This window comes from Spirosoma flavus (assembly GCF_054778555.1).
Window position 1 is genome coordinate 1,614,804 of record NZ_BAAGZL010000001.1, and the last position, 57,671, is coordinate 1,672,474.

The following is a 57,671-nucleotide window of genomic DNA, read 5'->3' on the forward strand; positions in this document are numbered from 1 at the left end:
TAACTCCCAATCGCCGAAGATTTTGTATAAATCGCGGAGGTATTTGCAGGCGGCTTCGGTGGCTTTTACCGGGTCCATCCGTTCATCGACGTAGTCATCCTGATAAAGCCGTAGATCGCGACCAGTGCCAGGCATAATTTGCCATAAACCACCAGCACCAGCTCTCGAAATGGCGCGTGGGTTCAACGCCGATTCAACAATGGAAAGGTATTTTAACTCATCTGGCAGACCGTATTCTTCTAGCATTCGCTCGTAAAGCGGGAAGAAAAGCGGCATACGTTCCAGCATAGTGCGGGTGTAACTCGCCCGACGAAACGTAAAGTAATCGACGTATGCCTGTACGGCTTTGTGGTAGTTTAACGGTATATCTTTCTGTAGTTTCCCCAGCCGTTCACGTAGCAAGCTATCTGGAACGGTCGGAACAACGGCAATCGTATCTTTTTTTAGGACCGTACTGTCTGCTTGAGCTGTAGTATTTGACCGATATGAGCTACCCCCAACTGAACTGCCACCGATTGGATCTCCTTGGCTTGGACTCGCGTGACCTGCTATTGATAATCCCACTCCCACACATAACAGCCCCACGTTCAACAGGCTACAGTTCAAATAGTTCATAGATGTTACGTTTGTGTTAATTGACTATTGCCAGATGTCGATGAGTTGACAACGTAATACCGCCTATTTTCTGTTTTTATCTATTTCAAAATGAAAACAGACAGGATAAACTCAATCAAATGAGGTACTTACATCATTTTTCTTGCCAAAGCTACCAGACTCCCTTCAGCGAAGGGCGGAGCCATAATTTGAAAGCCTATAGGCAATCCGTTCTCGTCGGTTCCGTTCGGAATCGAGATGGCGGGATATCCAATTACATTGGCCTGTACTGTAAAAATATCAGCCAGATACATCTGTAACGGATCATTTGTTTTTTCGCCCAGGCGAAATGCGGGTGTGGGTGTGGTTGGCGAAACCAGAAAATCGTATTGTGTAAAAAGCCGCTCCGTTTCCTGACGTATCAGTTGACGTACCTGCTGAGCTTTCGTGTAGTAAGCGTCATAATAGCTGGCACTGAGGGCAAACGTACCCAGCAGAATCCGCCGACGTACTTCGGGACCGAAGCCTTCTGTCCGACTTTTTTTATACAACGTCAAAAGGTCCATTGTTGATGTACCGTTCCCTCGACTTCTGTACCCATAACGTACTCCATCAAAACGCGACAGGTTTGAAGAGGCTTCGGCCGTGGTCAGAATGTAGTACGTAGGAAGTAAATATGTTAAAAGTGACATGTCTACTGGTTCTACTACGTGACCGGCGGCTTTTAACGTATCGAGTTGGCGCTGAGTAGCTTCCCGGATGGTCTTATCAATACCTTCACTTTCTACGCCATCGCGAAGGTAGGCGATACGTATTGGTCGGTTAGGGAGGGTAGCGGTGGAGTACGTAGCGACGGGTTGTGTCGATACCGTGCTGTCAAATTCGTCAGGGCCAGCCATGATTTCGAGCAACAGAGCGGTATCCTCGGGCGTGTTGGCAATAGGACCGATGCAATCGAAGGAAGATGCGTAAGCAATTAGTCCCCAGCGGCTAACTCGACCATAAGTTGGTTTCAGTCCAACAACGCCACAAAAAGCGGCTGGCTGCCGAACGGAACCACCCGTATCAGAACCAATGCTAGCTAAACAAAGTCCGGCCTGAACGGCCACTGCCGAACCACCGCTCGAACCACCGGGTACACGGTCAGGATCCGCAGCGTTACGTACCGGTCCAAAAGCCGAATTTTCGTTGGAGGAGCCCATCGCAAATTCATCACAGTTCTGTCGACCAATGATAATTATATCTTCGTCGAGCAGCCGCTGAATGGCGGTGGCTGTGTATTGCGCGGTGAAGTTTTCCAGAATCCGGCTACCCGCCTTAACCTCATGTCCGGCGTAGCTCAATACGTCTTTGATGCCAATGACCATACCGGCCAACCGACCAGCTGTGCCAGATGCTAATTTCTGGTCAACAATGTCGGCCTGCTGGCGGGCTTCGTCGGCGTAAACTTCGGTGAAAACGTTAAGATGCTGGTGTTCCTGAATGCGGGTGAGGTATTGCTCTACCAATTGACGGCAGGTAACCGTGCCAGAGTTGATAGCAGCCTGAATAGCAGAAAAGTTACGATAAAGGGTCACAAGCAATAGGGAATATTTGTGGGCCACTACGTAGCGCCAGACCACAAACGGATATAAACAGACAATCAGGCGGTTCCACAATGGAGCCGCCTGATTGTCTGTTTATGAAAAAAGACTTATTTCTCTGATTCTTTCAAACCCTCTTCGATGTTTTCGCGGACGTCTTTGGTGGCGTCTTTGAACTCTCTAATGCCTTTGCCAAGGCCCCGTGCGAGTTCGGGTAATTTTTTTGCTCCGAAAAGAAGAACGACCAAAGCAAAGATTAGGATCATTTCACCTGTACCCAATCCGCCGAGAAAACCCAAAACAATTGCTGAAACCATGATTTCTGGAATTTGAATGTATGCAAAATTAACAAAAACTTACCTTAATTACGAAATATTTCCGAGTTCCGATTTTTAAATTCACCACCTTTTAATTTGGGGGCATGACCAAAAAAAGCGTCACTCGCTACGTATCAGACATCTTAGCTAAGCTTAATTGTCTGAACTGGGCTGGCTGCTGAGTTAGTCACACTACCAGCGTTTTCCCAATCCCGGAACTTCTCAATATCATCTTTTATTCCGCTGAACAGCCAGAGCATCAGCGCAATATCATCGCTAATACCAACGATAGGCAGGAAGTCAGGCAAAATATCGATGGGGGATACAAAGTAGATAAGCACGGCAATCACCCGGATTAAGGTTTTCCAGGGTAAAGCGCGATACTGGCCCGAAGCGTATGCTTTCAGCAGCCGGGTTACAATACTCAATTGCTCCCGAAAAACCGAAATATTGGCTCCCGATAAGCCGCCACTTTTGTCGATTGCTTCCCGAATCAGCTCAAATAACCGTCGGGTATTGCGGGCGTAGCCAACGGCCCCCGCGCTAGCCCGCTTGAAGAAAATGGACGTCAAAATCCGGGATATAAGACTCTTGTTTTTCATCAATATTAAGGTAGATACCAACCTGCCTACGACTACCAAAGCAGATGGTTGCGAATGTCTAACAATTTTTTCTACTAATTAGTCTATAAACGACGAACATCATCATAAGTTTTAATTCATTCGTTATTGGTTTGTCTTGAACTGGGGCCGTACTTTTGCGGTCGCTTGTTAACCCTTTAATTCCGAATACCGTATGAAAGTTACTGTAGTTGGGGCCGGGGCTGTTGGAGCCACCTGTGCCGATAACATTGCCCGCCGTGAACTTGCCCACGAAGTTGTTCTTTTAGATATCAAAGAAGGTATCAGCGAAGGAAAATCGCTCGATATGCTTCAGGCATCGACCCTGCTTGACTGCGATGTTAAATTGGTTGGATCTACTAACGATTATGAGAAAACCGCTGGTTCTGACGTAGTTGTCATTACGTCGGGCTTGCCGCGTAAGCCCGGTATGACCCGCGAAGACCTGATCGGTATCAATGCCGGTATCGTAAAAGGCGTTACAGAAAACATCCTCAAACACTCGCCCGATACCATTTTCGTGATCATCTCGAACCCAATGGATACGATGACGTATCTGGCGTTAAAATCGTCGGGTTTGCCCAAAAATCGGGTGATTGGTTTGGGTGGTGCGCTGGATTCGGCCCGTTTCAAAACGTACCTGTCGCTGGCCATGAACTGCTCGCCAAACGATTTGCAGGCATCGGTAATTGGCGGTCACGGCGATACGACGATGATTCCGCTGACGCGTCTGGCTACCAAAGCGGGCGTACCAGTAGGCAATTTTCTGGATGAAGAAACGCTGAAAAAAGTAGCTGCCGATACGATGGTAGGTGGTGCTACGTTGACGGGCTTGATTGGTACGTCGGCCTGGTATGCTCCTGGTGCGGCCGGTGCCTATATGGTTGAGAGCATTCTGCGCGATCAGAAGCGCGTAATTCCATCCTGCGTATTGCTGGAAGGCGAATACGGCCAATCTGATATCTGCCTGGGTGTTCCGGTAGTACTGGGACGTAATGGCTGGGAAGAAATCATCGATTATAAACTGAATGACGAGGAACAGGCCGCTTTCAACAAATCGGCTGATGCTGTTCGGGGAATGAACAACGTATTAAGTACGCTTAATGTACTTTAAGCTCCTGTTTTTCTAATTATAAAAACGCATTTTTGGGAAGCTGGAAATTCTGCCATGAGCCGTTTTTCCAGCTTTTTTATGTTAAGACTTTCCTTAAGCTTGGTAAATAGCAAAGACTTAAAGGAAGATGAACATTAGTATACAAATCAGTAAAAATGGATGTGTTTTCAGAAGTTATTTCATTGATTACTACGTATAATAAAAAGGATTCAGAAACAGACCGCCACAGCAGGTTTTTCCCTTTATTTGCTCAATTCAAGTAGTTATAATGTCGTTTCAAGGCGAATAGCTTAGCTTGAAAAGCTACTCGCTATCACCTTTACACCATCTTTTATAACCAAAAAAGTTTTATGAAATCCCTGCTTACTACCGTTTTTGTACTAAGTGCACTATCGATGAGTTTGGCGCAGACGCGCGAGATTTACACCAATCCTAATTTTAATTCGTTGGCTAAAGAGCACAAAATGTTAGCCATTCTGCCATTTAAAACTACCCTGCAGCTTCGCCCGAAGGAAGTCGAGAAAAATGGTGGTCCCGCTGGCGTAGCAGCTCTCGAAAAACGAGAAGGTTTAGGTGTGCAGAGTGCTGTTCACTCCTATTTTCTGAAGCGCAAAGAAAGCAACGACATTATTGTCGATTTCCAGGACCCCGCCCGCACGAACGCCCTGCTGGAACGTAACGCCGTTACGTATGAAACGCTGGCCGGTTTTACGCCGGAAGAACTTGCAAAAATCCTGAACGTGGATGGTATAGTTTCTGGTACGTTCGAAAGCTCACAACCCATGTCGAACGGTGCGGCTATTGCCATGACGGCACTGGTTGGCTTCGGCGGTGCTACCAATACGGGCAAAACAACCATCAATATTAACGACGGAAAAACGGGTGATTTGCTCTGGAAATACGATAAATCGCTCTCGCGGGGATTTGGTAGCGATACTAGCAGCATTATTACCACTATTATGCGAAAAGCATCCCGACAGTTTCCATATGACCGGGATTTTAGAAATTAATTGTTTCAGCGCTACTGCACCCAACACATTCATAGTGCAGTAGCGCTCGATTTAAATAAATACCTGATACTGTAAGGTCAACTGACCCCGTCGACCTGCCGGTGCAAATTGATTCCCGGAAGCTTGATAAATAGGTCGATTCTGATAATCAAGTGTGAGTTTGCCGTTGTGGCCTTTGATTAAGTAATTGACACCAATATTGTAAACGCCTAGCGTTTTAGTAATACGTTGATAATTGGCAATCTGCGCCTGAATGTAAGGCATCAACGTACCATTACCAGCACCAAATAAATCCCGGCGTAGCAGATACCCAAATTGCGTGTATACTACGCTCCCCGTTCCGAACATCGGGAAGGCATTTCCCTGAGAGCCAGCCGGATAACCCGATGCAAGACCGCTAGCCGGATTCATAATGCCATTGAAGCGCAAGTAGTTGGTGCCATAATCAGTATGGAAATATCCCAGATAGGCATTGATCGCTGTTCCTTTTGCTTTGTTTAGGGGCATATCCAGGAACGTAGCAACCGACCATAAATTCATGTTTTGATACGTAGTGTCACCTGCCATCGGTACACTCACCATCGCGTTTTTCTGGGTAATGAAACCCGCTTCCAGGTTAAAAATTTTCTTTGTACCCAGATACGTTCCTGTATTATAACCCGGCGTCTGGTTGGCTTCTTTATCAAAAAACTGCCATATAAAGAAGCCCTGAAACTGCTTGTGGTGGCCTTTCAAGGCATAAATAGCGTTAGGGCTATAAACAGGCAATGCCGAGCCACTTGTCTGGATAGGAAACGGATCACTCAAGGCAACTCGATAATCAAGATGGCCGATCTGACCACGCGCATATAAGCTCAGTTTTCGTGAAAATTCGTCGGTCTGGTCGACGGTAGCTTGTGCAAAAACCGGTACATCCAGGCTCATAATCGAGCTGACGCTGGGAGCCGAAAACCGAGATAAACCATTCACAATGGTCAAACCAGCCCCGATTTTCAGATAATCTTTATTTTTCCAGACCAGATACTCACCGAGCGCATCGTGGAAAAAAGCCTGAATCTTGCGATTCGATGATGCCGTGGGATTGAAACCACCGTTGAGGTAATTGAAGTTGTTTAACCCAAACTGCATGTACAAAAAAACGTGGTCGCTGAGTTGGCCGAAGAGCTGCATCCGTGTCCGGCGGAGACCAATGTCGAACGTATTCGTCTTGGGTTCGCTAATTACGGTTGTTCCAGGATTGCTTTCGTTGAAGCGAAGCCAGGTCTGATTTAAAAACGTAACCTTGAAAAAATGCGAGCCAGATTCATTGAGATTGAGTTTCAGTTCGTTTTTCTCGGCGACTGGGTTAGACAGGGATTTAGATTGTGTGTGGGTTGTATCGGTGTGAGAAATGGGTGACTGAGCCAGCATGAGACTGGCATTCAGGTAAATAATGACAAAAAAGAGTCGTTTCATAACCAGTTACCAAGGTGGTACGTAGTAAAAAGCGTGCGACCAATGTTGACCGCACGCTTCCCAAAGTTGTTAAAAAACGATTAAAATACTGCTAGCGCAAACTGAAAAAATTAGCTTATCGCCAGTCGCATTCGGGTGCAAGCCATTCCTGGCCCGTGTCAATTGGCATTCCATCGGGTGGCGTTTGAGGATTCGATGGCCGCACATCAGCTATGTTTCCTTCAGCCCGGCGAATCTGGTCAAGCGCGAACAAATGGTGCGCGGCCAATTTTGGGTTATTAGGGGAAGAAGTCAACTTGTTTTTCAGTTGATTCAATTTCAGCAATGCAATCCCTCTTCCTTGCGACGTTACGTCCTGATTTCCACTTAAATCGATCAGTTTTTGCAAAAATAATTTGTCTGTCAGCCGCTTTACTTCGGCCTGATAACTGTCTGCCGGATCTGCTTTATACCACGTAGCAGCAAGTAGTTGGTCGAGCATACCTTCGAGGCTAAGTTGAGCCGGGTCAAGTGCCGATTGCCCGACAAGGCGGCTGATACGTTCAGGGTTCATCAGCATCTGGAGAGTCATACCAGCAGCCGCTTCAGGAGCCGCCATTGGGTCGAAAGAAAGGCCTGTTCTACGTTTGAAAACTTCCCTCGGATTAGGGTCATAGCGGAAAGGGTGTGGCGGAATAAGTGCTAAAACACCTTTCGGAACCGCCAGAAACGCCGGGTCAATAGTAGTCAGAAGCGCATCCAGTGCCCGTTTCTGCTCCTGAACAGGCACAATCGACGTAACGGGTTGTCCATCACCACGTAGCGCGTTGGTATACGTTTGTCCAGCCACCACTTTTGCAGCCGCTTCGACCTGATACCGGTGAAACATATACATCGGCACAAGCACTTCTTCAAGCGTAGCCATCGGCGTGCCAAGCGGAATTTTCTTCGCCGTGAAATTGGCAAGAGCGATACGTCGAACTTCTGATACGCGCTTCAATTCATCGACGGCGTTATTGCCATTGTCCCACAAATGCGTACCGGGGTGAACCGAACCCTCGGGCCGGGCGTCTTTGTCGGTCAGGAACGTAATGCCCGTTTTATGCATGTCATTAACGATCTTGTCGAGTGCCTGTTTTTCGTCGGTGCCATTTTGAAATTGTTCATAACCGTAGCGAATGCTCCACTTGTCGTAAATGCCGATATTCTTGGCGTAGGCATCTGAGATATCAATACTAGCTCCCTTTATTTTGGCTACCATCGTTGGATAATCCATTACCGAAGCCCGCCCAAACTCACCTCCGCCCTGTGTACTGGCAATGTAATTATGGGGTAAGCCGAGCGTATGTCCAACTTCGTGAGCCGCCAATTGCCGAAGTCGCTCAATCGACATTTGCAACATCGGGTCCGACGCAGGTGCCGTTGCACTGGCAAAATCGCCAATGAGTCCCTGCGCAATCAAATAATCCTGACGAACACGTAGCGAACCGAGCGTTACTTTTCCCTTGATAATCTCGCCGGTACGGGGATCAATGACGCTGGCTCCGTAGCTCCAGCCCCGCGTGGAGCGATGCACCCACTGAACAAGGTTGTAGCGAATGTCCATCGGATCAGCATCGGGCGGAAGCAGTTTTACCTGAAAAGCATCTTTGAAACCAGCCGCTTCAAACGCCTGATTCCACCAGGCCGTACCATCAACCAGCGCCGACCGGATGGGTTCGGGCGTGCCGGGGTCAACGTAGTAAATAATGGGTTTAACGGCCTCACTAACAGCTGCCGATGGGTCTTTCTTTTCCAGCCGATGCCGTGAAATGTACCGCTTCATAATTGGCTGACTAACGGGCGTAGCGTAATCGAAATATTCGATGCCGCCATAACCGATACGTGGGTCAAAAACGCGCGGTTTGTAATTGTTATCGGGTAATTGCACAAACGAATAATGCTGATGGACCGTGATCGCTGTTGCAGTAGGGGCGACTTCCCGCAAATATGCTCCCGGATTTTCGCCAGTTAACGTAATAACCGCTTCAAATTCAGTGTTTTGTGGAAATGCTTTGGTGGATGGCAGATACATCGCACTACGTGACGCGTCGAATTTGAATGACCCCTGTTTAGTGCGGGAGATGGCCTGAGCTGCCCCCACCAAATCCTGCATCAGGAAAGGCGTTAAATCGACCAGCACTTTGCCTCCTTCCTCAGCCACGATATCGAAACCCGCGTGAACCGATTTCGCGAACGATTGCTCAACGGCCCGGCGTTCCAGCGGGTCGTTGCTGATGGCGCGGTATGAATAATTAGGTTCAATCATCAGAACTTTCGGGCCGCTACGTTGGAACTTTACGATATGTTCCTGACCCAACCGACCCCGGTCAAGACCGATATCATTGGAACCCACACCCTGCGCCAGCGACGGATAAAACAAAAACTCTGTATCGAATTTGTCGATCTCGAGCCAGATTTTACCCTTTTTAGCGTCCCAGTAGTATGTAAAAAATCCGGGATTTCGCTCCATGCCGTTTGTGAACGTAGCAAGAGTGGCTGATCCACCCCCTCCACCTGTAGGGGTCTGCGCGGTAAGTTGATAGATTGGAATTAGTAAAAAAGAGAGAAGTGTAAATGCTGTTTTTTTCATAAAAATCAGGTTTGCATTTGCCGTTCAAGTTACGGGAAAACAAGTTAGATATGGGTGTTACGTATTATTTCACACGGTTGGTTGACGTAGTAAGCGCCGGAAAATTGGCTGGAGGTTTACGATGATGTGTGGCCTGTTCGTAGGCATAGGTATACCGTATGAGTGTCGGCTCATCGAAGGGACGACCCAAAAACTGTAAACCAGCGGGTAGATTATCATACGTATACCCCATCGGAATCGTAAAGGCGGGCTGGCCTGTGTGTGGAGCAACAATCTGGCTATTATCGCCTTTGTAGCCTTTGAAATCACCAACTTTGGCGGGCGGATGATTCCAGGTTGGATAGATAATGGCGCCCAGTTTGTACTGATCCATGACTGCCACAATGGCGTTGCGGAATTTGATACGTTTTATATCGGTATAGGCGTCGTTACAGCGGCCGGCTGCTACGTCCGGACTGACGGCGTTTTTGATATGATATTTTAAATTGTTCTCGATGTAGGGCGCAAACTTGCCCGACGCTACAATCTGCTCCAGATTTTTAACGGGCGCTTTTTTGCCTAACGAACTCAAATACTGGTTGATATCATACTGAAACAAAGAACACCATTGATTTCGACTTAACGTATCAAAATCTGGAACAACGACTGGGTCAATGATTTCGGCACCTGCTTTTTTGAGATCATTGATAGCCTGATTAAACAAAGCGCTGATCTGCGGGTCAGGATTGCGTTCGCTAAGGGTACGTAACACGCCAATACGTGCGCCCTTCAGCCCATCTTTCACCAGAAACTGACGATACGTAGCAGGCACTTTTCCTTTGCTATACATCGTCAGCGAATCCGCCGGATCGTATCCCGCAATAACCTCCAGCAAACGGGCGGCATCTTCAACGCTACGTGCCATTGGGCCACCCACATCGTTCCGTAAATAAAGCGGCACAATTCCGTGTCGGCTGGTCAGGCCAAGCGTCGGGCGAAAACCAACCAGCGCATTGTGCGACGATGGCCCTCGGATGGAATTGCCCGTATCGGTGCCCAAACCAATAACGCCAAAATTAGCGGCCACTGCGGCTGCCGTTCCTCCACTCGAACCGGCTGGTACGTGCGCCAGATTATAAGGATTCAACGTTTCGCCCGCAATAGAGCTGATCGTAACCATCGGACTAAACGCCCACTCTGCCATGTTTGATTTGGCCAGCACAATGGCCCCGGCGTCTTTCAGTTTTTTTACCTGATACGCGTCTTCCGAAGGGATAAATCCTTTAAACAAGGCAGAGCCTGCCGTCGTCTGAAGACCCGCTGTCTGGTAGTTATCTTTTATGATGACCGGGATGCAGTGAAAAGGACGTAGTGTTTTGGTTCGCTTAAACTCCGTGTCAAGCTGTTTGGCGCGGGCAATCGCTTCCGGATTTGTGACGACAATGGCGTTCAGTTTTGTAGGCTGATCATACGTCGCGATACGTTCCAGATAGGCCGATACTAGTTGTTCACAGGTGCAGGTTTGGGAACGTAGCGCCTGGTGAATTGTGCCAATAGTTGCTTCCTGTAATGAAAATGTTTGTTGATGAGTGTCAGGTGATTCGCTAATGTCTACTCGGTAAGCTGATAGAAACACTAGCAGAAATAGCCCGATTAAAGAAAGCGTAGAAGTAAAACGCATACGTAGTGAATTGACCAGAAATAACACGAAAACCCCAGGACGTAGCGCTACGTCCTGGGGTCGAAATCTATTTTCCGCTGCTGATTTTGTTCGGTTTTGCGTCGTCCAGTTGCTTAACCAATTCTTTCACGGCTACGTCCAGTTGGGTGTTTTGGTCGGTGTAGCTTTCACCAATCGGTCGCGATACCGGAATGTCGACTGGTCGGGGTGCCAGTTCCATGTTTTTACCGGTGTTATCTGTAATCCGTGAGAAAGGGAGCCGTATTGACGAACCATCGATGAGTTGGGCGGCCGATGTGTAGATAATCCAGCCAGCCGTTGGCTCACCCACTACCTTGCCGAGTTTCAGTGTCCGGTAGCCTTCCGTAAAGTCCTCAGCATCAGAAAGTGAGTGCTGGTTGGTAACCAGAATCGTTGGTTTTTCCAGCGCTCGCTGGCCCAATTGCGTTCGGGCAGGAGCGGAGGGGAGTCCCCGCGACGTCATTGTCATATACCCTTTGCGGGCAAATACATCAATGGCGTACGCATTGACGAACCCGCCGTTGTTATTTCTAACGTCAACCACAACGCCTTCGCGAGCGTGATTGTCAGCGTCCAGATCGATATACAATTGATTCAGCGATTCGGCCGACATATCGAACATGTGAACGTAACCCAAACGGCCGCCACTGGCTTTGTTAACGTAATCGCGCTGCTGCTGAACCCATTGCTTATACAGCAACCCTTTTTCAGTGGACGTATTGACAGGCAGTACGTTCACTTCGCGGGACGTAGCGTTAGGAGCTGAGGACACGGCTAACGTAACGCGGTGGTTGATTTTGTTACTGAGCAATTCTTCCAGATTGGTACTGCTATCAATCGTTTTTCCATCGACTGATAGCAGATAATCGCCCGGTTTAACCGTACCCGAAAGGGCCGTCGGGCTTAGTGCTACAACTTCGGTTATTAGCAGTTTACCCGTTGTTTCATACGTAATACGGTCGAAACGCAGACCCAGCCGGCCTGTCGTAATATCTATGGAACCCTGTGGCCCCGAAACGCCCGAGTGCGATGCGTTCAATTCGCCTACCATCAGGCTCAGCATTCGACGCAATTCATCGGGAGTGCGGGCGCTGGCGGCTATTGGCTCATAGGTTTTGCGAACGTCTTCCCAGTTTACGCCATGAAATTCCGGATCGTAAAAGCCTTTGTTCTGAACGTCCCACGCTTGCCGGAATACCTGTATTTTTTCGGTCGAGAAATCGACATCCATCTCTGCCGTTACGTTAACAGGCTTTGGTTCACGACGTTCCAGCGAAATCGATTGAATACGGCCCTGTTCCAGATAATATACCTCTTTGCCATCGGCCGTAAACTGCACACTACTTTTCTGGCCGGGCGTCGTGGTCAGTTGTCGGGCAATGGTACGTTCGCCATTCGAATCGTCGAGCGAATAGGTGTAAAGATTTTGCCGACCTGCTACGCTGGCTACCAGCAGCAACGTTTTTCCATCTTTACTAATGGATTGCGCGTCGACTTCCATGCCAACGGGTAAAAGACTGAGTCGCTGACGGATACCATCAAAAACAATTTTCGTAGGTTCTTTATCGCTCGGTTTGGCTTTTGTAGAAGCAGTTGCTGTAGTGTCGCGTAAGGGGGCTTTTGCCGACGTAGCAGGAGTAGAGGGTGCAATAGGCGTAGTGGCCGGACGCATGGTTCTGGGCACTTCCTCGTTAAACAAATCCCGAAACTGATCTTCCTTGAATTTAGGCAAACGCGGCACCAGATCGACGCGGGCTACCTGCGCCATTTCGGTGCGTTGATTCGTGCCGAACAGAATGTATTTCCCGTCGGGGCTCCAGTTGACATTACCGCCAAACGTATTGGCCAGAAAACTAACGGGTTGGCTCTCACCACCAGTTGCGGGTACGACCCATACGTTGCGAAACGTTTTGGTGCCATAAGCGGCAAAAGCCAGCCACTTACCATCTGGCGACCAGGCTACCGTTCCCTGACCGGCAAACACACCCCGTCCCAGATACCCTTTATAAAGCACCCGATCTTTCTTGCTGCTTAACTCCATCACCCGTAATTCCTGACCGTTACGTAGAAAAGCCACTTCTTTTCCATCAGGCGAGACAACCGGAGCACCGTCGTCCTGCTGAGAATCGGTCAGGCGGGTTTCGGCCTGGGTTGAAAAATCGTATTGATAAAGATTGGCGACTCCGTTACGTGTGCTGATATACAACAACATCCGGCTATTGGGCGTCCAGACCAATTGTGATTCCAACGCCGGGCTATTGCTTACCCGAACGGCGTCACCGCCTTCTTTGGCCGAGGCCGCAAACACTTCTCCGTGAGCCGTAAACGCCACTTTCTTACCGTCGGGCGAAACCACTAAATCCCGGAATTGCGACGATAGTTTCACATGATCGACCGCAGGACCAGCCGCTGCTCCCCGCAGACGAATGGAAACTGGAGTGGCTTGTTTACTTGCTACGTCGAATTTCCAAATCTGGAAATCCCGCTCGAAAACGATTGTTTTTCCATTATGACTCATGGACGGCCAGATGACCCGGCCATCTTTGAACGTAGTAAGCATAGCGGGCTGCCCTTTCAATGGCTTCGACCATAAGTTCTGGCTTCCGCTCCGGTCCGACATGTAGTAAATTGTCTGTCCATCGGGGCTCCACATGGGCCATAGCTCTTTAGCGCCACCTTCAGTTAGACGTTCATAAGCAGGCTTGTCGCCTTTTTTTGTGCCGATTTTGTATGTCCAGATCTCCGATTGGTCGAGGTGACTGCTGCCTTTGCGCCACCACTGGGCCGCAGCAATGCCTCGTGCCGAAAACGCCAGCGTAGTGCCGTCGGGCGAGGGAGTGCCAAAGAATTCACTGGCGTACCGGTCGGCGGTAACGGGCATGGGTGTTCCGCCAGTGATGAGCACACGATAAATGTCGTTCATTCCCGAAATGTCCCGGCTGGTCGACTGAAAATACACCATTTTGCTATCGTTCGACCAGGCGGTGAGATTATCGCCACCATCATCGTAGGTCAGCCGACGTAGCGCTCCTGTTTCCAGCGTCAGTAAATAAATATCGCCGTTGCCCGAACGCGTTGAGCTGAAAGCCAGGTATTTACCATCGGGTGAATAAAGCGGGCGGGATTCGTTGTCGGTTTGGGCTACCAGTAAATGGGCGTCGCCACCTGCGACAGGTACGGTCCAGATATCTCCTCCCGAAACGAAAGCAATTTCAGTTCCATCGGGTGAGAGGGCGGGTTCGGCAAAAGCAAATTTAGGCGTTGGTGTACTCGATTGTGCCTGAAGGACTTGTGAACTGCCAAAACCAAGCAGAAACACGTGGGCCAAAAATGTTACGTGTTTAAACGTATGCATAAAGAGGAGGGTTTGTTACGTAGTAGGTTGATGCTGATAAATGAGTAAAATCAGTGAGTGATACGTAGTCAATCAAGTTAAGCAAACTGCGTTAGGCACACAACTTACTAAATGAATTACAATGTATCAATCACTGATTCAATAGGATAGACTAATAGCCGCTATTCTGCTTGATAGATGGGTTTGCATCCAGCTCCGACTGCGGAATGGGCGCTATCCGTCTTGCATCAGTTGCTGGAATCGAGCGGGCCGAGGCAGGGTACTGATCATTACGTTTCAGGTCGAAATTCAAGCGGTTGAGGTCGTTGAATCGGTCGCCTTCGAAAGCCAGTTCCTTCCGACGTTCCGTGATGATGTCATTGATCAGCGCATCTCCTGATGAGCTATAACCTTTGTACGATGGGTCACGACGCTGGGCAACCTGATTTAACAAAGCCAATGCTTCAGTAGCCTTTCCAGTACGTGCCGACGCTTCAGCCGCAATAAGAAGGATATCTGCGTACCGGAGTATTTTGATGTCGTCTTTCTCGCTGGTATTCTGAACATTCTGGTACTTATTCACAATTAATGCGTCAACGCCAGCACGTTTTCCTTTAACAATCAGGGTTTTACGGGCGTCAGTGTCGGTGTAGAGATTGTATAAGTCGTTAGTAGCCAATCCATCACCGTAGCCGCTTTGGCTATACATGTTGGCCAGCGCATCGAAACCCGCGTTGTTCACCCCATCGGCCGATACCTCAAAAATGGTTTCTACTTTTGTCGTTACCGGTGTAGGGTTACTCCAGTACGCGTTTAGGTTGGCGGCTGTCGTGAGCATATAACCTCCGTTCGTGATGACGTCCTGAGCCGCTGTTAACGCATTGGCGTAATCTCCTTGATACAGATACACTTTGGCCTGTAATGCTCGCGCTACGTACTTCGTTACGTAGGAGGAATTTTTGGTGATCGTCAGCAAAGGCAAAGCGTCGGTAAGGTCTTTCTGGATTTGTGCATAGACCTCTTTCACCGTATTACGTGCCGGACGCAGATTTACGTCATACGTCATCACCAGCGGGATACCCGGACCATTCTGATCAGCGGCATATGGTTTGGCGAACATCCTGACCATTTCCCAGTTCATCAGTGCCCGGATCGTCAGCGCTTCCCCTTTAAACTGGCTGATGGTTGCTTTCCCGGTTAACGTAGCATTGATGATGTTGTTGGCACGTAGAATAACCGCATACGCCTGCGTCCAGGTACTTAGTAAGTCGCCGTTCTGAGCATTGATCTGATACGTGTTCTGAGTAATGTAACGTCCTGAATTAGAAGAAGAAATATAGACATTGTCGGCCAGTAGATCGCCAACGAACGGAACTGTGCGGCCATATAGAAACGAACTGCGAAGCCCCGAATACATCCCGTTAACCGCCGAGCCCATGTCGTTTTCGTTGGTTAAGGCGCTGTTGACCGGCAGACTATCGTAAGGTTTTAAATCGAGGAAACTGCTCTGACAACTGCCAAGCCAAACGAGGCTGCCCAGAAGCAGAAGATTGATTTTAATATTTTTCATGATGTTAGATGCGATGATGAAGGTGATTAGAAGCCGATGTTGATGCCCGCATTGACAATTTTGCTGATGAACGGATTCAGATCCTGCTGGCTATTGATCGACAATTCGGGGTCAGTTGGTATGTCTTTATCGAAGGTGAACAGGAACAGATTGGTACCCCGAACGTAGAGCTGCACCTGATTCAGCTTGGCTTTGCTGATGATCGATTGTGGAAGCGAATAAGACAACGTAACAGCGCGTAATCGGATAAAATCACCTTTGTACAGGAAACGCGTCGATGCCTGATAAGACCCGTTATTGCCGTTATAGACGTATTTCGGTACGGTGGTAATATCGCCCGGCTTCTGCCAGCGGTCAAGCTGACGTACCTGCTTGTTATACTGCGGGTTAAAGCCGTCGCTGAAGTAATAATTGACCCAGCCATCGCGGATGTAATTGCCGAAATTATAGCTGAACTGAGCGTCAAGCGTGATGCCTTTGAACGATAACGTAGTACCGAATCCGCCAATCAGTTTGGGTGATGCGCTCTTGTAAATGATACGTTGCGCTTCGTTGTAATTAGTCGTTGTGCTACGGTCAAGGCTTCCATCAGCAGCGGTTGTGTTTTTGTACCAGAGCGGATTTCCGTTTTGCGGGTCAACGCCAGCCCATTCGCGCATGTAGTACGACTGAAAATCAAGACCTTCCCGGCGGATAAACTGACCATCCAGAATATCCTGACCGGCATACAACTGCGTGATCTGGTTTTTGTTGATCGCTGCGTTCGCGTTTATATTCCAGGAAAAAGCGCCTTGTACGGGATTCGCACTGACACTAAATTCCCAACCTTTGTTGACCATCGAACCCACGTTATCCAGAATGGTGCTGAAGCCCGACGTACGTGAAAGTGGTACGTTCAGCAGCAACTGGCTGGTGGTCCGATTGTAGTAATCGACCGTTACGTTAACCCGATTGCTCAGCAGGCTGGCGTCGATACCAACGTTGAATGGCTTGTTCAATTCCCAGGTCAAATCGGCGTTTCCTACGTTGTTTGGAATGCTGCCAGGAGCCTGGTTATAATTGTTGCCAAAGCCATAAGTAGCCTGCCACTGGTAGTTAGCGATAGCCGCGTTTCCGTTTACGCCGTACGAGGCCCGAAGTTTAAGCGCCGACAACGTATTGGTTTTCGGAAAGAAAGCTTCTTCGTTGATATTCCAGGATGCACCAACTGAATAAAAATTACCGTACCGGTTATTGATTCCGAATCTTGACGAGCCATCGCGACGGAAACTTCCTGACAGGTTGTACTTCTTCTTGTAATCAAATACTACGTTCGAAATCAGCGATGTAAAGGAATAATCAGTGCCTGTCTGGCTGGCCAATGTCGGCGTTGCTGCAACTACCAACGATGTTAGATCGGGCGAGTTGGGGAACGTAGTACCGGTTGCTGAAATAAAATAGCCGTTCGATTTTTGGGCTTCGTATCCGACTTTCAAATCGGCATAAAAATCCTGTGCGCTGTTCAGATTAAACCGGTATTCGGCCAGGTTCGTCCACGTCCAGTTGAAATAGCGGGTATAGTAAGCGTTGGCCGACCCTTTGGCTGTGTAACCGTCACCAAAATTCGGATCGCGATACCGGTATTCTTCAAGCATTGAAAAATCGATACCGTACTGGCTACTCAGCGTCAGGTTCTTAAGTGGACGATATTCGACCCGCGCCGTACCTATTCCCCGCACGTTCTGGTAATCGCGCCGGTTTAGGTTAGCCTCCGCAATAGCGTTGTAAACCCCACCGTTTGGAAAATCGGTAAGCGACAGATTGATGCTTCCGTCGGCATTGTACGGATTTTGGGTGGGACGTAGCAAAAACGCTGCGTAGATCGGGTTGGCAAAAAAGCTGGAGTTTGAGGGTGTATTCTGATACACCGAACCGATGTTCATGCCCAGCCGGAACGACAGTTTTTCACTGGCATTATGCTGTAGATTAAGATTGGCAGTGTAGCGTTTGAAATTTGACCCAATGGTTGTTGCTAACTGCCGGTAGTACCCGCCTGAGATATTAAACGTGGTTTTGTTGTTGCCGCCCGAAGCCGAAATATTATACTGCTGTTGGCTTCCCCGCCGAGTTACCTCATCGAACCAGTTGGTTTCGGGGTTATTGATTCCGTTGTTTACTAATATCTGGTCAATCTGTGCTTGTGTGTAATTGTTGGAGTTAATCAGGCCCTCGCGGGTCAGGTTAATGTACTGCTCTTTGTTCAATGGTTGGGCTTTATCTGGAATCACTGCGTCGGTATAGCCGGTTTCGGCATTTACCTGAAAACGCGTCGGGCCCGATTTACCCCGTTTTGTGGTAATCAGAATAACGCCGTTAGCCGCTCTTGAACCGTAAATGGATGCTGAAGCGGCATCTTTCAACACCGTTACGTCCTCAATGTCGTTGGGGTTGATACCGGCCAGTGCATTAGACGTAGTAGTGATTCGTGACAAATCGCCGGAGTTGATCGGCACGCCATCCACTACGTAGAGCGGATCAGCGCCTGCCGTGATTGAGCCAATGCCCCGAATCCGGATTTGTGTATTTGCCCCCGGCTGACCAGTCGATACGGCTTGCAGACCCGCTACTTTGCCTTGCAACATATCCGACAAGGTGGGCAACGATGCTTTGGTCAGATCGGCTCCTTTTACCGACGCCTGTGCACCTGTAATAGTCCGGCGGTCCTGCGTACCGTAAGCTACTACCGCAACCTCACTTAACATCCCAACTGCTTCTACCAGCTCTACATCAACTACCGAGCGGGCGCCTAATACAACCTCTTGCGAAGTGAATGCAATCGACGAAAAAACCAGTGTTGTTTTGCCCGAAACCGGTACAGAGATCGAATATTTACCCGTCGCGTCAGTGGTAGCTCCTCGCGTGGTTCCTTTTACCGTGACGGTGGCTCCGGGTAACGCGCTACCGTCTTCTGATGACTTAATTCGGCCTGTTACGGTCCGTTCCTGAGCAAGTAGAGTAGTTATACTCAAAAGTATGAGTACACACCCTGAGAGTAATTTTTTAGTCATGAGGAAAGTGTATAGATAAAGTTGGTGATTAAGAAAGAAATCGAAATAACATTATGTCTTTTTTGCAGAAAAGGCAATCATATTCCGTCTTTTTTGCAGAAATAAGAATAAAAACTAATAATATGACTAAAAATTATATCGAAAATGATAAAAAAGATTTTTACCAAAGAAAATGCCTGTAGTTGGGCTATAGGGTTTAACCTAATACCGAACTACAGGCATTTTGAGTAATATTATTCTGTAACGTATTACATCAACAGGTTCAAATCAGGCTGAGCGTATTTAAGGATTTTAAAATACATATCTGTTTTCGTCTGATACACCCCTTCAATTTGCGGAATACGTTCATTGAGAATTTCGAGCAGGTGATCGTTATCCCGACACATCACGTCGACTTGCAAATCGAAATCGCCGGATGTGATAGCCAGAAAACTGACCTCCCGAAATTCCTGCAATTGCTGCGCTACCGACGCGATAAGCTTTGCCGGACGTACAGCAATTTTAATATGCACATACGCCCTGAACCCAACTTTTTGGGTATTCACACGCCCGACAATCTGAATGGTTTTGTCTTCAATCAGTTTGCTCGCCCGCGTCCGGATTGTACTGACCGAAACGCCCAGTTGCTCGGCTATTTCGGTAAACGAACGTCGACCATCCTGTTGCAATTGGCCCAGAATGGCAAAATCCAGTTCGTCAAGCGTTTCATCAACGGACTGATCGGAGTGTGATAAATGCATGGCCATAAAATTTAAATACCCGAAATTGGGGTGGAGAGGCAATTCATTAACGTAGCCGGTCGGAATCACGAACTAACTTTTCATCGCGCCGAATGAATCGGTTTGCCAGCATGTTTAGCACAAGTGCAGCGATGATCGCGTAAAAACCAGTCAGGAAATTTCCCTGGTCGTCGGGGTTGCCGTATTCCTTGCCGCTATATAAAGTCCGGTAAAGAATAATGCCCATGATAGCTGTAAGCATAAGCGCATTAACAGCGCATAAACCCGTTTGCATTAGTCGGTTACGATACTGGAAAATGGCATATAGCGCAACCAGTCCAACCAGCCCAATTAATAAGGCCAGATACCAGACAGAATCGACATACGTTGTAGGCACAGTTTGGTTGGGGACGCCCGGTTGTAATGGTGCTGCTTTTTGGTAGCTATACTGCAAAGCGGTTAACTGGGCTTTCTCCAGCGAGATTGCACCGGTTTTTTCCCAGATCGGGAATGACAGTGCAACGCCCATTGCAATGGCAATAAAAAACAGAAATAGTGTCTGAACGCGTTGAATCATTGTTTTTGATACGTAATAAATAACAGCTTGTGTGTAATGAGACAGATATTGTTTATCACACAGTAAACTAAGGACAAAAGTAGCCAAAAATTGATACCTTATGACAGCAGATGTTCAGTTGGTCGTCACCGCCGATGGATCACATACAGCCATAAATCAGTCACTCGATAAAACGTATCATTCGATACACGGCGCTCTTCAGGAGTCGCAGCGTGTATTTATTGAATTGGGTCTACTAGCTACTTTCGAAGCATTTCCTGATAGTACACTACGTATTTTCGAAATGGGCTTTGGTACCGGGCTGAATGCCTTATTGACTGCGAAAGAAGCTATTACGTATAAACGACAGGTAGAATACACAGCTATCGAAGCTTACCCGATGGCTATTCAGGATGCACAGCAACTTAATTTCGATACGTTACTCGAAACAAATTATTTAACTCGTTTACACGAATCGCCCTGGGAAACGCCGGTTGCCATTAATCCTTATTTTCAACTAACTAAGATTCATGGCAAACTGGAAGACTTCCTGCCTGAAAATCAGTTTCATCTGATTTATTTTGATGCCTTTGCACCTACTGCTCAGCCAGAACTTTGGGAGGTTGATATTTTTCAAAAAATGGCTCAATTCTTGTTGCCAAATGGCGTATTGACTACCTATTGTTCAAAGAGTTATGTGCAACGTAACATGCGTGCCGCCGGACTGACAGTTGAGAAACATCCTGGCCCGCCCCACAAACGTGACATCATTCGAGCGCTACGTAACGTTACGAATTAGTTAAACTGTTTACTACGTCTATTTAGGGCGTAGGAGTCGGCTGAACCAACGTAGCAGTCAGTACGTTGCCTGGATACTAACTATTTCGTTATTTTTATTCAACTATTTCGCCAATTTTCTAACCGTAACGGGCGTTACTTTTAAAAACAACATGCCGTATGAATCGTCTGCTCCTTTTTTTTGTCGCCTTCGTTTTGCTCACAGCGAGTGCATTTCGCACCTCTCTGCCTGCTGAACAAACCTCTATTAAACCCAGCGGGGAAAGCAAACACATCAAATGGCTGACCATTCAGGAAGCGTATGCCCTGACTCAGAAGAAGCCCAAAAAATTTGTGATCGACGTTTATACCGACTGGTGCGGGTGGTGCAAAGTGATGGATCGTGAAACATTCTCGAAACCGGCTATTGTCGATTACGTCAACGAAAATTACTACGCAGTTCGCTTCAACGCCGAACAAACCGGCGATATTACCCTTGGAAAACAGACGTTTAAATACATTAGCGGAGGAAGCCGGGGAGTTCACGAACTAGCAGCTGCGTTGCTACGTAATCAGATGAGTTACCCGACGACAGTGTTCATGGACGAAAAATTCAACCTGATTCAGCCAATCGCTGGTTATCTGGAGCCTCGAACCTTTCATCAGGTTATTACGTATTTTGCCCAAAACTATCATCAAAAAGAACCTTTCGACCAGTTTAAAGCGGGTACGTATAATAAAGAATTTAAGGCAGATTTAGCTTCCAGTAAATAATTGATCAATACGTAACGCGGACGGTCGGCCGCTGCCGTGGAAGCCCGTAGCCTGTAGAAAAAGAAATGTCTACAGACTGCGGGCTTCTGCCTATGTTACGTATTTTTGTTACCCATTTCTAGATCAACAGCATTAGTATGTATAAACAAACAACTTTTCTTTTACTAATTCTTCTGACGATTGCGTTCATAGCGGCAGTAGTTCCCCAGAAATTCATCGATCCTCAAAATATGGATATGTCGGTGAAGCCTGGCGATAATTTTTACCAGTATGCTAACGGAAATTGGCTACGTCAGAATGCGATTCCAGCTTCTAAAACGTCGTGGGGTAGTTTCAATCAACTGCATGAGCAAAGCCTGGATGCAATGAAGGCGCTACTTGAGGAAGCGTCGAAAACAACGACTAAAGGTCGCTTATATCAGATGGTTGGCGATTATTACACCAGCGGTATGGATAGTTTGACTATTGAAAAGCGAGGTTTTGAACCAATCAAGTCTGATTTATCCCGAATCGAAAAAGTAAATACCAAAGCAATTCTGCTGGAAGAACTGGCGTATCAGCGGACGCAGGGAAACGGGATGCTGTTTGGTTTTGGCGTTGTGCAAGATCGGAAGAACGTAGTGAAATACCTGCCTCAGTTTAACCAGGGTGGGACTACGTTACCTGATCGGGATTATTACCTGAAAAATGACGCCCGCAGTCAAAAAATCCGTGACGCATATCGTGAACATCTGACCAAAATGCTGGCTCTAATTGGCGAGGAACCAACGCAGGCATCGCAGGAAGCTGATATGATTATGCGAGTAGAGACAGCTCTGGCAAAGGCGCAAATGCCGCGTGTAGAGATGCGTGATCCTTATAAAACCTACAATAAATTCCCTGTTACGCAATTCAATCAGCAAACGCCGGGTATTAACTGGAGCGATCAATTAACCAAGTATGGGGTTAAAAATCAAGATACAGTGTTGGTGCAGAACCCAGCTTTTTTCCGATCGCTTGATAGTTTAGTAGCTGCTACGCCCATTGAAGAATGGCGTACGTACATGCGTTGGAACGTATTAAAAAATGCGGCTCCTTATCTGAGTGATGCGTTTGTAAAACAAAACTTTGCCTTCACGAAAGTGTTGACGGGACAAAAGGAGCAAACTCCTCGCTGGCAACGTATTAGTTCCCAAATCGACGGTACGTTAGGCGATCTACTAGGTCAGCTTTACGTTCAGAAATATTTCAAGCCTGAAGCCAAGCAGCGTATGATGACGCTGGTTGATAACCTGGAAGCTTCCTTCAAAGAGCATATCAACAATCTTGACTGGATGAGTGCCGAAACCAAAAAGCGCGCACTGACCAAGTTGGTGGCCTTTAAACGTAAAATCGGCTATCCGGAAAAATGGAAAACGTATGAAGGCGTAACAATTGACCGACACGGTTACTATGACAACGTAAAATCGGTGAGTAAGTGGTCCTACAATTACATGATCAGCCGATTAGGTAAACCTGTCGATAAGACAGAATGGGGCATGACTCCACCGACGGTCAATGCGTATTACAGTCCGGTTAACAACGAAATTGCGTTCCCGGCAGCTATTTTACAGTTTCCCTTTTTTGATGCGGATGCTGATGATGCCATCAATTACGGTGGTATTGGAGCAGTGATTGGTCATGAAATGACGCATGGTTTCGATGATTCAGGACGGCAATACGATTCGGATGGTACGTTACGTGACTGGTGGACGAAAGCCGATGCTGACAACTTCCGTAAGCGAGCTGATCAGGTGAAAGAGCAGTTCTTTGGTTTCAAAGTGCTCGATTCCATCAAGGTAAACGGCCAATTAACGCTCGGCGAAAATTTAGCTGACTTGGGTGGGTTGGCTATTGCTTACGATGCTTTCAAAAAAACGGCTCAAGGCAAATCGACTGGAAAGAAAAGTACCATTGATGGATTCACGCCTGACCAACGTTTCTTCCTGTCATGGGCGCAAGTTTGGCGAATTAATATACGTCCTGAATCACAGGCTCAATTAATTTTAGTCGATCCACATGCGCCGGGAATGTATCGCTGTAATGGTCCAGTTGCCAATATCGATGCATGGTATCAGGCATTCAACGTGCAGCCAAGCAACAAGATGTATAAACGTCCTGAGGATCGGATAAAGGTCTGGTAAGTAATTTGATTAAAATTTCGGGTTTCACATTCAACTTTGAATGTGAAACCCGAAATCTTTTCTAAGCTCTATGAAAACCCCACGCTTTCTAATAGCACTTCTGCTGATTGGTGTAGCCTGTCAAACCAAACCCAAACAGGAAACCAATGCTACGTCCACAACAGCTACGGCTCTGGAAGACAGTGCAACTTTGTTAGCAAAACGTCCGGCAGAAGGCGCCCCTCGCTCGGCAGCAGACCGTTTGGTACGTGCGCTTTATTTTGAGCATAATAAAAAAGAAAATCCACTTCGCGAGACAAAAAACCGTAGTTTAATTGAGCAGTTTTTTACAAAATCTACCACCAATATTATTTGGTCGGATGCTCAGAAAAAGCCAGGGAAAGTGAATCGCTCAACTATAAATCTTCTTTATAATGCCCCAGATATGGCTATTAAAAAAATGTGGGTAGAGCCAGCAGCTATTGGTGGTACACGGGCTATTGTGTATGTAACGTTTGAAAAAAACGGTAAACCAGAGGAAGTTAAGGTAGATATGCAACAAATTGCTGGACGTTGGCGCATTGCAGAGATGTATTATCCTGGGGGAATACAATTGACGCAATTGTTGAGATAAGAATGGCGACTTCTAAATTATTTTTAAATCACGTGTTGACAACACCGTAAAAACATGTAATTTTGCAACTCCAAACCGGAAACGGGGCGGAAATTGCTCTTTAACATCATTTTTCGGGGAGTTTCCAGAGTGGCCAAATGGATCAGACTGTAAATCTGCTGGCGTACGCCTTCGGAGGTTCGAATCCTCCACTCCCCACGAGAGAAGTTATAAAGTTTTAAAGTCATAGAGTTGTAAAGTTGCTTATGCATTACCAAAACTTTACAACCTTATAACCCTACAGCTTTACAACTTCTTTTTTTGCGGAAGTAGCTCAATTGGTAGAGCGATAGCCTTCCAAGCTATAGGTTGCGGGTTCGAGACCCGTCTTCCGCTCAAGTGCCGAGGCACAAAGTTATAGAGTTGTATGGTTTTAAAGTTTTTTGATACGTCAGCAAACTTTACAGCTTTATAACTCTACAACTTTGATCTCAAAAAAAAATGCCGTTATAGCTCAGCGGTAGAGCACTTCCTTGGTAAGGAAGAGGTCCGGGGTTCAAGTCCCCGTAACGGCTCAAGACTTCGTACGAAGTCTTTTTTGATAGAGCCGCCCGTGCGGTTTTAAGCCCAAATGGCGTCAGACCTTAAACGGGATGGTTTCGCTGGGTTTAAATCAAGTTCAGCGAATTCATTCAATAACAAACAACAGTTCACAATAGCGTTTTAAAAACATGGCAAAAGAGAATTTTGACCGCTCGAAACCGCACGTAAACATCGGTACGATTGGTCACGTTGACCACGGTAAAACGACGCTGACGGCTGCCATTACGAAAGTGCTGGCCGAAAAGGGTCTGGCCGCGATTCGGGACTTCTCCTCGATTGACAACGCCCCCGAAGAAAAAGAGCGGGGTATTACTATCAATACATCGCACGTTGAATATGCAACGGCGAATCGTCACTATGCTCACGTTGACTGCCCAGGTCACGCCGACTATGTGAAAAACATGGTAACGGGTGCTGCTCAGATGGACGGTGCTATCCTCGTGGTAGCTGCTACTGACGGACCAATGCCCCAAACCCGGGAGCACATTCTGCTTGCTCGTCAGGTAGGTGTACCTCAGCTCGTTGTGTTCATGAACAAAGTGGACATGGTTGACGATCCTGAGCTGCTCGAACTCGTTGAAATGGAGATCCGCGAACTGCTGAGCTTCTATAACTTCGACGGCGACAACATTCCAGTTATTCAGGGTTCTGCTCTGGGTGGTCTGAATGGCGACGCTAAATGGGTAAAAACCATCGAAGAACTGATGGACAACGTAGATAGCTTCATTCCGTTACCTCCACGTCAGACAGATCTTCCATTTTTGATGCCAGTTGAGGACGTATTCTCGATCACAGGTCGTGGTACGGTAGCAACGGGACGTATCGAACGGGGTGTTATCAACTCGGGCGATCCTGTTGAAATCCTTGGTATGGGTGCTGAGAACCTGAAATCAGTTGTTACGGGTGTTGAAATGTTCCGGAAAATTCTGGACCGTGGCGAAGCTGGTGACAACGTAGGTCTGCTGCTCCGTGGTATTGAGAAAACCGATATCCGTCGTGGTATGGTTATCTGCAAACCAGGTTCGGTTAAGCCACACTCGAAGTTCAAAGCTGAGGTTTATGTACTGTCGAAAGAAGAAGGTGGTCGTCACACTCCGTTCTTTAACAAGTACCGTCCGCAGTTTTACTTCCGCACCACCGACGTAACAGGCGAAATTACGCTGCCTGCTAACGTAGAAATGGTGATGCCAGGTGATAACATCACGATTGACGTAACGCTGATCAATAAAATCGCTATGGAGAAAGGTCTTCGTTTCGCTATCCGCGAAGGTGGACGTACCGTAGGTGCCGGTCAGGTAACAGAAATCCTCGACTAAGAATCGAATAAATTATAACAAGTGCATTTCTTCACAGGAATGCACTTGTTTTTTAAGATTATTTCGTACTTTTGCAGTCCGAAAAAGAAGTCAACAGTTGTAAGTCATTAGCTTATAGAAGTTTCTAACTGATATAGGCATAAACTAGAGACCAACAATTGATGACTATCGAACAAAACACACGGGTGTAGTTCAAGGGTAGAATAGCGGTCTCCAAAACCGTTGATGGGAGTTCGAATCTCTCCACCCGTGCCATCTCTTATCATCAAATGGACAAGTTTATCTCGTTCCTGAAGGCCTCTTGGGAAGAAGTTCAGCATAACGTGACTTGGCCTAAATTCAGCGATCTCCAATCCAGCTCAACACTGGTATTAGTAGCTTCGCTGATTTTTGCGCTACTGGTCGGGTTAATTGATTTAGTTTTCGAAAACGGTCTGAATGCCTTCTATCAGTCATTCTAATTAGAGAGTCAGGTATCGCCTAACATCGTCAAGTTTTGTCAAGCCTATAAAACAAATCCTGACTATACTTGACACCATTCGGCTATAAATGACAGTGAATATGAGCGGTATACAATGGTATGTAATTCGGGCCGTATCGGGGCAGGAAAAGAAGATTAAGTCTTACCTCGATAACGAGATTATCCGGCAGAAATTAGACGAAGTAATTCCGCAGGTTTTAATACCGGCGGAAAAAGTGTATGAAATGCGTAATGGTAAAAAGCGCGTTCGGGAAAAGTCGTTTTTTCCGGGATACATTCTAATTTCGGCTGATTTGGGTAATAATCGGGCGCTCGATATGATACTGAATATGCCGGGTGTCTTGGGTTTCTTAGGCAATTCGCAGGCTGGAACAACATCGAAAGTACCCGTTCCACTCCGTCAGGCCGAAGTAAACCGGATTCTGGGTAAAGTTGATGAGGAAACACAGGAGGTTGTAGCACCAACTTCTTCGTATCTCAAAGGCGAAAATGTTAAAGTTGTTGATGGACCATTTGGTGGCTTCATCGGCACTGTTGAAGAAGTATTCGACGACCGGAAGAAATTGAACGTCGTTGTGAAAATATTTGGCCGGAACACTCCGGTAGAACTCAGTTACGCACAAGTAGAAAAGGAGAGCTAATTAAATAAATTAGTTATCCGTGGTTTGGGGTCCTATGCTTCCCTCAGAGGATGACCAGCCAGAACCAGTTGATTTGCCGCGATAGGTGTGCGGGCAGATTATGTGACGAATCTGTTAAGAAAACCGTAAGCTGTAAATCGTAACTCAATTACCACAATGGCAAAAGAAGTAGGTGGCTACGTTAAGCTGCAAGTCAAAGGTGGGCAAGCCAACCCCGCACCTCCGATCGGTCCGGCTCTGGGTTCCAAGGGTTTAAATATCATGGAATTCTGCAAGCAGTTCAACGGACGGACGCAGGATAAAATGGGGATGGTATTACCGGTTTTGATTACGTATTACAAGGATAAATCCTTTGATTTCGTCATCAAAACACCACCGGCACCGATTCTGCTAATGGAAGCAGCGAAGCTGAAAGGCGGCTCTGCTCAGCCAAACCGCAAAAAAGTTGGCTCGGTAACGTGGGATCAAGTTCGGACAATCGCAGAAACGAAAATGCCAGACTTGAATGCGTTTACAGTTGAGTCGGCTATGAAGCAGGTAGCTGGAACAGCCCGTAGTATGGGCATTACGGTGACGGGTACATCGCCCTTCGAAAACTAATTAGACTTGCCGAAGCAAACAAAGACATGGCTAAGTTAACGAAAAAACAAAAAGAAGCTCAATCGAAATACGATGCTGCTAAAGAATACTCACTGCAACAGGCAGCTGAGATTCTAAAGGAGATTTCGTTTACGAAGTTCGATGCTTCTGTGGATATTGACGTTCGGTTAGGCGTTGATCCGCGTAAAGCCGACCAAATGGTACGTGGCGTTGCTACGTTGCCGCATGGTACGGGTAAAACGGTTCGCGTTCTGGTGCTTTGCACCCCGGACAAGGAGAACGAAGCGAAAGAAGCAGGCGCTGATTTTGTGGGTCTGGACGATTATATTCAGAAGATTGAACAAGGCTGGACGGACATCGATGTGATTATCACGATGCCGAACGTAATGGCTAAAGTTGGTCGTCTGGGTAAAGTGCTGGGTCCACGTGGGCTGATGCCAAACCCGAAATCGGGTACGGTTACGCCAGACGTAGCAAAAGCTGTTCGTGAGGTGAAGGCTGGTAAAATCGACTTCAAAGTTGATAAACAAGGAGCCATTCACACAAGCATTGGTAAGGTATCGTTTACGCCCGAAAAACTGGCTGAAAATGCACAGGAAATCATCAGTACGTTGTTGAAACTGAAGCCTTCTTCGGCTAAAGGAACGTATGTGAAAACGATTAATCTGTCGAGCACGATGAGCCCGGGAGTCACGATTGATAAAGGTACAGTAGCCGGGATTTAAGCCATGAAACGCGAAGAAAAAGGAGCTATTATTGAGGAATTGGCTGAAAAGTTTCAGACCATTCCCTTCTTCTACATCACGGAAGCCAATGGCATGACGGTTGCTGAAGTCAATACGTTACGTCGGATGTGTTTTGAGCGGGGTATCGAGTACAAAGTGGTAAAAAACAGCTTCATTAAAAAAGCGCTTGAGCCACTTGAAACTGATTATACTCCCTTCAACGAGACGGTGTTGCATGGTCAATCGGCGGTGATGTTTCATCCCGAAAACGGCAAAGCACCGGCGCAGCTTATCAAAGAATTCCGTAAAACGAACGATAAACTGAAACTGAAGGCTGCTTCAATCGATTATAGCCTGTTCGTTGGTGCTGACCAACTTGACACATTGATCGCGCTGAAGAGCAAGGAAGAATTGATCGGCGAAATTATTGGTTTGCTGCAATCACCTGCGAAAAACGTCATCTCGGCGTTGCAAAGTGGTGGCAACAAACTGGCCGGTATCCTCAAAACGCTGTCGGAGCGCGAGGAAGCAGCTTAGCTGTAACGCGGCCGAGCTGGTGTTTCAGCATCGTGTCCGCAAATCCGATATATTATTGCGGACGCTACGTCCGAGTTACTAACAAATTGTATCACAATCAAATAAAGAAAATACTACAATGGCAGATTTAAAAGCGTTCGCTGAGCAGCTTGTAAGCCTGACGGTTAAAGAAGTTAACGAACTGGCTACTATCCTGAAGGATGAGTACGGTATTGAGCCAGCTGCTGCTGCTCCCGTAATGGTAGCTGGTGGTGCTGCAGGTGGTGGCGATGCTGCTCCGGCTGTTGCTGAGAAAACGTCTTTCGACGTTATTCTGAAATCAGCTGGTGCTGCTAAACTGGCAGTGGTGAAACTGGTGAAAGACCTGACCGGTCTGGGCCTGAAAGAAGCCAAAGAATTAGTTGACGGTGCTCCGAAACCAGTGAAAGAAGGTGTTGCTAAAGATGAAGCTGAAGCGCTTCGCAAGCAGCTCGAAGAAGCTGGTGCTGAAGTAGAAGTTAAATAAGCAACGTCGCACACGCATATCGCTCCAGACAGGGAGGCCAGACCAACGTCTGGTCTTTTCCTGTTTGGAGACTTTTTGTCTAAGCACTTGCAAAAGACAAACTTATTTTTATTGCCTTATGTTCTTTACTTACGCCCCTTGGGGTGGGTGACACTCGGGGAGTAATGATTTACGAAATAACGATGTTCGATTTTGATTTGTTGCCGACAGGAAAAATAGTTGTCTCAGCTAAACCACAAATTGTGAAATCACAACTCGTAAGTCAATCATGTGCCGTGGCAAATCTTCGCAACGCACACATTTAGAATCGGTTACGCACTAAACGAAGCATAATCTTGGCGACAAACGCGAAAATCAGTACGCGCAAAAATTTTGCGACGATTCAGCCAGTAATTGGATACCCAGATTTTCTGGATATTCAGGTAAAATCCTTCAAAGATTTTTTCCAGCTTGACACGCCTTCCAACCAACGTTCGGAAGAAGGTTTATTCAAAGTGTTTCAGGAAAATTTCCCAATTTCTGACTCCCGTGAAAATTTCAAACTGGAGTTCATCGATTATTCTGTTGATCCACCGAAATATTCGGTTGATGAGTCGATTGATCGGGGATTAACCTATTCAGTACCTCTGAAAGCCAAACTGCGCCTATCGAATAATGATCCTGACAATGAGGATTTTGAAACGATTGAACAGGAGGTATTTCTTGGGAATATTCCGTACATGACCGAAAAAGGTTCGTTTGTAATCAACGGAGCTGAACGGGTCATTGTTTCTCAATTACACCGGTCGCCGGGGGTGTTCTTCTCGATGAGCAAGCACACAAATGGTACCAAACTTTATTCGGCACGTATCATTCCGTTTAAAGGTTCGTGGATTGAGTTCTCGACGGACGTGAACAATGTCATGTATGCTTATATCGATCGGAAAAAGAAATTCCCGGTAACGACGCTGCTACGTGCCATCGGTTTTGGTTCAGATAAGGACATTCTCGACCTGTTTGGTCTGTCGGAAGAAATACCAGCTACGCCCGCTAACCTGAAAAAGGCAATTGGTCGTCGGTTGGCCGCTCGGGTGCTACGTACCTGGACGGAAGACTTTGTGGATGAGGACACAGGTGAAGTGGTTTCTATCAGCCGGAACGAGGTATTACTCGAGCGTGACTCGATGATTTCGGCAGATGATATTGATGTAATTATTGACTCAGGTCAGAGTTCGGTTATCCTGCATAAGGAAGACATGAACATGGCCGATTACAATATTATTTATAATACGCTGCAAAAAGATAGCTCTAACTCTGAGAAAGAGGCTGTAGAGCAAATTTACCGGCAGCTACGTAACGCCGACGCGCCAGACGAACAGACTGCTCGTGAAATTATCCAGAGCCTGTTCTTCTCCGATAAGCGTTACGATTTAGGAGATGTAGGTCGTTACCGGATCAACAAAAAACTGCAACTCGACATTTCGTCTGACATGAAGGTGTTAACCACCGAAGACATTGTGTCGATTGTGAAATACCTGATTGGTCTGATCAACTCGAAGGCCGTTGTCGATGACATTGACCACCTTAGCAACCGGCGCGTTCGGACGGTAGGCGAGCAATTGTACGCTCAGTTCGGTGTTGGTCTGGCTCGTATGGCACGTACCATCAAAGAGCGGATGAACGTTCGGGACAACGAGGATTTCAAACCTGTTGACCTGATCAACGCTCGTACGCTGTCGTCAGTTATTAACTCGTTCTTTGGTACGAACCAGTTGTCACAGTTTATGGACCAAACCAACCCGCTGGCCGAGGTGACGCACAAGCGTCGTATGTCGGCGCTAGGGCCCGGTGGTCTATCGCGTGAACGGGCCGGTTTTGAGGTTCGTGACGTACACTACACGCACTATGGTCGTCTGTGTACTATCGAAACGCCTGAAGGTCCGAACATCGGTCTGATTTCGTCGCTGTGTGTCTATGCTAAGATCAATAGCATGGGCTTCATTGAAACACCTTACCGAATTATCGAAAACGGTAAAGTGTCGATGGATAAGCCGGTGATGTATCTGACGGCTGAAGAAGAAGATACGCACTACATCGCGCAGGCAAATGCTGGCGTTGATGCAAAAGGTAACTTCCAGGTGGACCGTTTGAAAGCTCGTTTCGAAGGTGACTTCCCAATGGCCGAGCCAGGCAACGTAACGTTCATGGATATTGCTCCGAACCAGATTGTATCGGTGGCCGCTTCCATGATTCCGTTCCTGGAGCACGACGATGCTAACCGGGCCCTGATGGGTTCGAACATGCAACGTCAGGCTGTGCCGCTGCTACGTCCCGAAGCTCCGATTGTGGGTACGGGTCTGGAAGGTCGCGTGGCAGTTGACTCCCGTACGCTGGTTATTGCCGAAGCTGACGGTGTTATTCAATTCGTTGATTCGACTAAAATCGTTGTGAAATACGAATTGAGCGATGATGAACTGGCTGTTACGTTCGATGAAGACACGAAAACGTACAACCTCATCAAGTTCCGCCGGACGAACCAGGATACTTGTATCAACCTTAAACCAACGGTGCTGAAAGGCCAGAAGGTGACGAAAGGGGACGTACTGTGCGAAGGCTATGCTACACAGGCTGGTGAACTGGCGCTTGGACGTAACATGAAAGTGGCGTTCATGCCATGGCAGGGTTACAACTTTGAGGATGCTATCGTGATTTCGGAGCGTGTGGTGCGTGAAGATATTTTCACATCGATTCACATCGAAGAGTTTGAGCTGGAAGTTCGTGATACCAAACGTGGTGAAGAGGAATTGACCTCTGAAATCCCGAACGTATCAGAAGAAACGGTTCGTAACCTTGATGAAAACGGTATCGTTCGTGTTGGTACGGAAGTAAAAGAAGGCGATATTCTGATTGGCAAGATTACGCCGAAAGGCGAAAGCGATCCAACGCCGGAAGAAAAACTGCTACGTGCCATCTTCGGTGATAAAGCCGGTGACGTAAAAGACGCTTCGAAGAAAGCGCCACCATCGTTGAAAGGTGTGGTTATCGATACCAAATTGTTTGCCCGCCCAGCGAAAGAAGAGCGTGGTAAGCACAAGGATGAAGTGAAGGCGCTGATGAAAAAATACAGCCGTGAGTTGAATGACTTCCGGGCTCGTATGATTGAAAAAACAGTGACTTTGCTCGAAGGAAAAACCAGCGTTGGCGTGAAGCACAAGTTCGGCGACGAAATTGTGAGCAAAGGCGTGAAGTTTAACCGGAAGAACATCACCGATAACCTCTTCCCAGATAAGAACGCTTATCGTGATGAGAGTGGTTATGCCGTTCCAGAAGAAGCTAATCTGTTGGCCGACCTGAATCTGAATGATTGGACGGACGATGAAAAGCTGAACGAACTGGTTGTTTCGTTAGTGAAAAACTACAACAACCGTCGGAGCGAAATCACAGGTCGTTTCAAACGTGAGCGGTTTACGCTGGAAGTAGGTGACGAACTGCCTGCAGGTATCGTGAAACTGGCTAAAGTATATATTGCTAAGAAGCGTAAGCTGAAAGTGGGTGATAAAATGGCTGGCCGTCACGGTAACAAAGGGGTTGTTGCCCGGATTGTTCGTGATGAAGACATGCCGTTTCTCGAAGATGGTACACCGGTCGATATCGTACTGAACCCACTGGGCGTACCTTCCCGGATGAACCTCGGTCAAATTTACGAAACCGTACTGGCTTGGGCTGGTCAAAAATTAGGCCGCAAGTACGCTACGCCTATTTTTGACGGAGCTACCGAGCAGCAGGTTGCCGATGAACTGGACGCAGCTGGTTTGCCATCGTTCGGCCGGACGTACCTGTATAATGGTCTGACGGGTGACCGTTTTGATCAGAAAGTAACGGTGGGTATTATTTACATGCTCAAACTCGGTCACTTAGTTGACGATAAGATGCACGCACGTTCGATTGGGCCTTACTCGCTCATTACGCAGCAACCGCTGGGTGGTAAAGCGCAGTTCGGTGGTCAGCGTTTCGGGGAAATGGAAGTATGGGCGCTCGAAGCGTTCGGTGCTTCGAACATCCTGCAAGAAATCCTGACTGTAAAATCGGATGACGTAGTGGGTCGGGCGAAGGCGTATGAAGCTATCGTGAAAGGTGAAAACCTGCCGAAGCCGAATATTCCAGAGTCGTTCAACGTACTGGTGCACGAGTTACGTGGTCTTGCCCTTGAAATTACATTAGAGTAACTAGTCAATAGTCGTCAGCCAATAGTCAGCAGCAGCGAAAGTTACTAACGATTATTGACTGACGACTGACGACAGATTTTAACCTATAATCTCCAACCAATGTCGTTCAAAAAGAACAAAAAACTCAATAGCGACTTCCAGAGCGTGACCATCAGCCTGGCATCGCCGGAGTCTATTTTGGAGAGTTCCTACGGCGAAGTGACACAGCCGGAGACTATCAACTACCGGACCTACAAACCTGAAATGGGTGGCTTGTTCTGCGAGCGCATCTTCGGGCCCGTGAAGGACTGGGAGTGTCACTGTGGTAAATACAAGCGGATTCGCTATAAAGGCATTATCTGCGACCGTTGCGGGGTGGAAGTGACCGAGAAAAAGGTGCGCCGGGAGCGTATGGGCCACATCGAACTGGTGGTGCCTGTTGCACATATCTGGTATTTCCGTAGCCTGCCAAACAAAATCGGATACCTGCTGGGTCTTTCTACAAAGAAACTCGACCAGGTTATCTATTACGAACGCTACGTAGTAGTTCAGCCTGGTGTGAAAGCTGAAGACGGTATCAACCAGCTTGACTTCCTTACGGAAGACGAGTATCTGGATATTATCGACAAACTGCCAAGCAGCAACCAATATCTCGACGATAAAGACCCAAATAAATTCATCGCTAAGATGGGGGCTGAAGCGTTGGAAATGCTGTTGTCTCGACTGGAATTAGACGAACTTTCTTACCAGCTACGTCACGCAGCTGCTACCGATACGTCGCAGCAACGGAAAGCCGAAGCGTTAAAACGGCTGAAAGTTGTGGAAGCATTCCGGGAAGCAAACGGACGTATTGAAAACCGTCCTGAGTGGATGGTTATCAAGATGGTACCGGTTATTCCGCCTGAATTACGTCCGCTCGTCCCCTTGGATGGTGGCCGGTTCGCTACGTCTGACTTGAACGATTTGTATCGTCGGGTGATCATTCGGAACAACCGTCTGAAGCGGCTTATCGAAATCAAAGCGCCTGAAGTAATTCTGCGGAACGAAAAACGGATGCTTCAGGAAGCGGTTGATTCGCTGTTCGATAACTCGCGGAAAGTCAACGCGGTACGTTCGGAAGGTAACCGTGCGCTGAAGTCGCTGTCCGACATGCTGAAAGGGAAACAAGGGCGTTTCCGTCAGAACCTGCTCGGTAAGCGTGTCGACTATTCAGGTCGTTCGGTTATCGTGGTTGGCCCTGAGCTGAAACTGCACGAGTGTGGTTTGCCGAAAGATATGGCGGCTGAATTATTCAAGCCGTTCGTCATTCGGAAACTCATCGAGCGGGGTATCGTTAAAACGGTGAAGTCGGCGAAGAAAATCGTTGACCGGAAAGACCCTGTTATCTGGGATATTCTGGAGAACGTACTGAAAGGCCACCCTGTTCTGCTGAACCGGGCTCCAACGTTGCACCGTTTGGGTATCCAGGCTTTCCAGCCAAAACTGATTGAAGGTAAAGCTATTCAGTTGCACCCACTCGTTTGTACAGCTTTCAACGCTGACTTTGACGGTGACCAGATGGCTGTTCACGTACCGCTGGGCCAGGAAGCTGTGCTTGAAGCATCGCTTCTGATGCTGGCTTCACACAACATTCTGAACCCTGCCAATGGTGCGCCGATTACTGTACCATCGCAGGACATGGTGTTGGGTCTGTACTACGTGACGAAAGGACGTAAGAGCACACCGGATTATAAAGTTCTGGGCGAAGGGATGACGTTCTATGGTGCCGAAGAAGTTATCATCGGTATCAACGAAGGTAAGATCTCCAAGCACGCCAACATCAAGTGCCGGGTGCGAGTCCGGGATGAAAGTGGCGAAATGGTTGATAAAGTAATCGAGACAGTTGCTGGTCGGTTGTTGTTCAACCAGGCTGTACCTGAGGAAGTTGGTTATATCAACGAGTTGCTTACGAAGAAAAAACTGCAACAAATCATTGCGCTTATCTTCAAGATCTCGGGTGGTGCACGGACTGCTCAGTTCCTTGACGAGATCAAAGAACTTGGTTTCCAGATGGCCTTCCGGGGCGGTCTGTCGATCGGTTTGAGCGACGTCATGATTCCTGAAGCTAAACAAGGTCTGGTTGAAGAAGCCAAGGCTGAAGTACAGGGCGTTTGGGACAACTACATGATGGGTCTGATTACGGAGAACGAACGTTACAACCAGGTTATCGATATCTGGACGCGCGTAAACTCTCGTCTGACCGAAACGCTGATGAAGCAGCTCGAAGCTGATCAGGGCGGTTTCAACTCCATCTACATGATGATGCACTCGGGAGCCCGTGGTTCCCGCGAGCAGATTCGTCAGTTAGGTGGTATGCGGGGTCTGATGGCCAAGCCGCAGAAAAACTTGCAAGGCTCTGTAGGTGAGATCATTGAAAACCCAATTCTGTCGAACTTTAAAGAAGGTCTCGACGTATTGGAGTACTTTATCTCGACGCACGGTGCGCGGAAAGGTCTGGCTGATACGGCTTTGAAAACGGCCGATGCTGGTTACCTGACCCGTCGTTTGCACGACGTAGCACAGGACGTTATCATCAGCGAAGATGATTGCGGCACGCTACGTGGTCTGCAAGTATCTGCTTTGAAAGACAACGAGGATATCGTTGAACCACTTTCTGAACGGATTCTGGGACGTACCACGGTGCACGACATCTACGATCCGCTTTCAAAAGAATTGATTGTTGCGTCTGGCGAATTAGTTACGGAAGACGTAGCGGCTCACATTGACGAAACAAGTATCGAAACTGTCGAAATCCGGTCAGTACTGACTTGCGAATCGCGGCAGGGCGTTTGCGCCAAGTGCTACGGTCGTAACCTGGCTTCGGGCCGCATGGTCGACATTGGTGAAGCGGTAGGCGTAATTGCCTCGCAGTCAATCGGTGAGCCTGGTACACAGTTGACACTACGTACCTTCCACGTGGGTGGTACGGCCTCGAACATCGCGGTCGATGCGTCGATCAAAGCGAAATTCGACGGTCTGATTGAATTCGAAGAAATGCGTACGGTAGAGTCGGAAGACGCCGAAGGAAACGCGCAAACGGTCGTTATGGGCCGCTCGGGCGAAGTTCGGATTGTTAATCCGGATGATCGTAGCCAGGTGCTGATCAGCAATAACGTACCATACGGCGCGTTCCTGCGGGTGAAAGAAGGCGATATAGTGAAGAAAGGCGACGATATCTGCGCCTGGGACCCTTACAACGCCGTTATCCTGTCTGAACTGACTGGTACGTTAACGTTCGACGCGATTGAAGATGGTATTACCTATCGGGAAGAGTTTGACGAACAAACTGGCTTCCAGGAGATGGTAATCATTGAAAGCCGCGATAAAGCGAAAAACCCAGCTATCGTTGTTCAAGGTACTACTACGTTGACATTGCACTTGCCTGACAATGATGGTGGTCCATTACAGAAGAGCTATAACCTACCGGTTGGATCTCGTCTTGTAGTAAAAGCAGGGCAGTCGATCAAATCTGGTCAACCACTGGCGAAAATTCCACGTAACGTTGGTAAAACTCGTGACATTACGGGTGGTCTGCCACGGGTAACGGAATTGTTCGAAGCCCGGAACCCGTCGAACCCGGCTGTAGTGAGCGAGATTGATGGTGTTGTTACGTATGGTGCCATCAAACGTGGTAACCGCGAAATCTTCATCGAGTCGAAAGATGGTACGAAGAAGAAATACCTCGTACCCCTGTCGAAATTCATCCTCGTTCAGGACAACGACTTTGTACGGGCTGGTGCACCGCTATCGGATGGTGCCATTACGCCGAGCGATATCCTGGCAATTAAAGGCCCAACGGCTGTTCAGGAATACCTGGTAAATGAAATTCAGGAGGTTTATCGCCTGCAAGGGGTGAAAATCAACGATAAGCACATCGAAGCCATCGTACGTCAGATGATGCAGAAAGTTGAAATTATCGACTCGGGTGACACCAACTTCCTCGAAGGTCAGGTTGTGGATAAGTGGTTATTCCGTGAGGAAAACGACAAAGTCCTTGACGCCAAAGTGGTTATGGATGCTGGAGATTCGCCAAACTTCAAGCCAGGTATGATCGTCACGAGCCGTCAGCTGCGTGATGAAAACTCCAGCCTGAAACGTCGCGATATGGCACTTGTTACCGTTCGCGATGCAATGGCTGCCGTTTCGCAACCAACGCTGATGGGTATTACACAGGCATCGCTTGGTACCGATAGCTTTATTTCGGCGGCTTCCTTCCAGGAAACGACGAAGGTGTTGAGTGAGGCATCTATACGTGGTAAACGCGATACGCTCGAAGGCTTGAAAGAGAACGTAATCGTTGGTCACCTGATTCCGGCCGGTACGGGTATCCGTCGTTACCAGAATACAATTGTTGGTTCGAAAGAGGAGCTCGATACGTTAACCGAATCTCGCGAGCAGTTTGCTCGTAACAAGAAACGGGCAACCGTGTAAGTAAGCCTTTTGATAAACAGAAACGCCCCGGTTCTTCTGAATTGGGGCGTTTCTGTTTATACCCTTATTTTTGCAAAAAAATAGTTCATGAATAATCAGCAACCACAAAATACAGAAGGAGCTATTGACGTAGAACTCAGCGAAGAAATTGCTGAAGGCGTTTACGCTAATTTAGCCATGATCGCCCATTCGAATAGTGAATTTATCCTGGATTTTATTCGGCTTATGCCCGGTGTGCCTAAAGCAAAAGTGAAAGCTCGTATCATACTGACGCCAGAACACGCCAAACGCTTGCTGGAGGCTCTCCGAGAAAACATAAGCCGTTACGAAGAAGCACATGGTGGCATCAATAACCCCACTGATACGTTCCGGTTCCCAGGCGGTTACGGCGGGCCGGTTGGTCAAGCATAATGAGTTGAAAGTTATTGGGTTATAAAGTTGGCATTGTACTTAACTCCACAACATTACAACCCAATTACTTTACAACTTTATAACCGTACAACTTTATAAGTTTTTCCGTATCTTTGCACCTCAAAATTCGGGAAGACTGTTTTTTTGTAAACAAATTTAAAATGCCTACTATACAACAATTAGTACGCAAGGGTCGTGAAAAGCTGGTCGATAAATCAAAATCGCCTGCTTTAGATTCTTGCCCACAACGTCGGGGGGTGTGTACACGTGTGTACACAACGACGCCGAAGAAGCCAAACTCGGCGCTTCGGAAAGTAGCCCGGGTTCGTCTGACGAACCAGAAAGAAGTGAACGCCTACATTCCTGGTGAAGGCCACAACTTGCAGGAACACTCTATCGTGTTGATTCGCGGTGGTCGGGTAAAAGACCTTCCAGGAGTACGTTATCACATTGTACGGGGTGCGCTCGATACGGCTGGTGTAAACGGTCGTCTGCAAAGCCGCTCGAAATACGGTGCGAAACGTCCGAAACCAGGTCAGGCTCCAGCCGGAAAAGGTGCACCTCAAAAAGGTAAAAAGAAATAGTTATAAAGTTGTAATGTTATAGTGTTGTAAAGTTAGTTTCTAGCCAGTCAACTATATAACCATACAATCTTATAACTCTACAACTTAAAATTTGACTGGACGTTGGAGAGGCTGCGTTCAGAGTAAGACCAAAAATCTGAAGAAACATGAGAAAGGCGAAACCGCCCAAGCGTTACGTGTTACCCGACCCAAAATATAAAGAGGTCCTCGTAACCAAATTTGTAAACAATCTGATGTACGAAGGCAAAAAGAGCCTGTCGTACTCCATCTTCTATGACGCGCTCGACGTAGTGGCAAAACGCACGAACGAAAGCGGTCTGGATACGTGGAAAAAGGCATTGAACAACGTAATGCCGTCAGTCGAAGTAAAAAGCCGTCGCGTCGGTGGAGCTACCTTTCAGGTACCAACCGAAGTACGGGCAGACCGAAAAGTCGCAGTAGGCATGAAATGGCTTATTAAGTATGCTCGTTCGCGTGGTGAAAAAACCATGGTAGACCGTTTAGCAGCCGAAATCGTTGCCGCATCGAAAGGTGAAGGCGCGGCTGTGAAAAAGAAAGACGATACGCACCGCATGGCTGAAGCCAACAAGGCGTTCTCGCACTTCCGGTTCTAAACCAATTCAATCGACCATATTCCCGGTGGTCGTCAACCATACAAAAGCCGCTCAACATTGGGTGGCTTTTGTTGTTTCTAAGCTATGACAACTTTAGAAAACGACTTCCTGCACGTCTCGATTCGATCCAAAGGGGCCGAACTGACATCTATTGTTCACAAACCCAGTGGTATTGAGCACCTTTGGCAAGCTGATCCAACAATATGGAACTGGCACGCTCCGAACCTGTTTCCGGTAGTGGGTGGCTGTCTGAACAATCAGGTATTAATTGATGGGAAAACATATCCCATGGAACGACACGGTTTTGCTCGGCAGTCAGAATTTGAGGTTACAGAATCAACGAAAAATCACGCCGTTTTTTCACTACGTTCCAGTGAAGCTATACGAGAGCATTTTCCATACGAATTTGAGTTTCAGATTATGTATGAACTCAATGCGAACAACTTAAGCGTTACGTATCGGGTGGTGAATCAGGATGAAAAAACGCTGTATTTTTCAGTTGGTGCGCACCCCGCCTTTACTGTTCCTTTTTCGACGGATGAAACTTACGAAGATTATTTTCTTCAGTTCGAGCAGACTGAGCCGTTGAAAACGCATATGCTTTCAGATAGCGGTTTTTTTACGGGTGAAACAAAAGAGGTAATTACTGAACGTAGCGCTACGTCAGGAAGTCAATTACAACTAACAAAACATTTGTTTGACCAAGACGCACTGGTTTTCAAAGGTCTAAATTCCCGTAGCGTAGCGATACGTAGCAATAAGCATAGCCATTCCGTAACAGTACGTTTCCCCGAATTTCCGTATTTAGGTTTGTGGGCTAAACCGGGGGCACCGTTTGTATGCATAGAACCTTGGCTAGGATGCGCTGATAGTGAGGGCGATTTGAAACCAATTGAGCAGAAAGAAGCTATCCAGCACGTAGCAGCCGGCAAGATTTATGAGGCTTCTTTTTCGATTGAGTTAACGTAACGACCTGCACAATTGATTAAGCAAAAGGCCCCCTAATATTAAGTTCAGGGGGCCTTTTGATATGTGCTTTTACTACGTTATTGCGTTTCTTCTAGTGGAGAAAAGTCTTTAAACGTCCGTTTGATAGCTTTGTCAGTCGCTTCTTTTTTACTTTGCCAGTTGGCGTCTAATTCTAGGGCAACTAATCCACTCAGACTCATTACGTTTCGGAAATCATCGAGTTTTTTGATAAACTCATTGGTGCGTCGGGTAGCTTTCAGCGCAAACTCTCGGGCAAATACGTCGCCTTTATTTTGTAATTCGCTTTTCTTGCCCAATACGTAGTTATACCGATCGAGCAAATCTTTCATCGACTTTCCGATAACCTCAGTAGCTTCCAGCGTGCCCATCGTGAGTACAGCTGTACCACCAACCGCCGAAATGATACGTTGCGAACTCTGATTATTAGCCGTTATAGCAGGTGAAACCCCTGTAACGGCTCCCAGCGATGCATTAGCCACTGAGCGATTCCGTTTACCACCTTTAGCCCGCTTATAATCATGTTTAAGCTGTTCTTCTTTATCTGCCAGTTGTTCTACTAACCCCCATGCCTGAACTAATGCCTGACGATACTGGGCGTAGTAATACCGGTCTTTTTCGGCTTCATTTACCGCGTTTAACACCGTAAATGTAATACGTCGCTCTTCCCTATTCTGGGCCTTATCGAGTACATAAAAGGTAATTTCGACATTTAGCGAATCGTACGGATCTTTCACAAAATCGTAGTTTGGCTGCCAGATGAATTCGTATTGATTGTTTGTATTCTTAACTAGCGAACTTTTTGGAATTTGCTGATTATCCGCCAAAAAATTGAAAGTTGCTACGTCGTCCTCGCCGTTAGGGTCCCAAAGGTAAAACTTTAGGTTAACCGTCGCATTTTCGCGTAGTTTGTAATGGGTAGCTTTCGGAATTACGGCGATATCGGGCGGCAAATCCATCTGCGTAGCTTCTACTTTCAGACGCCCTTTAGTGCGCGTTTTGGCTGGCTGATCCTCAACCCAAAATTCAATGTATTGTGGATTCTGTTTAAGTCGATTAAATTGATTTAAAGACAAATTCCAGGTTAATTCCCCCTGTGACGAAAGCTTACTTCCTTCGGGCATCTGGTCAGTAATTGGAATAAATACGAGAGGGTCACCGTCTTCGTCACGGACCGTTTGGGCGTCCAGCTTATAAACGTTCTGTGTACGATAGCTTACATAAAAAGGACGTAGTTCACCAATAACAGGCGGTCGGTTAACGTGCAATACTTTTAGGTCGGCTGATTTAGTCGATGTCTGCCCCTGTTGATTTCTAACTTCGAACGTAACGGGATAAGTTTTGGTCGTCTGTATGCGGTCGGCCGAATCGAAGTCGGGCGTCCAGGAAAAGTGGCCTACCGAATCAAGCTGCATACCTTCCTCGGCTTCTCCACCGAATGAAAAACGAAGTGAATCGTTTGTAGAGGCCATAGCTTTCAGGTCGAAGCGAATAGTGCTTCCTTCAGATACTACGTTCCAGTTTGTTTGGGAGGGGAGTATTAGCTGTAGTTTAGAATCCTGCGCATAAGTAAACGTACATGAAAGCAATACGAACACCCATGCTATTATACCGGCAGTTCGGTTCATAATGACGCTGGAAGGTGGTTTATCTTACAAAACGTAAAAATAAGGCGAAGATTTCGTCTGAATGGATTTAGAATCTAGCAATACTATTTTTCTTATCAATTTACTTATTTTAATGAGTAAAAATTATATTTTTCAAAGAAATAGTAATAGTAGCTTATATATGAATGCATTATAATGTATTATAAATAAAGATCCTATCATTTTATCGGATTAGTAGCAATAGCGTATTCAAAGTATAATTTCTAATAAAGCAAAAATCAGCCAGTAGTTCACTACTGGCTGAAAGAGAAGGTCTGATTATGGTTGTGGACAGGGGCTTTCCCTCTGATTGATGTATGCAAAGTTATTAAACGGGCATATCCGTGAACCGGAGTAATACCCCAGATTTGTGGCCTGTTTTTTCTCGGTAGGAGTACGGGAAATTTCCCGTATTGTCAAACGTTTATACGTACAGGGCGTTGTAATTGATTGGTATACAGGTGGTTATAATTAGATTATTTGTAATAAAGTTTTACATTTTTTATAAGATTGCTTAGATTGGGTTGATAATTCAAATATAAACCACTAACAATTTAGATGTATGTCAAATATTATTAAGGTTGCGGGTATAGATTACGATGGTGAAAAATTTGTTGAGGCAGAATTAATTATCAATTTAGCTCCTGACGGAGATATTAGAGGAGCTGGAAAACCAATAACACTAAATGCTGCAAAAGTGATGATCGATAGTTATCTAAGCCCAGTTATAGATGATTTAAAAAATCCTGATAAAAAAGAAAATGCTTTGAAAGCTCCAATTGCTGTTTATTATGGGAAAGAAACATTGATGTTACTTCTTTCTCAGTCAAATTGCGAAGGTATACGATTTTATTTTTGTAAAAATCATCATGAAAGAGCCTCGTTAGTCTTAATAGGAATTGATAAGGACGGAAGTGATTTAGGTATACCAATTGAGTTGAGAAATGAAAATATTAAATCTATAGTAGATCCTGATGTTGAAAGCTTGGCCGACGGAACACTTATTTATGAAGTGGGAGGTCCTGATACTCTCATAGACCTTTTAGAATTCGGAATAGCGGGTGATCCAGTTGGAGAAGCATTAAAAAATTATATTGCAAAAAAATAACAGAAAATATATAAAAGTGAAATAAAGCCGGACTGAAAAGCTTCCGGCTTCATTTAATTTATGAGCAACGGCCAGATTATATATTTGACTCTACTAGTAACTACTTGGTTAATAAGTATTTATTGTAAAAAAAATGACCCATCAATACGTGTATTTCCTTGGCTATTATTTGTGTCTATTTTGACTGAAATAATTGTGTCCATATTGTATCATATTTATCATAAAAGCGACAAAAATTATAGAGAGTACAACATTGTTTATCACATTTATATACCTATTGAATATTGTTTTTTAGCTTATTTTTTTGTAAAAAAAAATAAGCTAAAATGGTTTAAAAATATAATCTTAGCTTCAATACCCTTCTTTATTTTGTTAAGCGTTTATATATCGTTAAAAATAACACCAGTTACTAGTCACCCTGGTTTGTCATTTAACATAGAGGGTGCTATGATAATTCTTTGGAGTATATTGACTCTGTTTTCTTTAGAAGTTAATTTGAATGTGCCTATTAGCAGGCAGCCCGCTTTTTGGATTTGCTTCGGTCTGCTACTTTTTCACGCTGGTATCTTCTTTTTTAATTTTGTCTATGCCTATATTGATACCCGAGAAACAGCAATGGCTAAAGAACTACATCAACTAGTCATAAAGAATTTAAACTATTGTTTATATATTTCCTTTTCGGTGGCCTTCCTATGCTCCGAGCGAACGAAGAAATTTACGTAGCCGTCGTTGCCAGTACGGTATTAATGATACTTCTTTCAGGAGTAGTAGGTATTGCTATACTACGTTATCGACAACGAGCACAGAACCATCTCAGAGATATTAAAAATATGCAAGAAGCTTATCAGCGTGAACTTCTCCAGTCACAGTTAGAAACGCAAAATCAAACCCTTGAGTACGTCGGACGGGAATTGCATGATAACGTAGGGCAGATGCTGTCGGTGGCTATGTTACATGCTAACTGGCTAGAAGAAGATTTGGCGCAATCTCCATTGCAGTCGGCTGTGGAACAATTGGTAAAAACAATCGATCAGACAATTCAGGAAGTTCGTCAACTAGCTAAAACGTTGGATAGTAGCACTGTTCGCCGGTTTGGCTTGCGCGAGAGCCTTACGTTTGAGTTAGAACGTATTGGACATACGAAACGCTTCCAAACGCATTTGAACGTATTAGGAAACCCTTATGAACTTGGTGATGAAACTGAAATTATCCTGTTTCGAATGGCGCAGGAGGCTCTCAATAACGCCATTAAACACGCCGGCGCTAAAACCTTACTAGTAACTACAGATTATCAGCCAGACAGCTTTGGGTTATTGATTGCCGATGATGGACATGGCTTTGATTTAGTCGAAGCTGCGAACCGTCAGGTTAATAAATCGGGCTCGGGTGTAAACAATCTTTATCAACGTACTAAACTGCTGGGAGGTATATGTACCATTGATACAAAGCCTGAATCAGGTACATGTATTGAAATTAAGTTGCCTCGTCAGTCTCAATAAAAACAAAATGTATCTATAGAAATTGTAAAACGGGGCGCAACCCAGTAACTTTCAGGCTGCATTTTTACACACCCCGCCCTTCCTATGTCCACAACCATTGCCATCGTTGATGACCATCATTTGCTGGCTCAGGCACTTTCTGAATTGATTCGAAAATTTGATGGCTATGACGTTTTGTTTGTCGCTGAAAATGGGCGAGAATTAATCACAAACATTAATGACAAGCAGATACCTGACATAGTTTTACTGGATTTGCATATGCCCGAAATGGATGGATTTGCAACGGCTCAATATCTGCAGCAGCACCATTCCGGTGTGAAAATAATAGTCCTGTCCATGTTCGACAAAGAAGAAGATGTTGCCAGAATGGTACGGCTAGGTGTGCGGGCTTATTTACTGAAAGGCTGTCGACCTTCTGAACTGCGTCTGGCTTTAGATGATGTGCGTACGAAAGGATATCATTACTCCGAATTCCTGACGAATAAACTGATTCGGAACCTGTCGCCGGGCGAGTCAAGTTCTAATACGATACCTCAGTTGAACGACCGTGAACTGAAATTTCTGAAACTGGCGAGCAGCGATTTAACCTATGTCGAAATTGCGGACATTATGTGCGTAGCGCCCCGGACGGTAGACGGCTATCGTGAAGCCATCTTTCAAAAGATGAATGTAAAAAGCCGTACAGGTATGGTACTTGAAGCACTACGGCTGGGATTAATCGACTTACGCGACTTAGGCAGGCCGTAACAACTGTTATCTTTGCAAAAACTTCAGGCAGATGCAGTTACATTTCCACCCGGTTGATTTACGGCTGAAGCATACATTCACCATTGCCCACGACAGTCGCGATGTACAGCCAACCTTACTGGTAGAACTTCGTGATGGACAATACAGTGGTTTTGGGGAAGCTACCGCTACCAAGTATTACGGCTTTACCATCGATGGCATGATAGCTGCCCTTGAAACCATTCGGGAACGTATCGAAAATCATTCTTTAAACAATCCAGAAGAATTTTGGGCTGATATGCAGCCTTCTCTGTCGCAGAACCCGTTTGCGCTCTGTGCACTTGATCAGGCAGCTTGGGATTTATGGGCCAAACGCCAGCAGAAACCACTTTATCAGCTCTGGAATCTTGATCCTGCAACGAGCCCCATAACCGATTATACCATTGGGCTTGCTACGCCCGAAAAAATGGTGTCCAAAATGCAGGAATGTCCGTGGCCTTTGTATAAAATAAAACTAGGCCGCCCAGATGAGGATATTACTTTGGTGCAGACTTTACGGCAACATACGGATGCGCTGTTTCGGGTAGATGCCAATTGCGGCTGGACGGCGGAGGAAGCCATTGTGAAATCGAAACTACTGAAAAACCTGAACGTAGAATTTATTGAACAGCCGCTACCTGCCGATGACTGGATAGGAGCAAAAGCCGTATTTGAGCGTAGTGCCCTTCCGATTATCGCCGACGAGAGCTGTATCGTGGAAAGCGATGTTGACCGATGTGCGGGCTATTTTCACGGCGTGAATATCAAACTGACTAAGTGTGGTGGTTTAACCCCCGCCCGACGGATGATTGCCCGCGCCCGGGCACTAAATCTAAGCGTAATGGTTGGCTGTATGACCGAGTCAAGCGTAGGCATTTCGGCCATTGCGCAGCTACTTCCGCTACTGGATTACGCTGACCTGGATGGCGCTATGCTGATCGCTAATGACCCCGCTACCGGTGTTACGTTCAACAATGGCAACGTAGTATATGCCCAGGAAAACGGAACGGGCGTACGATTGAATGGCCCCGACAGGCTCCGGCTGTCGTAATTGCCGGATGGTTTGTAATTAGTCGCTAATGCGACTTCAACAGCCCGAGTCGGTCGGGACTCTATATAGCCAATGAGCGAAATTTTTGAAATAGATCACCTTCCCAATCGAATTGTCGAACATAACGGTCAGGACTATCTCTTTTTTAGTGGAACAGCATATTTAGGCTTGCCGCAAAACTCTGCCTTTCAGCAACTTACTCAGGCAGCTATGGTGCGTTACGGTACTGTTTTTGGCAGTTCACGTAACGGCAATCTTCGGTTAGGAATTTACGAAATCGCGGAAGCCAGACTAGCTGCGTGGGCGATGGGCAACGTACCGAATGCTACGTCGCTGACGCTCTCATCGGGTATGATGGCCGGTCAGGCGATTGTCAATTGGTTGCGGGCAGAGGACGCTACGTTTATTTACGCCCCTAAAGCTCATCCGGCCCTTTGGCATAAGCCCAACGTTACACTTCCGGCACTATCCTTTCCCGACTGGGCGAGTCAATTGCCTGATCAACTGCGAAATACACCTCCCGCACACGTAGCAATTATGGTCAACTCACTGGATGCGGTAGCCTCGATTTACTATGATTTTGATTGGATACGTTCACTTCCTGACGACCGTCCGATAACCCTCGTTGTCGATGATTCGCATGGTTTGGGCGTATTGAACGAGGGGCGGGGCATCTGGCCGGAAATCAAGCAGAAACTGGATTCCGTGGGAAGTTCGGTACGGCTGCTGGTAACGGCTTCGCTGGCTAAAGCGATGGGATTGCCAGGGGGAGTAATTTTTAGCAATTCTGCTACGTTGCAATCACTACGTCAAACCGCGTTTTTTGGGGCCTGTTCGCCCATGCCTCCCGCTTATTTAGACGCTTACTGCCAGGCTGATACGTTATACAAAGAAGGATATAATCGGCTGATGGAGAACATATTACTAGCCGAAAAATTGCTACGTCCTACAGGTATATTTCAGCACGCGGAAGGCTATCCTGTTTTTTTTACAGAGCGCGATGATTTATACCAGAAGTTGCTCAGTCACCAGATTCTCATCTATTCGTTTGCTTATCCTACAGCTGCCGACCGGGCAAATACCCGTATCGTGATCAGCGCGTTTCATACGTCAGAAGACATCGAGCGACTCGCCGAGTGTATCAATACGTACGGCTCCTAACTCTTGGCTAGTCATGTACGGCTCATTTCGTTATCTATAGGTAAACCTGTACCTTGCAAAATCACGCTTCGTCCCGGCCAAACTTATTTGTTCGGGGAACGTAACGTAGAAATAGCTATTACCACTGATCAATGCCACAGAACAATCAAACGTCGCCAAAGCCCTTTGGTGTTCAGGTTTCGTCTGAAATCGGTACGCTTCGGAAACTCTTGATTCATAGTCCCGACCGTGGTTTAGGGAAAGTAGTACCCTCAAAAGCACAGGACTGGTTGTTTGAAGATATTGTGCATCTGGACATGATGCGCCGGGATGAGTACGATTACTACGTTAAACTTCTGTTATATTTTCTAGACCCCGAGAAAATCCGGGGGAAAATCAGTTCGCTTAGCCCTGGATCAAATCGCGCGTTTTTTAAACCGGACAATCCGGATTATTTCCGGTCAGACAACGTACTGGATATTCAGTCATTACTGGCTGATATTCTGGTAGATGAGTCGATACGTATTCGCCTGATTGCGGCTATTTGCGGCATCGAACGGACTTCGTTCCAGACGCAGCAACAGTTAAATCAGCATGAACCGGCTGAATTGGCTAAAATCATGATTTCGGGTTCGTTACCTGATTTGACAATGCTCTTTGCACCCCTGCCGAACTTCATCTTCACCCGCGATATTGGCATTGTTATAAACGACCATATTCTGCTCAATAAACCGGCCAAATCGGCGCGTACCCGTGAAGCTTTATTAACGCAGTATATTTTCTTTAATCATCCGCTCTTTGCTCAGTATCAGGATAAAATCATCGAAATCCCTGATAACGAACATGCTTTTCTGCTCTCCGATACCGACATCAACCGCGACGTAACACGCTCAACTCTGGAGGGAGGTGATGTGATGATGATTTCGAAACGGCATCTGCTAATTGGTGTCAGCGAGCGTACTACGTTGTATGCCGCTCAGCAGGTGATGCGCATTTTATTCAGCAAAAATCTGATCGATACGGTCACGATTATCAAGATTCCGAAAAAGCGGGATTATATGCATATCGACACGATTTTCACGCAGGTGAAACGGAACGTATGGGTATTGCTGGGGGCGCTGGCTCGTACGGGTGACGAAGCCAAAAAACGGGACGTCATTCATTTTTTCGCTCCAGCCGACGTATCGCAAGATCTTAAAATTCTGCAATTCATTAAGGGGTTGGAACACAAGCCTATCGAAATTGAAAACCTCGAAGATTTGCTGACCGACATTAGCAAGAATGATCTCGGTGCTACTGAATCCGTTCAGTTTATTTATTCGGGCAATAACGAATTTCCGTTTGGTGCCCGCGAACAATGGACGGATTCGTGTAATCTGCTGGCTCTGAAAGATGGGGTTGTGATCGGTTACGACCGGAACGAAAAAACTGCTGATGCGTTTCGATCGGCTGGATTTGAAGTTATTGAGGCCGCCAAACTGCTCGACCGTTTTGAGCGGAACGAATCATCTCCCGAAACAATCGAAAATACGTTCATCATGCTTCCTTCGGCCGAGTTAAGCCGGGCTCGGGGTGGTTCGCACTGCATGAGTTTGCCCCTCTGGCGTGAAGAAGTGTGAAGAGAGTCTTGACCAAGCTCCAGCCTGACTCAGATCCTGTGACTACCCTACACCCGGCAAAGCATTGAACAAATAGCCGGATTGTATTAACTTGCTCCCAGAAAATAGTATGTTATCAAGGCAAATTAGCGAACGTACTGACTTACAAACGTATACTAGTTCATGCAATCACAGGCTACTTCCCGTATTTTAATGATTCGTCCGGTTCGATTCGGTTTTAACGAACAAACGGCCGCATCGAACGCATTTCAGGACATTAAACTGGCTGCGCAGACGAAGGATGTTGCCCAGGAAGATGCCCTACGTGAATTCGATGAAATGGCGCGTAACCTCCGGGCGCTGGGAGTCGACATTATGGTGTATGAAGATACGGTTGAGCCCTATACACCTGATTCGATTTTTCCGAACAACTGGGTTTCGTTTCATGCCAGCGGAACAGTTGTGCTTTATCCAATGCAGGCCGAAAACCGCCGTCTCGAACGTCGGCAGGATATTATTGATGATTTAGGCAAGCGATTTCACGTAGCCAGAATTATCGATCTGACGCATTTTGAAAAAGAGGGTAAGTTTCTGGAGGGAACGGGGAGCCTGGTGCTCGACCGGATGAATCGCGTAGCCTTTGCCAGCTTGTCGCCCCGAACGCACCCTGACGTACTGGCCGAATTTGGACGTCAGACGGGGTACCGAACCGTATCGTTCAAAGCTGCTGACGCCAACGGGCAACCGATTTACCATACCAACGTATTGATGTGTATTGCCGATACGTTTGCGGTAGTGTGTCTATCTGCAATCAGCGATCCCGATGAGCGGTTGATGATGCGTCAGGAACTAGAAAACCTGGGTAAACGGGTGATCGATATCTCGCTGGAACAGATGGCTAGTTTTGCTGGTAACATGCTGATGGTAAAGACCCGCAAAGGCCAAAAACTATTGGTAATGTCGGACCGCGCCTTCGAGTCACTCACGCCCAGACAAATCGACCTGCTGGACGATTACGCTACGTTGATTCACTTCGACCTATCGATTATTGAAGGCAACGGCGGTGGTTCTGCCCGTTGTATGCTGGCCGAAGTTCACTTGCCAAGGAAATAGCATAGACAGAGGGTAAAGATTGAGAACGAACGCAAAAGCGTCATCAACCTTTACCCATTAATTCTATGAATTTTTTAAATTTTTGTTTGCACATACAAATATCGTTTTTACCTTTGTAGCCACAGTACGGAAGTGAACGTAATGAATAACGTAACAACGAGTACAATTGCAGAGGTTAAAACCTCAAAATCGCGGTACAGTGCTTGTCTACTTTTTTCAGCCAATGCCCTGTCACGTGCCATCACCGTCATTGGCGACGAAGAATTTGGACGGTTTGGGTTGTGCTATTCACATGCATATATGCTGTGTGAAGTAGTAGAGCAGCCGGGTATAACGCCCTCAGAATTAAGTGAATCGCTCTGCCTTACGCCATCGACGATTACGCGTCTGGTTGAGAAACTGGAACAGAAACGTCTGGTTCGGCGAGAGTCGGAAGGAAAGAAAACCCTGATATATCCTACAGCAGAAGGAGAAGCAATTCAGCCAGAAATTGCTCAGGCGTGGGATCGGGTAGGGGCGAGATATTCGCAAGTACTTGGCGAAACCACAGTTTGTCAGTTAACGAAGCAGGTATTCAGCGCGGCCAAAGCATTAGGCGAAGGCATTTAAAAATTTTCTAAAAGAAATTGTTTGCACATACAACAAATCATTAGCCATGAGAACAAAAGAGGAAACTATAGGATTGGTTGCCGGTAAAGCTACAAACGCAACAAAAGATATTTGCCGCCTGCTGGCTAAGGAAGGAATTTCGGCTATTGTTGTGCAGAAAGATGAGCCTACTGCAAATATAGACGAAACGATTAGTGAACAGCAGTGGTCGGGCCAGCCAGGTAAAGACCTGTTTTTCAACGGATGGAAACTGCTTTTTTAACGTAATAAGAACGTATAGACGTAGCAACTACATAGTTTAGCAAAAGTCAAAATGCCCTGATTGGGCATTTTTTATTTTCATTACGTTGGTAAGATTAGGCAACGTTTTGCGGTGAATAATCATCATTGCCTATATTGATTGCTACTAACAATTATTCAAATGATGAAAATCAGCACCCTTACTTTCGCACTTGCCTTTATTGGGATTCAGATTGCTTTTGCTCAGGACGACATTGTGGGCAACGGCCAGATCGTAAAACAACAGCGAACCGTTGGCTCATTTACCAAACTGAATGTACGTATCGGCACGCGGGTACGTATCGTATCAGGCGATGCGACAAAGGCAGAGCTGGAAGGTGAAAGCAACGTACTGGAACACGTATTAACCGATGTAAAAAACGGCGAACTGACCGTAATGCTTAACAATCACAAGCATTTCAAGCAAACGAAAGGTGTTACGGTTACTATACACGTAGCTAAATTAGACCGCGCAATGGTCAGCACAGGTAGCTCTATTCAATCAGAATTACCTATTCAGGGCGATAAACTTGCTCTGGTTGTGGAAACGGGAAGCAAATTGACGGCCACGATTACTGCCAAAAACCTCGATTTAACTGTAAAAGACGGCTCGCGGGCTACATTGCAGGGTAACGTAGCAGAAGCGGAAATTCACCTATCGGGCGCCGGACACCTGGATGCAGAGAAACTAACTGTTGCCCGTTCGAAAGTGAAGTTGGAGGGGGCCAGCCATGCCGATATCCACGTAACAGAATCATTGGCGGCTTCTGCCGATGGGGTTAGTACGTTAACTTATTCTGGTAATCCGACCGTCAAATCGCAGGAGGTATCTGGCCTGTCAAAAATAAAGAAACGTGGGTAACTGCTTTTCTATCAATACAAAAATGGCGACGCCCAACGGTCGTCGCCATTCTGAAAACCCACTCTATGAGAAAGATTTTTTATTATCGGCCACCCAATGGGAAAATGTACCCAACAGCTGCCTGACCTAGTATTGTTTTTGAATCTGTATTGAAGCCATCAGCGGTATTACCCAAGTTGTAGAGGCCGCGTATTTCAACAGTAAAATGTCCCGGCCCTGCCAAAAGCGCAGCCCCAACACCTAAAGCAGCCCCAAACCCAAAGCGGTCGCTTGCCCCATCCAGCGATAATTTTCTGCCGTCGATACTCACACTCGAAGCATAAGAAGCATACGGACCAATATTTACAAAGAAGCGATTCCCTTCGTATGTGCCCGACGAAATCTTCAGAAACAGAGGTACTTCAATAAAGTCGGCAGCCTGGGTGATGGTGCTAATACCTAATGAACTTACCTTAGCCGAGTATCGAGTATAGTTGATTTCGGGCTGGAAAGACAGCGTACCTGCGCCAAAATTGAACGTAATTCCGCCTGTAAAACCTATACCTGACTTAACTCCCACCGGCAGAGTTTCCAGATAAATCGGATACGTGACACCTCCCCGTGCCCCGATCCGAATGCCTGATGTGCTACCAGATGTATTAGTAGGATTGTTACCGGACATACTGCCAGACGAATTACCCGATGTACTACCCGACGAATTGCCAGACGTCGTTGGAGCCGACTGCTCAATGGGCGTTGGTCGGTTGGAAGTAGGAGTCGGCTGAGTCGACTGTGTTGACGGTCTGGATGTGTTGGTTGTAGTCGATGAAGGCGTCGACGGTTTCTGAGTAGTTTTATTGTACTGATCGTAAAGCTCCTGTCGACGGTTGGGTGTAGTGGAAGATGGTCGATTCGTGTTTGGTGTGGTTGAACCAGAGGGTTTCGATGGTGAAGTCGTTTGAGCAACGGCTAACCCGGTGTGGCAAACGGTCAGCACGAGCACAGAATATAATAGTTTCATAAGGATACTTTACGAATAGGGTGCTACAAGATTAGTCGCTAATTACTAAAATTCTGGGACATTCTGAGTGAACGGTCGGCCAGTTGAGTATACGGTTAATTTCCAAAAACATTTTACAGGGGTTAACAGTAAGTAAGTAGACAACATGACTACCAGTATGTAGTCAACCGATTTTTATGAAAACGGAACACCAGCGCACAGCACTAATTACAGGAGCTAATAAAGGAATTGGTAAAGAAATTGCCCGACAACTGGCCCAGCAGGGATTTGCAGTTTTCATCGGCTCCCGCGACGTAGCAAAAGGTCGTGAAGCCGCCGAAGAATTATGCCAACAGGGCTATGAAGCTACGTTTATTCAACTCGATGTAACTGATCCGGTAAGTATTCGAACCGCTTGTGGTACGTTCTCGCAGAAAGCCGATCATCTGGACGTATTGATTAACAACGCCGGCATACTGGAAGATCACGGCGAAAATATACTTCGCCTAAATGTTGAAATGCTCGAACGAACCCTGAAAGCTAACGTAATGGGGCCGATTCTGGTAACGCAGGATTTTGCGGATTTTCTATCTAAAAGTCCTTCGGGGGGGCGCGTTATTAATGTATCGAGCGGAGCCGGAGCCTTGAAAGACATGACTACATATGCCCCTGCTTATAGTATCTCAAAAACCGCTTTGAACGCTGTAACAAAACAATTTGCTGGTGCTTTCAGCGCACAAAATATAGTCGTTAACTGCGTTGATCCCGGCTGGGTACGTACCGATATGGGCGGTCCGGGGGCAAACCGTCCCGTAGAAAAAGGAGCTGAAACCATCGTGTGGCTAGCCACTGAAGCTCCCACACACGAAACCGGGAAATTCTGGCACGACAAACAGGAAGTTGACTGGTAGTCAGAACCGGGATTTAGCGGATTGGGGGATTTTCAGGATTTTGCTCTCGCTTCTTCGAAGCGTCTCATTCATTTAACAAAATCCTGAAAATCCCCCAATCCGCTAAATCCCGGTTCATAAATCAATCCCTATTCAGACACTGCTTCACCGCTTCGTACGCATTCAGAATTCCGCCCGAACGGCTTAGCTCGCTGAAGTTTATTTTTTGCCCCGAGCGTCCCGGTTTTCGTACCTGTAAAAGAGGTCGGTACGCACTCTTTATCAAAATTTCTTTCACCTGAACGGCCGTCAACGTCGGGAAGTAGGAGCGGAGCAAAGCCGCTACGCCCGCCGTCATGGGCGAGGACATACTGGTACCCGAAAAACTGGCGTATTGGTTACGAGGTAACGTAGAGAGAATGTCAGTGCCCGGTGCAAAAAGATCGACCATCTGAACTCCGTAATTAGAGGAACGACTCGGTAACACTTCCGTTAATCGCCACGTATTATTTCCGACTACCAGTACGTTCTGCGCCAGTTTTCCATTTTCATACCGGGCGGATGGATACGACGCTACGGAATCAATATTTTCGCCGTTGTTACCCGATGAGTGAACAATCAATACGTCGTGTTCTTCGGCGTATCGAATGGCAGCATCGACCTGCTCCTTAAAAGGCGACAACCGCTTCCCAAAACTCATATTGATCACTTTGGCTCCGTTATCAACGGCATACCGAATGCCATTTGCTACGTCTTTATCGCGCTCGTCGCCATTCGACGGAACCACTGCAACTGGCATAATTCGCACATTATCAGCAACGCCGTCGATCCCCCGTCCGTTATTACGTTTGGCCGCTATAATACCCGCAACATGACTTCCATGTAAGGCCAACTGTTCAGAATCGCCCAGTAGCATGCGCGGACTACCGTAGTAGCGCTCATTTGGATTGCTTGGGTCATCGCCCACGGCCTGGCGTGGGTTGTAATTAGGATTGTAAGCAATATCGGCTTCACTGCCCATCACCTGCCGAAATCGGCTCCAGTTACGTCGAATTAACGTAGTGTACCGCCGAAATGGGCCATAATTAGGCATGTAGGCATCGGCCAGTATAGATTGAGCAGCAGCAGTCACTGAATCTGAAGGCAGCTTAATAGCTCGAATTGCTCCCTGCGACGTAGCACTATCTGGCAACTGCGCCTGAATCTGATCGGCTACCTGCCAAAATTTTACGGTATCTGAAAGAGCTACGTGCTTAGGCCAGTCAGCTTTAAAATGCTGCAAAAACTGTTTTTTTGCCTGTTGATACGTAGCATACTGGCGTTTTTCGGTGGCGTTCAGTGTCGCTGGATTTGCGTTGTCGTATTTTGCTTTAAAGAGCAGGTACGTCTGCGTAATCTCGGGCTGGTCGTATTCATACGTAGTACCATCTTTGGCACCCATAAAATTCCAGCCGTTTACATCGTCGGTATAGCCGTTTTTATCGTCGTCGATATTGTTGCCAGGTTTCTCTTTAGGATTTGTCCACACTACGTCGCGCAAGTCTTCGTGCGTCAGATCAACACCCGAATCTAGTACACCCACCACCACAGGAACCGACGGTTTACCTCGTAGTAGGTCGTAGGCGCGATACAGACTAATACCGGCGATTGAATCGGCCTGAGGGTCAAGGTAAGGCCAGTTGCGGGGCGGCTGGTTGGGATTAGTGCGAATACGGGTGAAAACTGCTGATGCTGTCAGCGCCTTACTACGTTCCTGGCAATCGTCGCTGATGGGTTGTATCGTAAACGTCTCCCCGTTGTCTCGGTAGGTCAATTTAACAAGCCCTGTTACGTTTGTTTCGCAGGCACTTTGCCCGGAAATTTTCTGAATAAATAACGTATCGCCTACCTGTTTATAGCTCATGGTTTCGAGTGCTACGTTACCAGCAGTTACCAGCAACGTATCATTTCGAAAATTCAGGCGAACGGCTCCATCGTTCGCGGCACCACGAGTGACCTGCCAGCGTGTACCCCGAAGAGGCAACTGAGCCCACGCCACTTGAGTCCATGCAAGCGTAAGCAGAATAATCAGCCAATGGCTTTGGAATATACGCATTAGAAAGTTGATGAACATTTTGTCTAAACTACTACTTTTTAGAGGGCATCGCTAATTCGTTACTATAACGACTATAACCATTAACAAAATGATGCATGTACACCAAAATAAAACAAAAAAGCCCCCCAAAATCTTGGGAGGCTTCTTTGAAACTACACGATTGAAAGCTTACGGAATCACCCGTACCCGTACCTGCTGCGTAATGATCTCCGTATTGTCGTCGAGCGTTACCAGGAAAATATAGGCGATTTCGCGAGGAACCGTCACCGTACCTGGAACAACGGATACGCTCGGAAATTTGGTTTTAAAAGCAGTCAGAGTCGTTTCAAACACCGCCTGCGTTCCTGAACCCGCAATAGGAGCCGTATTGACAATGGCCGATGCGGTACCCAGAGAAGCTGCGTTGATCGCTGTGCTGCCACCGGCTACTTTCGTAATCTCTTTGATTGTCCGGCCAGAAGTGCCTGGAATCGAGAGCGTAAACTTAATCGCGCCGTTACCTGCGGCCGATACTTCGATAAATGGGTTACCACCCCAGGTCGTTGCGCCGGGGAACGTAACGGGAACGGCGGGCCGGTTATCACGTACCAGCGGACCATATTGTAAATCATCTTTGCAGGCGAAGGTAGTCATCGCCAGCAGTGCCAGAAAAAGTCCTTTTATGATGTTCTGTTTCATTTGATTTCTTTGTTAAACGGGCTGACCAGGCTTAGTCAACATCCCACCACAGTTTGACATTCGTTTGAGGAGCTGGGTTTGGGAAGTTCGGATTCCGCTCCAATTCCTGTGATACGTATAGGCCACGTACAGGGCGGGTTCCGTCGATACCCACAGCATTTTGCGAATCACGTAACGTAGGATAA

47 protein-coding genes and 4 tRNA genes (2 of these 51 cut by a window edge) are annotated in these 57,671 nt (G+C 46.8%); 34 read left to right on the top strand and 17 right to left on the bottom strand.

The genetic code is table 11. The features are described 5' to 3' along the window. The 4 genes from ACYVF1_RS06210 to ACYVF1_RS06225 all read right to left on the bottom strand — a co-directional run. Positions 1 to 615: the beginning of a lytic transglycosylase domain-containing protein gene (locus tag ACYVF1_RS06210; RefSeq protein ID WP_461076675.1), read on the bottom strand. The gene continues 1,008 nt to the left of window position 1, outside the view; 615 of the gene's 1,623 nt are visible here — the first part of the coding sequence; it begins with the start codon at positions 613 to 615; the stop codon falls past the left edge of the window. Between the two features lie 128 nt (positions 616 to 743). Next, positions 744 to 2,171, bottom strand: coding sequence for an Asp-tRNA(Asn)/Glu-tRNA(Gln) amidotransferase subunit GatA (gene gatA / locus ACYVF1_RS06215; protein WP_461077829.1), 1,428 nt, complete (start codon positions 2,169 to 2,171; stop codon positions 744 to 746). A gap of 116 nt (positions 2,172 to 2,287) precedes the next feature. Next, complete coding sequence (locus ACYVF1_RS06220; protein WP_461076677.1) at positions 2,288 to 2,494, bottom strand: Sec-independent protein translocase subunit TatA/TatB; 207 nt, start codon at positions 2,492 to 2,494, stop codon at positions 2,288 to 2,290. Between the two features lie 143 nt (positions 2,495 to 2,637). Further along, positions 2,638 to 3,096, bottom strand: coding sequence for a YkvA family protein (locus tag ACYVF1_RS06225; RefSeq protein WP_461076679.1), 459 nt, complete (start codon positions 3,094 to 3,096; stop codon positions 2,638 to 2,640). A 193-nt stretch (positions 3,097 to 3,289) separates the two neighbouring features. Here ACYVF1_RS06225 and mdh point away from each other — a divergent pair, with 193 nt between their 5' ends. Both mdh and ACYVF1_RS06235 read left to right on the top strand, forming a co-directional pair. Further along, positions 3,290 to 4,228: a malate dehydrogenase gene (gene mdh, locus ACYVF1_RS06230; RefSeq protein ID WP_461076681.1), complete on the top strand. Its 939-nt coding sequence runs from the start codon at positions 3,290 to 3,292 to the stop codon at positions 4,226 to 4,228. 350 nt (positions 4,229 to 4,578) lie between these two features. After that, positions 4,579 to 5,238, top strand: coding sequence for a hypothetical protein (locus ACYVF1_RS06235; RefSeq protein WP_461076683.1), 660 nt, complete (start codon positions 4,579 to 4,581; stop codon positions 5,236 to 5,238). Between the two features lie 51 nt (positions 5,239 to 5,289). On the opposite strand, the gene ACYVF1_RS06240 is transcribed toward ACYVF1_RS06235, so the two are convergent. From ACYVF1_RS06240 to ACYVF1_RS06275, 8 genes are all read right to left on the bottom strand, one after another. Continuing rightward, positions 5,290 to 6,693: a hypothetical protein gene (locus ACYVF1_RS06240; RefSeq protein ID WP_461076685.1), complete on the bottom strand. Its 1,404-nt coding sequence runs from the start codon at positions 6,691 to 6,693 to the stop codon at positions 5,290 to 5,292. 115 nt (positions 6,694 to 6,808) lie between these two features. Further along, on the bottom strand, positions 6,809 to 9,304 hold the full coding sequence (locus tag ACYVF1_RS06245; protein WP_461076687.1) for a zinc-dependent metalloprotease: 2,496 nt from the start codon (positions 9,302 to 9,304) through the stop codon (positions 6,809 to 6,811). Between the two features lie 64 nt (positions 9,305 to 9,368). After that, positions 9,369 to 10,964: an amidase gene (locus tag ACYVF1_RS06250; protein WP_461076689.1), complete on the bottom strand. Its 1,596-nt coding sequence runs from the start codon at positions 10,962 to 10,964 to the stop codon at positions 9,369 to 9,371. A gap of 67 nt (positions 10,965 to 11,031) precedes the next feature. Then, the gene (locus ACYVF1_RS06255) at positions 11,032 to 14,340 is read right to left on the bottom strand and encodes a S41 family peptidase (protein ID WP_461076691.1); all 3,309 of its coding nucleotides are present in this window, start codon (positions 14,338 to 14,340) and stop codon (positions 11,032 to 11,034) included. A 151-nt stretch (positions 14,341 to 14,491) separates the two neighbouring features. Next, on the bottom strand, positions 14,492 to 15,889 hold the full coding sequence (locus tag ACYVF1_RS06260) for a RagB/SusD family nutrient uptake outer membrane protein (protein WP_461076693.1): 1,398 nt from the start codon (positions 15,887 to 15,889) through the stop codon (positions 14,492 to 14,494). A gap of 26 nt (positions 15,890 to 15,915) precedes the next feature. After that, positions 15,916 to 18,897: a SusC/RagA family TonB-linked outer membrane protein gene (locus ACYVF1_RS06265; RefSeq protein WP_461076695.1), complete on the bottom strand. Its 2,982-nt coding sequence runs from the start codon at positions 18,895 to 18,897 to the stop codon at positions 15,916 to 15,918. A 287-nt stretch (positions 18,898 to 19,184) separates the two neighbouring features. Beyond that, entirely contained in the window at positions 19,185 to 19,676 is a 492-nt protein-coding gene (locus ACYVF1_RS06270) for an Lrp/AsnC family transcriptional regulator (RefSeq protein WP_461076697.1), read from the bottom strand. 46 nt (positions 19,677 to 19,722) lie between these two features. Further along, the gene (locus ACYVF1_RS06275; protein ID WP_461076699.1) at positions 19,723 to 20,232 is read right to left on the bottom strand and encodes a DUF4293 domain-containing protein; all 510 of its coding nucleotides are present in this window, start codon (positions 20,230 to 20,232) and stop codon (positions 19,723 to 19,725) included. Between the two features lie 100 nt (positions 20,233 to 20,332). Between ACYVF1_RS06275 and mnmC2 the strand changes: the two genes are divergently transcribed. From mnmC2 to ACYVF1_RS06380, 21 genes are all read left to right on the top strand, one after another. Further along, on the top strand, positions 20,333 to 21,010 hold the full coding sequence (mnmC2, locus tag ACYVF1_RS06280) for a tRNA (5-methylaminomethyl-2-thiouridine)(34)-methyltransferase MnmC2 (RefSeq protein WP_461076701.1): 678 nt from the start codon (positions 20,333 to 20,335) through the stop codon (positions 21,008 to 21,010). A gap of 158 nt (positions 21,011 to 21,168) precedes the next feature. Further along, entirely contained in the window at positions 21,169 to 21,762 is a 594-nt protein-coding gene (locus ACYVF1_RS06285; RefSeq protein WP_461076703.1) for a thioredoxin family protein, read from the top strand. Between the two features lie 137 nt (positions 21,763 to 21,899). Then, positions 21,900 to 23,924: a M13 family metallopeptidase gene (locus tag ACYVF1_RS06290; protein WP_461076705.1), complete on the top strand. Its 2,025-nt coding sequence runs from the start codon at positions 21,900 to 21,902 to the stop codon at positions 23,922 to 23,924. A 70-nt stretch (positions 23,925 to 23,994) separates the two neighbouring features. Then, positions 23,995 to 24,537: a hypothetical protein gene (locus ACYVF1_RS06295; protein ID WP_461076707.1), complete on the top strand. Its 543-nt coding sequence runs from the start codon at positions 23,995 to 23,997 to the stop codon at positions 24,535 to 24,537. Positions 24,538 to 24,652: 115 nt separating this feature from the next. Then, positions 24,653 to 24,735, top strand: a tRNA-Tyr gene (locus tag ACYVF1_RS06300). A 104-nt stretch (positions 24,736 to 24,839) separates the two neighbouring features. Then, positions 24,840 to 24,912: transfer RNA gene (locus ACYVF1_RS06305), tRNA-Gly, on the top strand. Between the two features lie 107 nt (positions 24,913 to 25,019). Then, positions 25,020 to 25,091 (top strand) — tRNA-Thr (locus tag ACYVF1_RS06310). Positions 25,092 to 25,247: 156 nt separating this feature from the next. Beyond that, a complete protein-coding gene (tuf, locus tag ACYVF1_RS06315) occupies positions 25,248 to 26,435 on the top strand; it encodes an elongation factor Tu (protein WP_461076709.1) in 1,188 nt (395 codons plus the stop codon). 181 nt (positions 26,436 to 26,616) lie between these two features. Next, positions 26,617 to 26,690, top strand: a tRNA-Trp gene (locus tag ACYVF1_RS06320). A 14-nt stretch (positions 26,691 to 26,704) separates the two neighbouring features. Beyond that, a complete protein-coding gene (gene secE / locus ACYVF1_RS06325; RefSeq protein WP_012928967.1) occupies positions 26,705 to 26,896 on the top strand; it encodes a preprotein translocase subunit SecE in 192 nt (63 codons plus the stop codon). A gap of 100 nt (positions 26,897 to 26,996) precedes the next feature. Continuing rightward, the gene (gene nusG, locus ACYVF1_RS06330; protein ID WP_461076711.1) at positions 26,997 to 27,557 is read left to right on the top strand and encodes a transcription termination/antitermination protein NusG; all 561 of its coding nucleotides are present in this window, start codon (positions 26,997 to 26,999) and stop codon (positions 27,555 to 27,557) included. A gap of 156 nt (positions 27,558 to 27,713) precedes the next feature. After that, on the top strand, positions 27,714 to 28,157 hold the full coding sequence (gene rplK, locus ACYVF1_RS06335) for a 50S ribosomal protein L11 (protein ID WP_190886828.1): 444 nt from the start codon (positions 27,714 to 27,716) through the stop codon (positions 28,155 to 28,157). 26 nt (positions 28,158 to 28,183) lie between these two features. Further along, positions 28,184 to 28,882 carry a 50S ribosomal protein L1 gene (gene rplA, locus ACYVF1_RS06340; RefSeq protein ID WP_461076713.1) on the top strand — a complete coding sequence of 233 codons (699 nt, stop codon included), beginning with the start codon at positions 28,184 to 28,186 and terminating at the stop codon, positions 28,880 to 28,882. Positions 28,883 to 28,885: 3 nt separating this feature from the next. Then, positions 28,886 to 29,419, top strand: a complete 534-nt coding sequence (gene rplJ, locus ACYVF1_RS06345) for a 50S ribosomal protein L10 (RefSeq protein WP_461076715.1) — start codon at positions 28,886 to 28,888, stop codon at positions 29,417 to 29,419. A 118-nt stretch (positions 29,420 to 29,537) separates the two neighbouring features. Further along, positions 29,538 to 29,924: a 50S ribosomal protein L7/L12 gene (rplL, locus tag ACYVF1_RS06350; RefSeq protein WP_405519044.1), complete on the top strand. Its 387-nt coding sequence runs from the start codon at positions 29,538 to 29,540 to the stop codon at positions 29,922 to 29,924. A 335-nt stretch (positions 29,925 to 30,259) separates the two neighbouring features. Continuing rightward, positions 30,260 to 34,129, top strand: coding sequence for a DNA-directed RNA polymerase subunit beta (rpoB, locus tag ACYVF1_RS06355; RefSeq protein ID WP_461076717.1), 3,870 nt, complete (start codon positions 30,260 to 30,262; stop codon positions 34,127 to 34,129). Between the two features lie 99 nt (positions 34,130 to 34,228). Further along, positions 34,229 to 38,578, top strand: a complete 4,350-nt coding sequence (gene rpoC, locus ACYVF1_RS06360) for a DNA-directed RNA polymerase subunit beta' (protein ID WP_461076719.1) — start codon at positions 34,229 to 34,231, stop codon at positions 38,576 to 38,578. A gap of 87 nt (positions 38,579 to 38,665) precedes the next feature. Next, on the top strand, positions 38,666 to 38,989 hold the full coding sequence (locus tag ACYVF1_RS06365) for a DUF3467 domain-containing protein (RefSeq protein WP_461076721.1): 324 nt from the start codon (positions 38,666 to 38,668) through the stop codon (positions 38,987 to 38,989). 161 nt (positions 38,990 to 39,150) lie between these two features. Beyond that, the gene (gene rpsL, locus ACYVF1_RS06370) at positions 39,151 to 39,573 is read left to right on the top strand and encodes a 30S ribosomal protein S12 (protein ID WP_190886835.1); all 423 of its coding nucleotides are present in this window, start codon (positions 39,151 to 39,153) and stop codon (positions 39,571 to 39,573) included. Between the two features lie 146 nt (positions 39,574 to 39,719). Then, positions 39,720 to 40,187 carry a 30S ribosomal protein S7 gene (gene rpsG, locus ACYVF1_RS06375; RefSeq protein WP_461076723.1) on the top strand — a complete coding sequence of 156 codons (468 nt, stop codon included), beginning with the start codon at positions 39,720 to 39,722 and terminating at the stop codon, positions 40,185 to 40,187. Between the two features lie 84 nt (positions 40,188 to 40,271). Beyond that, positions 40,272 to 41,156 (top strand): aldose 1-epimerase family protein, encoded by an 885-nt coding sequence (locus ACYVF1_RS06380; protein ID WP_461076725.1) that lies wholly within the window; start codon positions 40,272 to 40,274, stop codon positions 41,154 to 41,156. Between the two features lie 77 nt (positions 41,157 to 41,233). Here ACYVF1_RS06380 and ACYVF1_RS06385 read toward each other — a convergent pair whose 3' ends face one another. Beyond that, the gene (locus tag ACYVF1_RS06385) at positions 41,234 to 42,802 is read right to left on the bottom strand and encodes a hypothetical protein (RefSeq protein WP_461076727.1); all 1,569 of its coding nucleotides are present in this window, start codon (positions 42,800 to 42,802) and stop codon (positions 41,234 to 41,236) included. Positions 42,803 to 43,382: 580 nt separating this feature from the next. Between ACYVF1_RS06385 and ACYVF1_RS06390 the strand changes: the two genes are divergently transcribed. The 10 genes from ACYVF1_RS06390 (at position 43,383) to ACYVF1_RS06435 (ending at position 52,844) form a co-directional block, all read left to right on the top strand. After that, positions 43,383 to 43,928, top strand: a complete 546-nt coding sequence (locus ACYVF1_RS06390; protein ID WP_461076729.1) for a hypothetical protein — start codon at positions 43,383 to 43,385, stop codon at positions 43,926 to 43,928. Between the two features lie 830 nt (positions 43,929 to 44,758). Then, the gene (locus ACYVF1_RS06395; protein ID WP_461076731.1) at positions 44,759 to 45,427 is read left to right on the top strand and encodes a sensor histidine kinase; all 669 of its coding nucleotides are present in this window, start codon (positions 44,759 to 44,761) and stop codon (positions 45,425 to 45,427) included. A gap of 84 nt (positions 45,428 to 45,511) precedes the next feature. Further along, positions 45,512 to 46,174 (top strand): response regulator, encoded by a 663-nt coding sequence (locus tag ACYVF1_RS06400; protein WP_461076733.1) that lies wholly within the window; start codon positions 45,512 to 45,514, stop codon positions 46,172 to 46,174. Positions 46,175 to 46,205: 31 nt separating this feature from the next. Continuing rightward, entirely contained in the window at positions 46,206 to 47,243 is a 1,038-nt protein-coding gene (locus tag ACYVF1_RS06405; RefSeq protein WP_461076735.1) for a dipeptide epimerase, read from the top strand. 72 nt (positions 47,244 to 47,315) lie between these two features. Then, positions 47,316 to 48,404: an aminotransferase class I/II-fold pyridoxal phosphate-dependent enzyme gene (locus tag ACYVF1_RS06410; RefSeq protein WP_461076737.1), complete on the top strand. Its 1,089-nt coding sequence runs from the start codon at positions 47,316 to 47,318 to the stop codon at positions 48,402 to 48,404. Between the two features lie 131 nt (positions 48,405 to 48,535). Further along, complete coding sequence (locus tag ACYVF1_RS06415; RefSeq protein WP_461076739.1) at positions 48,536 to 50,002, top strand: arginine deiminase family protein; 1,467 nt, start codon at positions 48,536 to 48,538, stop codon at positions 50,000 to 50,002. Between the two features lie 162 nt (positions 50,003 to 50,164). Next, positions 50,165 to 51,094 carry a citrulline utilization hydrolase CtlX gene (gene ctlX, locus ACYVF1_RS06420; RefSeq protein ID WP_461076741.1) on the top strand — a complete coding sequence of 310 codons (930 nt, stop codon included), beginning with the start codon at positions 50,165 to 50,167 and terminating at the stop codon, positions 51,092 to 51,094. A gap of 141 nt (positions 51,095 to 51,235) precedes the next feature. Beyond that, positions 51,236 to 51,703 (top strand): MarR family winged helix-turn-helix transcriptional regulator, encoded by a 468-nt coding sequence (locus tag ACYVF1_RS06425; protein ID WP_461076743.1) that lies wholly within the window; start codon positions 51,236 to 51,238, stop codon positions 51,701 to 51,703. A gap of 46 nt (positions 51,704 to 51,749) precedes the next feature. Continuing rightward, a complete protein-coding gene (locus tag ACYVF1_RS06430) occupies positions 51,750 to 51,965 on the top strand; it encodes a hypothetical protein (RefSeq protein WP_461076745.1) in 216 nt (71 codons plus the stop codon). 159 nt (positions 51,966 to 52,124) lie between these two features. After that, entirely contained in the window at positions 52,125 to 52,844 is a 720-nt protein-coding gene (locus ACYVF1_RS06435; protein ID WP_461076746.1) for a head GIN domain-containing protein, read from the top strand. Between the two features lie 82 nt (positions 52,845 to 52,926). Here ACYVF1_RS06435 and ACYVF1_RS06440 read toward each other — a convergent pair whose 3' ends face one another. After that, positions 52,927 to 53,844 (bottom strand): porin family protein, encoded by a 918-nt coding sequence (locus ACYVF1_RS06440; RefSeq protein ID WP_461076748.1) that lies wholly within the window; start codon positions 53,842 to 53,844, stop codon positions 52,927 to 52,929. Positions 53,845 to 54,020: 176 nt separating this feature from the next. Between ACYVF1_RS06440 and ACYVF1_RS06445 the strand changes: the two genes are divergently transcribed. Then, on the top strand, positions 54,021 to 54,734 hold the full coding sequence (locus tag ACYVF1_RS06445) for an SDR family oxidoreductase (protein ID WP_461076750.1): 714 nt from the start codon (positions 54,021 to 54,023) through the stop codon (positions 54,732 to 54,734). 121 nt (positions 54,735 to 54,855) lie between these two features. Here ACYVF1_RS06445 and ACYVF1_RS06450 read toward each other — a convergent pair whose 3' ends face one another. The 3 genes from ACYVF1_RS06450 to ACYVF1_RS06460 form a co-directional block, all read right to left on the bottom strand. Next, complete coding sequence (locus ACYVF1_RS06450; protein ID WP_461076752.1) at positions 54,856 to 56,808, bottom strand: S8 family peptidase; 1,953 nt, start codon at positions 56,806 to 56,808, stop codon at positions 54,856 to 54,858. Positions 56,809 to 56,976: 168 nt separating this feature from the next. Then, positions 56,977 to 57,486: a hypothetical protein gene (locus tag ACYVF1_RS06455; protein WP_461076754.1), complete on the bottom strand. Its 510-nt coding sequence runs from the start codon at positions 57,484 to 57,486 to the stop codon at positions 56,977 to 56,979. A gap of 31 nt (positions 57,487 to 57,517) precedes the next feature. Further along, positions 57,518 to 57,671 carry the 3' end of a SusD/RagB family nutrient-binding outer membrane lipoprotein gene (locus ACYVF1_RS06460; protein ID WP_461076756.1) on the bottom strand. Its footprint extends 1,310 nt past the window's final position, so only the last 154 of its 1,464 coding nucleotides appear in the window; its start codon lies beyond the right edge, outside the window; its stop codon occupies positions 57,518 to 57,520.

Excerpts from the sequence above, each read along its gene's own strand:
- ACYVF1_RS06220 (WP_461076677.1), bottom strand. The coding sequence starts at position 2,494 with ATGGTTTCAGCAATTGTTTTGGGTTTTCTCGGCGGATTGGGTACAGGT.
- ACYVF1_RS06225 (WP_461076679.1), bottom strand. The coding sequence starts at position 3,096 with ATGAAAAACAAGAGTCTTATATCCCGGATTTTGACGTCCATTTTCTTC.
- mdh (WP_461076681.1), top strand. The coding sequence starts at position 3,290 with ATGAAAGTTACTGTAGTTGGGGCCGGGGCTGTTGGAGCCACCTGTGCC.
- ACYVF1_RS06235 (WP_461076683.1), top strand. The coding sequence starts at position 4,579 with ATGAAATCCCTGCTTACTACCGTTTTTGTACTAAGTGCACTATCGATG.
- ACYVF1_RS06240 (WP_461076685.1), bottom strand. The coding sequence starts at position 6,693 with ATGAAACGACTCTTTTTTGTCATTATTTACCTGAATGCCAGTCTCATG.
- ACYVF1_RS06245 (WP_461076687.1), bottom strand. The coding sequence starts at position 9,304 with ATGAAAAAAACAGCATTTACACTTCTCTCTTTTTTACTAATTCCAATC.
- ACYVF1_RS06250 (WP_461076689.1), bottom strand. The coding sequence starts at position 10,964 with ATGCGTTTTACTTCTACGCTTTCTTTAATCGGGCTATTTCTGCTAGTG.
- ACYVF1_RS06255 (WP_461076691.1), bottom strand. The coding sequence starts at position 14,340 with ATGCATACGTTTAAACACGTAACATTTTTGGCCCACGTGTTTCTGCTT.
- ACYVF1_RS06260 (WP_461076693.1), bottom strand. The coding sequence starts at position 15,889 with ATGAAAAATATTAAAATCAATCTTCTGCTTCTGGGCAGCCTCGTTTGG.
- ACYVF1_RS06270 (WP_461076697.1), bottom strand. The coding sequence starts at position 19,676 with ATGCATTTATCACACTCCGATCAGTCCGTTGATGAAACGCTTGACGAA.
- ACYVF1_RS06275 (WP_461076699.1), bottom strand. The coding sequence starts at position 20,232 with ATGATTCAACGCGTTCAGACACTATTTCTGTTTTTTATTGCCATTGCA.
- mnmC2 (WP_461076701.1), top strand. The coding sequence starts at position 20,333 with ATGACAGCAGATGTTCAGTTGGTCGTCACCGCCGATGGATCACATACA.
- ACYVF1_RS06285 (WP_461076703.1), top strand. The coding sequence starts at position 21,169 with ATGAATCGTCTGCTCCTTTTTTTTGTCGCCTTCGTTTTGCTCACAGCG.
- ACYVF1_RS06290 (WP_461076705.1), top strand. The coding sequence starts at position 21,900 with ATGTATAAACAAACAACTTTTCTTTTACTAATTCTTCTGACGATTGCG.
- ACYVF1_RS06295 (WP_461076707.1), top strand. The coding sequence starts at position 23,995 with ATGAAAACCCCACGCTTTCTAATAGCACTTCTGCTGATTGGTGTAGCC.
- tuf (WP_461076709.1), top strand. The coding sequence starts at position 25,248 with ATGGCAAAAGAGAATTTTGACCGCTCGAAACCGCACGTAAACATCGGT.
- secE (WP_012928967.1), top strand. The coding sequence starts at position 26,705 with ATGGACAAGTTTATCTCGTTCCTGAAGGCCTCTTGGGAAGAAGTTCAG.
- nusG (WP_461076711.1), top strand. The coding sequence starts at position 26,997 with ATGAGCGGTATACAATGGTATGTAATTCGGGCCGTATCGGGGCAGGAA.
- rplK (WP_190886828.1), top strand. The coding sequence starts at position 27,714 with ATGGCAAAAGAAGTAGGTGGCTACGTTAAGCTGCAAGTCAAAGGTGGG.
- rplA (WP_461076713.1), top strand. The coding sequence starts at position 28,184 with ATGGCTAAGTTAACGAAAAAACAAAAAGAAGCTCAATCGAAATACGAT.
- rplJ (WP_461076715.1), top strand. The coding sequence starts at position 28,886 with ATGAAACGCGAAGAAAAAGGAGCTATTATTGAGGAATTGGCTGAAAAG.
- rplL (WP_405519044.1), top strand. The coding sequence starts at position 29,538 with ATGGCAGATTTAAAAGCGTTCGCTGAGCAGCTTGTAAGCCTGACGGTT.
- rpoC (WP_461076719.1), top strand. The coding sequence starts at position 34,229 with ATGTCGTTCAAAAAGAACAAAAAACTCAATAGCGACTTCCAGAGCGTG.
- ACYVF1_RS06365 (WP_461076721.1), top strand. The coding sequence starts at position 38,666 with ATGAATAATCAGCAACCACAAAATACAGAAGGAGCTATTGACGTAGAA.
- rpsL (WP_190886835.1), top strand. The coding sequence starts at position 39,151 with ATGCCTACTATACAACAATTAGTACGCAAGGGTCGTGAAAAGCTGGTC.
- rpsG (WP_461076723.1), top strand. The coding sequence starts at position 39,720 with ATGAGAAAGGCGAAACCGCCCAAGCGTTACGTGTTACCCGACCCAAAA.
- ACYVF1_RS06380 (WP_461076725.1), top strand. The coding sequence starts at position 40,272 with ATGACAACTTTAGAAAACGACTTCCTGCACGTCTCGATTCGATCCAAA.
- ACYVF1_RS06385 (WP_461076727.1), bottom strand. The coding sequence starts at position 42,802 with ATGAACCGAACTGCCGGTATAATAGCATGGGTGTTCGTATTGCTTTCA.
- ACYVF1_RS06390 (WP_461076729.1), top strand. The coding sequence starts at position 43,383 with ATGTCAAATATTATTAAGGTTGCGGGTATAGATTACGATGGTGAAAAA.
- ACYVF1_RS06395 (WP_461076731.1), top strand. The coding sequence starts at position 44,759 with ATGCAAGAAGCTTATCAGCGTGAACTTCTCCAGTCACAGTTAGAAACG.
- ACYVF1_RS06400 (WP_461076733.1), top strand. The coding sequence starts at position 45,512 with ATGTCCACAACCATTGCCATCGTTGATGACCATCATTTGCTGGCTCAG.
- ACYVF1_RS06405 (WP_461076735.1), top strand. The coding sequence starts at position 46,206 with ATGCAGTTACATTTCCACCCGGTTGATTTACGGCTGAAGCATACATTC.
- ACYVF1_RS06410 (WP_461076737.1), top strand. The coding sequence starts at position 47,316 with ATGAGCGAAATTTTTGAAATAGATCACCTTCCCAATCGAATTGTCGAA.
- ACYVF1_RS06415 (WP_461076739.1), top strand. The coding sequence starts at position 48,536 with ATGCCACAGAACAATCAAACGTCGCCAAAGCCCTTTGGTGTTCAGGTT.
- ctlX (WP_461076741.1), top strand. The coding sequence starts at position 50,165 with ATGCAATCACAGGCTACTTCCCGTATTTTAATGATTCGTCCGGTTCGA.
- ACYVF1_RS06425 (WP_461076743.1), top strand. The coding sequence starts at position 51,236 with ATGAATAACGTAACAACGAGTACAATTGCAGAGGTTAAAACCTCAAAA.
- ACYVF1_RS06430 (WP_461076745.1), top strand. The coding sequence starts at position 51,750 with ATGAGAACAAAAGAGGAAACTATAGGATTGGTTGCCGGTAAAGCTACA.
- ACYVF1_RS06435 (WP_461076746.1), top strand. The coding sequence starts at position 52,125 with ATGATGAAAATCAGCACCCTTACTTTCGCACTTGCCTTTATTGGGATT.
- ACYVF1_RS06440 (WP_461076748.1), bottom strand. The coding sequence starts at position 53,844 with ATGAAACTATTATATTCTGTGCTCGTGCTGACCGTTTGCCACACCGGG.
- ACYVF1_RS06445 (WP_461076750.1), top strand. The coding sequence starts at position 54,021 with ATGAAAACGGAACACCAGCGCACAGCACTAATTACAGGAGCTAATAAA.
- ACYVF1_RS06450 (WP_461076752.1), bottom strand. The coding sequence starts at position 56,808 with ATGCGTATATTCCAAAGCCATTGGCTGATTATTCTGCTTACGCTTGCA.
- ACYVF1_RS06455 (WP_461076754.1), bottom strand. The coding sequence starts at position 57,486 with ATGAAACAGAACATCATAAAAGGACTTTTTCTGGCACTGCTGGCGATG.